Source organism: Marinobacter sp. B-12 (genome assembly GCF_056857915.1).
Window position 1 is genome coordinate 1 of the sequence record NZ_JBSXOB010000041.1, and the last position, 57671, is coordinate 57671.

The following is a 57671-nucleotide window of genomic DNA, read 5'->3' on the forward strand; positions in this document are numbered from 1 at the left end:
GTCATCGTGACGGAAAGGTCGTGAGAGCCTTCGGACAATGGTGCATCTGGAGTGATGGACCAAGTTCCATTGGCAGCTACCGTTCCTATTCCCAGAATAGTGGTTCCATCGGTACCGTATAGCGTGGCCGTCTCGCCCGGATTTCCGCCCGACCCTGTGATAGCTGGCTGAGTATCGTTAGTAATGTTGTCGCCTTGCACACCAGAGTCGGAGGCTGAATCCAGTACAGGCGCATTGCCTGGGGCATCCGGTGCGGTTGTGTCAATCACTACCGTCAAAGGCGCTGAAGCTACCCCTTCAATACCAGCCTCGTCAGTCATGCTCACCGACAGATCGTGAGCTCCCTCGGATAAGGGAGCATCGGGTGTAACTGACCAGGTACCATCAACCGCTATGGTTGCAGTTCCCAGCACGGTCATCCCATCCGTGTCATAAAGTGTGACCGTCTCGCCGGCGGTTGCTCCGGAGCCGCTTAGCACAGGCTGGGTCTCACTGGTCACGTTGTCACCTTTGACACCTGTATCCGAGTCGGCTTCCAGTACCGGTGTTGAGGTGCCCGGTGCATTGGTATCAATCACCAGCCTTAGAGCCGGCGATGGCAGACCTTGGTTGCCAGCGCCGTCCGTCATCGTCACTGATAGATCATGCGAGCCTTCGCTCAATGGCGCATCCGGAGTGACCGACCAGGTGCCGTCGCCTGCTACCATGGCGGTACCAAGCACAGACGTGCCATCGGTATCGTACAACGTGACTGCGTCACCCGGTGTTGCGCCAGATCCAGTGATGGCCGGCCGGGTGTCGTTGGTGATGTTGTCGCCCTCAGTTCCAGAATCGGAGCTTGAGTCAAGAACAGGAGTTGATGGAGCATCCGGTGCCGTAGTGTCGATGACCAGCGACAAAGTAGCCGATGGATCACTTTCGTTGCCGGCCGCGTCCGTCATGGTGACGGATAGGCTGTGAGAACCTTCCGTCAAAGGCGCGTCCGGTGTTACCGACCATGTACCGTTCACAGCAACGATTGACGTACCTATACCGGTAGTGCCATCGGTGTCGTAAAGAGTAACAGTATCACCCGACGTTGCCCCTACCCCTCTTAGCGTAGGTTGTGAGTTGCTGGTCAGACCATCCCCCTCACTTCCTGTATCAGAGAAGCTGTCGAGAATCGGCGTGGCCGTCGTTGCAGGTCGGGAAGGCTGTTCAGGTTCAGGATTAGAGCGGGCGCGACTGCTCGGAGAACTATCACTATTAAAACTGGATGCAGCCAATCCAAGGCTAGCCAACCCGGCAACGCCTGCTAACGTTCCGAGCGCGACACTGCCAAATCCTGCAGCCCCAGTCGAACCGGCCACTAAAGCTCCGGCCGCGCCGTCACCGGTCACAGGGATGAAGTCCATTGGAACGAACCCTGAGCTCTCGGTTGGGTACACGGCGGTATCCCAGATCATTCCGAGATTGTCATCGCTCAGTTGAAGGATGTTGACTTCGGATAGATAAAAATCTTTCAGCACGATCTCGTGGCCATCCACGGAAAGAATTAAATCGGAACCTTCTCTTAAAGCGCTTTGAACATCACCGGGATTGGAATAGAGTTTGACTGTCCCGGGCTCAGACATGGAGATAGTATCGCCATTCGCAACGAGCGCCTTTTCGACAACTTCGGAATTCAAGTTTGTTCTAGTAAAAGAAAGCGCCATTCGCAGAGCCCTCATATTGGCACACACAATTGATTGCGAATTGCAAAAAGAGGGCCAAAATAGTTTTCAAAGGAAATACAAAGGCTTATGAAATTTCGGAGGGGTTTTGAGGCCGGATTGCATTTTGAATTGCATTTTGCAAATCAAAATGGTCGCTGTATTTCAAAATGCGAAACGATAGGTCTAATAAAACCGGGGTATTAGGGTTGAGGAAATTTCAGGAGAGAAAGGCGATAGCAGCTATTTGTTGATAAACCAAATACATTCAGCTTTTAGAATTCAATTCAGTGAACGCCAATACAGGAGGCTGTAAATAAATCTGTGTAACTGCCCACCCCATTACAGGTGGCCGTCCAGGCGGTCACCGAACTCGATAATAAAGCGATTCAGTGCAGGCTTCCAATCTCGGATCGGCATGGTCCATTTCTTTGATGCTTGCTGGATCGCCAGGAACGCCACCTTCAGTGCCGAATCATCACTGGGGAACAGCTTGCGGCGCTTGGTTGCCTTGCGGATAACGCTATTCAGTGACTCAATGGCATTGGTGGTGTAGATCACCTTCCGGATAGCCGGTGGGTAGTCGAACAGCGTTATCAGGTTGTCCCAATGGTTGTACCAGGACCTGGCGATTTGCGGGTACTGGCCGTCCCAGCACTCTGCAAAGTCGTCCAGCGCTGTTCGTGCCTCTTGTTCGGTGGCAGATTTATATATTCGCTTCAGGTCTGCCGTGACAGCCCTGTAGTCCTTCCAGGACACATACCGCAACGAGTTACGAACCATGTGCACGATGCAGAGCTGAACCTTGGTCTGGGGGTATTCCGCCGCAATGGCATCCGGGAATCCCTTGAGACCATCGACACAGGCGATCAGGATGTCCTCCAGACCACGATTCTTCAGCTCGGTGAGTACCGATAGCCAGAACTTCGCGCCTTCGGTCTCGGCAAGCCACAGGCCCAGCAGCTCCTTCTGGCCTTCCATGTTGATGCCCAAAGCCAGGTATAGGGACTTGTTGATCACCCGCTTGTCCTGACGAATTTTCAGAACGATGCAGTCCAGATAAACAATAGGGTAAATCGGATCAACAGGGCGGTTCTGCCACTCGTGAACCTGATCGATCACGCGCTCAGTCACCTTGGAAACGAGTGTTGCCGAGATGTCCGCGTCGTACATCTCTTTGAAGGCGTCCACGATGTCTCGTGTGCTCAATCCCTTGGCGTACAACGCCAGGATCTGATCATCCATTTGGGTCAGCCTGGACTGACCCTTACGGACGAACTGAGGCTCGAAAGAGCCGTCCCGGTCACGGGGTGATTCGATCGGCACTTCACCATGTTGGCCTTTGAGGCGCTTGGCAGAATAGCCATTACGACTGTTGCCGGTACCCCGACCTGCCCGGGCATGCTTCTCATAGCCAAGGTGCTCATCCAGTTCGGCATTCAGTGCGGTTTCAACGGTGAGTTTTACGAGTTGCTGAGTGAGGGCTCCGAGGTCTTTCTCGGACTTGATGTCTTTGGCCAGCTCTGCGGCCATGGCTTTGAGTTTTTCTTGATCCACTTGTGTACCCACGATGGTATCCTTTTGAAAAGATTACTCAGTCGTGGGCAGTTACACAATTTGGTTTACAGGCTCCTCGATCCCGCTAGAAAGTCCCAGAAGAACACACCATCGCGGTGCAGTCCTGTTTAGATCGCCCAGCCCTGGTGCAATATTCGGCTCCAGCGTCTGCTGTGGATTTCGCAACTTGATGATTTAAATTACTAAAAAAGTTCTGGAATGCATTTTGCCTTTAGTAAGGCTCCCGATTCAGGCTCCAACAGGTAACGGCAACGACGCCGCTAGAAGGAAGTGAAGGCGTGGTCCATTCCTGTTTTTCTTCAAAAAGCTCACGCACATTCGCGTCCCTTCAATAGAACCTTCCACAAGAACCTGTTGGCAAACTTTGCATTCTCACAGGCCAGCGTATGCGTGATACTTCTTTCCGATTCTTTTCTTTCGTGGGAAGAATCAAGATACTCCATCTCAGTTGGGTGGCGTTTTTTATTAGCTTTCTGGTGTGGTTTAACCACGCCCCGCTGATGTCATCGATCCGTGAACAGTTCGGGCTTACAGCGTCAGAGGTGAATACGCTGCTGCTGCTCAATGTCGCTTTAACGATCCCCGCGCGAATCCTTATCGGCATGTTAGTGGATGCACTTGGCCACCGCCGTGTGTATAGCCTGGTCCTTGTTGTGTCAGGGCTTCTCTGCATCGCATTCTCACTCTCGACAACCTTTGAACAGCTCGCAGTGACCCGATTCTTGTTGGGCTTTGTTGGTGCGGGATTTGTTGTGGGTATCCGCCTGATAAGTGAATGGTTCCCGGCGAAGGAGCTGGGACTGGCTGAGGGTATCTATGGTGGTTGGGGTAACTTTGGAGCTGCGTTTGCCGGGCTTTCATTGCCGGCACTCGCGCTGTGGTTCGGTGGCGATAACGGATGGCGCTGGGCGGTAGGCACGACCGGCGTTATCGCGATTATCTATGCGGCGGTTTTCTACATCCTGGTTCGCGATACTCCAAAAGGTTCGACCTACTTCAAGCCAAAGCGGGGCGGTGCGATGGAAGTAACCAGCAAGGGAGATTTTGTGCTTTATGTGGTAATGAACCTGCCGCTTTTCTTTGCTTTGGCGTTGATCGTTTGGCAGCTGGGACCCTATAAGCTCGGTATGCTGGGGGCTCCGACAACCTATCTCCTTTATGGCGCGATAGGGGCGATGGCGGCGGTCCAGTTCTTGCGGATTTGGCAAATAAACGGTCACGTCTTTCAAAGGCCTGTGCCGGCGTTTGATCGTTACCCATTCAAACAGGTAGCGCTTCTAAATCTCGTATATATGGCGAGCTTCGGATCGGAACTGGCGGTGGTCTCCATGTTGCCGCTGTATTTCCTGGATACGTTTGATATTTCTCCCATGTTGGCAGGGATGCTCGGCGGGAGTTTTGCTCTGATGAACCTATTTGGTCGCCCTGGCGGTGGCTATCTTGCGGACCGCTATGGTCGGAAACTGATTACGATACTGATGCTGGCCGGTATCGCAGTTGGATACTTCTTCATGGCAAGAATTGATAGCAGTTGGCCTTTGCCATTGGCGGTCGCTCTGGTTGTGCTCTGCTCGATTTTTGTGCAAGGCGGATGTGGCGCAGTGTATGCGTCGGTGCCGTTGGTGAAGCGTCGTCTTACCGGCCAGGTTGCGGGGATGGCAGGTGCCTACGGCAACGTAGGGGGTGTTGTCTTCCTGGTTGTATTGGCTCTGGTGCCCTCAGAGCAGTTCTTCCTGGTGTTGGGGGCAATTGCTCTGGCAATCATGACCCTGGTGATGGTCTTCATGGATGAACCTGATCCGCAAACAAGTGAGGTAATGCCGGATGGTTCAGTCAGGATGATTGACGTAACGTGAGTGGTCGCCTCCAGTTACAGGCTGGCCAATACAGCATCGCCGGCCGTAAAGCCGAGAATCAGGACAGTCTGGGTATTCGGTATCCAGAAGGCGAAGCCCTTGTTCTCAAGGGTGTTGCTGCTGTTATTGCCGATGGGGTGAGTGGTTCCGCCGCGGGCCGTGAGGCGGCGGAGGCCTGCGTAAAAGGATTCCTGCACGACTACTACAGTACGCCGGACTCCTGGGCCGTTGAAACTGCGGCCGGTCGTGTCCTTGGGGCATTGAATCGATGGTTGCACGGTCGTGGTCACGCCGGCCATGCCGATGCCCATGCGATGGTGTGTACTTTTAGCGGTGTCGTCATCAAGAATAATCGAGCCTATATATTTCATGTGGGGGATAGTCGGGTTTGTCTTGTTCGCAACGGTGAACTGGAATGCCTGACCAGGGACCATCATGCCCTGGTAGGCACCGGTAAAGGCGCGCTGACAAAGGCCATGGGCGCTGAGCTGAATGTTGAGATTGATGTATTCCGGACGAGCCTCCAGCCCGGTGATCGTTTGTTACTTACCACTGACGGTGTGCACGGGTATCTCGACTCAGTCGTTATGGCCGGACTTGCAGTGGAGGGTGACGCGGATGAGGTCGCCGGGGCGCTGGTGGACGCAGCCTATTCCGCTGGAAGTCCAGACAACCTGAGTGCTCAGGTACTTAATATTGAGCACCTGCCAGCGGAAGATGTTGAGGCTCATTATGAGCGGCTGACGTCACTGGCATTTCCGCCGGCTTTGGAACCCGGGCAAAGGCTTGACGGTTATCGGATTGTCCGGGAAATCCATGCCAGCCGTCGCACCCAGATTTACCTTGCCAGCCCCGATGTCGGCGGTGAGCCGGTGATTATCAAAACGCCGTCGCCGAATTTTGTGGATGATCCGGCCTATATTGACCGTTTTCTCAACGAGTGCTGGGTGGGACGCCGTGTCAACAGTCCCCATATTGTACGGTTTATTGAACCGCCCCAGAACCGCCGCTGCCTCTACTGTGTCACCGAATATGTTCAGGGGCCGACGCTACGTGAGTGGATGAACGATAATCCGCTGCCAACGCCTGCTGAGGTGCGGAATCTCATTCAGCAGATTGCAGTTGGTTTGCGGGCTTTACACCGTCTTGAAATGGTTCACCAGGATCTCAAGCCAGAAAACGTACTGATTGCCAGGGACGGAACCGTTAAAATCATTGATTTGGGAGCGGTGCGAATTCGTGGGATTGAGGAGATTGATGTGCCGTGGGGACATGATAGCTGTCTGGGAACCGAGAGCTACGCGGCACCGGAGTGTCTTGAGGGTGATCGGGCAACACCCGCCTCTGACCGCTATTCCCTGGCGGTGATTGCCTATGAGCTGTTAACCGGTCATCTTCCCTATGCGAAACCTCCCAGACCCTCCGTCCGTCGCCGTTTGCGCTATCGCAGTATACGCGAATTCAACCCGGACCTACCGGCATGGCTGGATGCCTGCCTGCAACGCTCGGTTTCCTTAAGGCCGGAGTCTCGATACCCTTCGTTGTCGGAGTTTTTGCGGGATCTTGGGCATCCTAACCCGGCGTTGACACCCACCGCATGGCGCCCGCTCGTGGATCGGGTGCCACCGGAAAACTGGCGTTTCATCGCGGTTGTCTCTCTGGTGCTCAACGGTTTACTACTCTGGCTGATCTGGATGAACAGCGTCGCCTAAACGCTATGCCCGCCCCGTCCGCACCGCGATAGATGATATACTCCCCGGGAAACTGGTCTTCAGTTGCCCTGATGGAGAGCGCCATGCCTGCGAACGATCACCTGATTATTTTTGACACAACATTGCGTGACGGTGAGCAAAGCCCCGGCGCAACGATGACAAAAGCGGAGAAACTGCGCATTGCCCGGATTCTTGAGAAGCTGAGGGTTGATGTCATAGAGGCGGGTTTTGCGATCGCCAGCCAAGGTGACTTCGAGGCGGTAAAGTCGATTGCAGAGTCTATCAGGGAATCTACCGTTTGCAGCCTTGCCAGGGCGCTGGACAAGGACATTGACCGTGCCGCGGAGGCCATAAGGGCGGCCGAGCGCGGACGTATCCATACTTTTATTGCGACGTCCCCGATTCACATGCAGTACAAGCTGCAGATGCAGCCTGACGACGTGGTTGAGCAGGCCGTCAGATCCGTTAAGCGTGCCCGCAGTCATGTTGACGACGTTGAATTTTCCTGCGAAGACGCCGGTCGGTCAGAGCTGGATTTCCTGTGCCGTATCATCGAAGCGGCAATCAAGGCCGGAGCAACAACCATCAACATTCCGGATACAGTGGGCTATGCCATTCCGGAACAGTTTGGGGAGACTATCCGTCAGTTGCTGAACCGTGTTCCGAATGCCGACAAAGCCGTTTTCTCTGTTCACTGTCACAACGACCTTGGGCTTGCGGTTGCAAACTCCCTTGCTGCCGTTAGCAGTGGTGCCCGCCAAGTGGAATGCACCATCAACGGGCTCGGTGAGCGCGCCGGGAACGCTTCTCTTGAAGAGCTTGTGATGGCGGTTCGTACCCGTCAGGATCTTTACACCATCGACACCCGGGTAGATGCTCAGCACATTGTGCCTGCCTCTCGACTGGTATCGACCATCACCGGCTTTCCGGTACAGCCTAACAAGGCGATCGTTGGCGCAAACGCCTTTGCCCACGAATCGGGTATCCATCAGGATGGCGTCCTGAAGCATCGGGAAACCTACGAAATCATGCGGGCTCAGGATGTGGGCTGGCACACCAACAGCCTGGTGTTGGGTAAACATTCTGGTCGCAATGCTTTTCGTTCCCGGCTGTTGGAACTCGGCATCCAGTTTGAAACCGAAACTGAGCTTAATGAGGCCTTTACCCGGTTCAAGGCGCTGGCTGATCTCAAGCATGAGATTTTTGATGAAGACCTGCAGGCCATCGCCAGTGATACCCGGCAGAAGGAAGAAGACGGCCGCTATGGGCTTGTTACCATGCAGGTGTGCTCTGAGACCGGTGTCGTCCCCCGTGCTCGCCTTACCCTTTTGGTGGATGGCAGGGAGCACAAGGTAGAGGCAGAAGGCAGCGGGCCCGTTGACGCCACCTTCAAGGCCATTGAGTCCCTGGTAGACTCGGGCTGTAACCTGCAGCTCTATTCCGTGAACAACATTACCAGCGGTACAGATGCCCAGGGAGAAGTAACTGTTCGCCTGGAGCGCGGTGGTCGAATTGTGAACGGTATCGGCGCCGATACCGATATCATTATTGCCTCAGCAAAGGCCTACATTGAGGCCCTGAACCTGATCAGCCGAGGCGGTGTTCGACAGCACCCACAGGGCGCAGATGTCTGAACTGGGTAGGCGAAGGGGGCGAGCACAATGATGATGCCGGAGGCAGAGCGTCAATTTTATCTGGGAAAGGCGGGAATCCATCTCTGGTACGCAAGAAAGGCGTTACCCGGTGCTGCTCCGAGCCCTGAGTTCGCCTTTCCCGAGCACGATGAGTCGGAACTGGAAGCTGCTGCGATTGCACCGCCTCCGGTTCCGACGCGGCCATCTGTTCCTGAGCGTAAGGTTGATGGTGTCGGCAAGGACCGAATCGCCGGCATCCAGGCGTTGATGGCCAATAGCACGCCGGAACCAACTGACGTACCGGTGCCCGAAACAGCTCTGGAAGCGCCGGTTGTCGCTGAGCCGGAGGCACCGGCCGAAGTGTCGTCCGACAAAACGCTGAACGTTGTTGGGGACTTGCCCCGTCAGATTCACGCCCACCTTGGGTTCTGGTTCTCAGAGCGGCTTGTGCTGATCAGTGGTGTATCCGACCAGGCCAGCACGCGGCTTCAAGACACACTGGCCAAAAACATCCTGGCGGCGGTCGGTGAAGCCCGGATTGAGAAAGGGCGCGAGCTTCGCTGGCCGGTGTTTGGAAATCTGCGGGTTCCTGGAAACAGTGCAGACAATTTCCGCGATACTCTTCGTTCCCTGGCCAATGATTTTGGCGCCCGCAAGGTGGTCTTGCTCGGAGTTTTGGCCAACGATTTTCCGTCAGAAAGAGCAGTATTGCTTGACGATGCGCTGGGTGACGCTGCCGTCGATTTCTCCCATACTCTTGCCGAATTGGCTGCGGTGCCTGCTTATAAACGTGAGCTCTGGCAACAGCTGAAATCCACTGTCGGGGGCTGACTTGTGGGGCAGGATCTATACCGCAAGATAGAAAGTGCTGACCTCACGATCCGGGCGTTGCACCAGGAGGATCTGCCTGAAGTCCTCAATATCGAAGCCCAGGGCTACTCCTTCCCCTGGAGCGAGTCCATTTTTTTAGGATGCTTTCGGCCTGATTATCGGCTCTGGGCGCTCGAGTGGCGACAGCGACTCAGTGGATACGCCGTCGTGGCTTATATGGTTGGTGAAGCCCATTTGCTGAATCTGTGCGTGGCACCGGCTAAACAAGGCAATGGCGGAGGACGCCGTTTGCTTCGGCACCTTGTGCTAGAGGCGGCGCGGGATGGCATGAGCCAGGTTTTGCTGGAGGTGCGCGCCAGCAACCGCACAGCAATTGATTTGTACGCGGCAGCAGGGTTTGACGTGATTGGTCGCAGGAAAGGCTACTATCCTGCAGGCCGCGAGCGGGAAGACGCACTGGTCATGGCCTTACCCTTGGGCGGATAGTCCCTCGAAATTCCGCGGTTAGATCGGGCACGCTCTCAACGGATGCGGGTTCGCGTCAGTGCCTTAATATCCCTATAATGACGTCCGTTTTTTCAGTCTCTCCGAACCAGGTTGTTACCAATTATGACCAGCCTTGCCAGCGAAGTATCCCAGCGCCGCACGTTTGCTATTATCTCGCACCCGGATGCGGGTAAAACCACCATTACAGAGAAGGTTCTGCTGTTTGGGCAGGCCATCCAGAAAGCCGGCACGGTCAAGGGAAAGAAGTCTGGGCAGCACGCAAAATCCGACTGGATGGAGATGGAGAAAGAGCGTGGTATTTCCGTCACTACCTCGGTAATGCAGTTCCCGTATGGCGGGCGTCTGGTCAACCTTCTGGATACGCCTGGCCACGAAGATTTCTCGGAAGATACCTACCGCACGTTAACGGCGGTGGATTCGTGTCTGATGGTGATCGACAGCGCCAAGGGTGTTGAGGAACGCACGATCAAGCTGATGGAAGTAACCCGCCTGCGGGACACGCCAATACTGACCTTCATGAATAAGCTGGACCGTGATACGCGTGATCCTGTGGAGTTGATGGATGAGGTTGAGGATGTCCTCAAAATCGCCTGCGCACCGATTACCTGGCCCATCGGTATGGGGAAGAATTTTAAAGGTGTCTATCACCTGACCCGGGACGAAGTGATCCTGTACAAATCCGGTCAGGGTCATGCCATCCAGGAAAAACGAGTGATCCAGGGGCTGGAGAATCCTGAGCTGGACGAGGTCCTGGGAGGCTATGCTGGCGATCTCCGAGACGAGATTGAGCTGGTGAAAGGAGCGTCCCATGAGTTCGACCTGGACGCCTTTCTCGCCGGTGAGCTCACGCCGGTGTTTTTCGGTACGGCGCTGGGCAATTTCGGTGTGGATCACATGCTTGATGGGTTGGTGGAATGGGCTCCAACGCCGCAGCCGCGTCAAACCGATCAGCGATTGGTGGAACCGGAAGAGGATGTTTTTTCGGGGTTCGTGTTCAAGATTCAAGCGAATATGGACCCCCAGCACCGGGACCGTGTGGCTTTTCTGAGGATCGTGTCAGGGCGCTATAATCAGGGCATGAAAGCGCGTCACGTGAGGATCGGCAAGGAGGTTCGTTTTTCCGATGCGCTGACCTTCATGGCAGGCGACCGGGAGCATGCGGGGGAGGCGTTCGCAGGCGATATTATCGGCCTTCACAACCACGGCACCATCCAGCTGGGGGATACCTTCACGGCCGGTGAGGATATGAAATTTACCGGCATCCCCAATTTCGCACCGGAATTGTTCCGTCGTATTCGCCTGAAGGACCCGCTCAAGTCCAAGCAGCTGCAAAAGGGTTTGATCCAGCTTGCGGAAGAAGGCGCGGTACAGGTTTTTCGCCCACTTCGAAACAACGACCTGATCGTGGGAGCGGTGGGTGTCCTGCAGTTTGATGTGGTGGTCAGTCGGCTCAAGAGTGAATATAAGGTAGAGGCTGTGTATGAGCCGATAAATGTCGCAACGGCACGCTGGGTAACGGCCTCTGATGAGCGTAAACTGGATGAGTTCGAGCGCAAGGCTAACGATTTCCTGGCTCTGGACGGCAGCGACCGACTGGCCTACATCGCGCCGACGATGGTCAACCTGCAATTGGCCCAGGAACGCTATCCCGAGGTCAGCTTCCATAAAACACGGGAGCACTAGGAACACTAAATAGTGCTGGAGTGAGTGAATGCGACTCATTGATGCTCATTGCCATTTTGACTTCCCTGAGTTTGATGGGCGTCGCAAGGCAGTGCTTGAGGACGCTCGCAGCGTTGGTCTGTCGCATCTCGTTATTCCCGGCGTTCGGCGGCCCGACTGGAGCAGGGTGAGTCGCATTACGTCGGAATACGACGGGCTCTACTACTGTCTCGGAATCCATCCCTGGTATGTGGCTGAGCATACCGCCGACGACCTATACGCACTGCAAGGTTTGCTCGAGGACCGCCCAGGCCATTGTGTGGCCTTGGGGGAGTGTGGCCTGGATCGGCTCCACGGTGACATGAAAGAACAGTACGCCTGGTTTGAAGGGCAGGTTGATATTGCTGCGCTATTGCATTTGCCGCTGGTTATTCACTCCGTCAAGACCCACGACGAGGTTTATGAGGTGCTGCGGCGCAAGCGCTTTTCAGGGCGGGTATTGGTGCACGGGTTTTCGGGCAGCTATGAGCAGGCGACCAAGCTGATTGATCTTGGCTGCTTCATCGGTGTTGGTGGTGTCATTACCCATCAGCGAGCCCGAAAGACCCGGGATACCATCGCCCGATTGCCCGTTGATGCGCTGATCCTCGAGACGGACGCCCCTGATATGGCGCCAAGGGGTGTCGAAGCTGGGCATAATTCGCCTGTGTTCCTGCCGTCGATACTTGCCGCCCTGGCACGTTTGCGGAATTCGGGGCTCGAAGATCTGGCCCAGTCGTTGCTCTGCAACGTGCAGCGGCTTTACGGTTGGAGCGAAATCGGCGCTTCCGAGCGTTAGCACCCTATAAATGATGGCCACAGGACGACCACGGGTGTTCCGGTGCCTCTCGATTGATGGCTCCACTCTGCGATGTCTATGAGGATACGTGAATAACGAAACATTCCGTTTCAGGGTTGGCTTTCTTTTTGGGTTCGGATATACTTCGCGCCCTGGCTTTTCAAGGCGATGCCATCATCTCAGCCCCGAATGATGTCACTGCCGCATAACATACAGGTAAAGAACCTCCTCCGGATGCCGAGCATTTACCGGTGGTGGTTTTTAACGTTTCTTATATAGCGTTCAAGGCGGAATCAATGAAGACTCTGAGTGCGAAACCAGAAACAGTAACACGTGACTGGTACGTTGTAGACGCAGCCGGCAAGACGCTGGGTCGTCTGTCAACTGAAATCGCCCGTCGTCTGCGGGGCAAGCATAAGCCTGAGTACACCCCTCACGTCGACACTGGTGATTACATTGTGGTTATCAATGCCAGTCAGGTACGGGTTACCGGCAAAAAAGCATTTGACAAGATGTACTACAGTCACACCGGCTTTCCGGGTGGAATCAAGTCCATCAACTTCGAGAAGCTGGTCGACAAGGCTCCTGAGCAAATCATCCAGAAGTCTGTTAAAGGCATGCTTCCGAATGGCCCGCTTGGCCGTGCCATGTTCAAGAAGCTGAAAATTTATGCCGGCGCTGAGCATCCTCATGCAGCCCAGCAGCCCAAAGAACTCGACATTTAACGGAAGGCGGATATGTCTGTAGCACAAAATTACGGTACTGGTCGCCGCAAGACATCCACGGCTCGGGTTTTCATCAAGCCGGGAAGCGGTAACATCTCTATCAACGGTCGATCCATTGAGCAGTTTTTCGGTCGCGAAACTCTGCGGATGATTGTTCGTCAGCCCCTGGTGGTTGCCGAATCCACGGATCGTTTCGATATCAACATCACTGTTAAGGGTGGTGGTATCAGTGGTCAGGCGGGCGCTATTCGTCACGGACTGACTCGTGCCCTGATGGATTACGATGAAACGCTGCGCCCTGCACTGCGCAAAGCGGGTTATGTTACCCGTGACGCTCGTGAAGTGGAGCGTAAGAAAGTTGGTCTGCGGAAGGCGCGTAAGCGTCCTCAGTTCTCCAAGCGTTAAAAGTCGCTGGAGCAGATCCGAAAAAAACCCGGTCCATTGGCCGGGTTTTTTGTTGTCTGTGATAGCAGTTTCGAGCAGACCTGAGACAGGTAATGGCCCGGCTCAAAGCCTTTCCGACTTGTAAGGGCAGGGTAATTTCATTACCATTTGAGCGCTTATAATTTTAGGTTGAGAGAAGTCCTTTTCGATGTGCAGTTTCCCTGTGAGCAGGGCTGTATGTCGCCTGATGGGAGATAACCATAATGAGTAATGGCGACGTGAGCCAAGGCAGGCGCCGGTTTTTGATCGGTGCCACGTCTGTGGTGGGTGGTGTCGGCGTCGTCGGTGCGGCCGTGCCTTTCGTAGCATCCTGGAACCCCAGTGCCAAAGCGGAAGCAGCCGGTGCACCGGTAACCGTCAATGTCAGTAAACTGGAGCCAGGTCAGCAAATGACCGTCAAATGGCGCGGTAAGCCGGTGTGGGTTATTCGCCGCACCGAAGAGATGAACGAAAACATACTCGAGCTGAATGACAAGGTGAAGGATCCCCTTTCCAAGGAAGCGGACCAACCTGCCTACATCGAAGGTGAGCTCCGGGCAATCAAGGACGAGTACGCTGTTCTCGTTGGTATCTGTACCCATCTGGGCTGCTCTCCCCAATTCAGGCCAGAAGTCGCTCCAGCCGATCTAGGGGAAGACTGGCTTGGAGGCTTCTATTGTGCGTGTCACGGCTCCCGTTACGACCTCGCCGGGCGTGTCTATCCGAATATGCCGGCACCCTCGAATCTTCAGGTGCCTCCCTATCGCTATGACGACGAGAACACTCTGACCGTCGGTCTGGATCCTGAGGGGGCCGCATAATGAACAAGTTAGTGAACTGGGTAGACGAACGTCTTCCAATTGTCGATGCGTGGAACAAGCACGTTGGCAAGTATTACGCGCCGAAGAACTTCAACATGTGGTACTTCTTCGGTTCGCTGGCGATGCTGGTGCTGGTGAATCAGCTCGTGACCGGTATATGGCTGACCATGAGCTATAACCCCACAGCGGAAGGTGCGTTCGCGTCAGTTGAATACATCATGCGCGATGTTGAGTGGGGTTGGTTGCTTCGATACCTGCATTCCACTGGCGCTTCTGCATTCTTCGTGGTGGTTTATCTCCACATGTTCCGTGGCTTGATGTACGGATCCTATCAAAAGCCGCGCGAGCTGATCTGGATCTTCGGTATGCTGATTTACCTGGTGCTGATGGCCGAAGCATTTATGGGCTATCTGTTGCCCTGGGGCCAGATGTCCTATTGGGGTGCACAGGTTATCGTAAACCTGTTTGGTGCTATTCCGCTAATTGGTGATGATCTGTCCCTGTGGATCCGCGGTGACTATCTGATTTCCGGTATTACCCTGAACCGTTTCTTTGCATTGCATGTCGTCGCATTGCCAATTGTTCTGCTTGGTTTGGTGGTGCTGCACATTCTTGCTCTGCACGAAGTTGGCTCCAACAACCCTGACGGTATTGATATCAAGAAGAACAAGGACGAAAACGGCATTCCCAAAGATGGTATACCGTTCCATCCCTATTACACGGTGCATGACTTGTTGGGCGTGGGTGTTTTCTTCTTCATCTTCTTTATCGTGGTCTTCTTCTTCCCCGAGATGGGCGGGTTGTTCATTGAAAAGCCGAATTTCGAGCCTGCCAATGCCCTCAAGACGCCCGACCACATAGCGCCGGTATGGTACTTCACACCGTTCTACGCGATGTTACGGGCGGTGACTATCGACCTCTTCGGCCTGGACGCGAAGTTCTGGGGTGTTGTCGTGATGGGCGCTGCTATCGCCATCCTGTTTGTTTTGCCCTGGCTTGACAGAAGTCCGGTGCGCTCGATGCGCTACAAAGGCTGGTTGAGCAAGATCGCTCTGACGATCTTCGCCATCAGTTTCATCATCCTGGGGTATCTCGGCATTGTTCCGGCCACTGAGGGTCGCACAATGGTTGCCCAGATCCTGACAACGCTTTACTTCCTCTATTTTATTCTCATGCCGTTCTACACGCGTATGGAGAAAACAAAGCCAGTTCCAGAGAGGGTGACAGGATGATGAGAAAGCTGATAGTTGGTCTTTTCATAGCGATCCTGCCGGCCCTCGGGCTGGCAGCGGGGGCGTCCGTGCCGCTTGATACCATGGAGCCGGACCATACCAACAAAGCGTCGCTCCAGCGCGGTGCGGCCCTTTTTACCAACTACTGCATGGGGTGTCACTCCATGGAGTATGCGCGGTATAAGCGTGTATCGGATGATCTGGGGATTCCCGCCGAGCTTTACGAGGAAAACCTGATTTTCACCGGTGCAAAAATCGGCGAACTCATGAAAAATTCCATGAGCAAGGAGATGGCTGCGAGCTGGTTCGGTGCTCCGCCACCGGATCTTACGCTGGAGTCGCGTCTTCGTGGTGAAGACTGGATCTATTCTTATCTTCGTGGCTTTTACAAGGATGAAAGTCGTCCGCTGGGTGTGAACAATGTGGTCTTCGAAAACGTTGGTATGCCCCACGTGTTGACTGGCTTGCAGGGCCTGTGTGCGGTTGAGCCGAGAATTGGTGAGGGTGCGAGTGTTGATCCTCTCAGCGGCGATGTTCGCAACGCGGATATTTGCCCGGAATGGGAAACGGAAGGTTCCATGGAGCCGGAGGAATTCAACCGGGCTATGTATGACCTGACCAACTTCATGTCTTACATGGGCGACCCGGTAAAGGTTGAGCGTGAAAGGCTGGGTATGTTCGTACTGATCTTCGTGGCGATTTTCTTTATCTTTGCCTACCTGCTTAATCGCGAGTACTGGAAGGACGTACACTGAGATTTCAGGTATAATTCCTGTCCCTGAGTTCCAGCGGGCAATAGCCGGCCCGCTGGATTTTTGCGTTTTTCAGGATCAATTCGGTTAGTCAAATCGTGAGGTAGTTCTATGGGCGTTGTGACCAAGCGGTCATCAATGACGTTTTTCTCGGACCCGGCCAGTCACTACAGCCACAGAGTCCGCATTGTGCTGGCAGAGAAGGGGGTAACGGTTGACGTTGTGAACGTTGATCCGGATAACCCACCTGGAGAGTTGGCTGACCTGAATCCGTACAATGCCCTGCCGACTCTGGTGGATCGTGATCTTGTGCTCTACGAGCCAAATATCATGATGGAGTATCTGGACGAGCGCTTTCCGCATCCGCCATTGCTGCCGGTTTATCCTGTTGCGCGGGCGAACAGTCGCCTGATGATTCACCGCATCCAGAAAGACTGGTGTGGGTTGGTGGATCAGATTCTGGCTCAACCCAACGCGAAGGCATCGGATGCGGCTCGCAAAGAGCTTCGCGAAAGCTTACTGGCTACGGCGCCGCTATTCGGCGAAATGCCATTTTTCCTGTCGGAAGAGTTCACGATTGTGGACTGCTGCATTGCTCCGATTCTGTGGCGCTTGCCGTCACTGGGCATTGAGCTGAATGAGAAGCAGGCGAAGCCGCTTCAAAAGTACATGGATAGCATATTCAGTCGTGAAGGTTTTAAGGCGAGCCTGTCGGACCTGGAAGAAGATATTCGTAACTGATATGCAGCGCCTGAAACCGGTTCAGGAGAAAGGCAGTGCCTGATAGTAAGATAACGATGACATCAAGCCGTCCCTACCTCGTTCGGGCATTCAACGAGTGGATCCTCGATAACGACTGTACGCCCTATATCGTTGTGGATGCGGGGGTGCAGGGCGTTCAGGTTCCGACTGAGCACGTTGCCAATGGGCAGATTGTGCTCAATATCAGCCCCGGAGCCGTGCGTGGTCTGGTGATTGGTAATGGTGCCCTGGAATTCAGTGCACGTTTTGGCGGTGTGCCGATGCAGGTCTTTATCCCGCTGCAGGCTGTCATGGCGGTATACGCAAAGGAGAACGGTGAGGGTATGGTCTTCGGTAGCGAGCCGGGCTCTCCTGATCCGGAAGGGCCTGGCGGCAAGGATTCCGAAAGTGGCAGTAGCGATAGCGGTCAAGGTGGAGATCGGCCCAGCGGTCGGCCAACGCTCAAGGTCGTGAAATAGCACTGTCTTGAAAGGAAAGCCTCAGGGTGTCTAAAAAGCCAGCTGTTTTTAACAGCTGGCTTTTTTGTTTATCCGCCGAACAGTTTTTCGTCGATCAGTCCGCACAAGGCGTTGATAATCACTAGCAGGATAGGTGTTGCAGCCGTCGGAGAAAGGTTATCCAGGGCTATTTCGTGATCCTCCGGGTGAAGCAGCGAGGTGATGTCGGTTTTTTCCTTGGCGCTCAGTACAACCACATTCATTTCCCTGTCGTGCGCGGCCTGTATTGCCTGGATCAGGTTGGCCTTGTGGCCATCGTCCACAATAACCAGGAGCAGATCGTTGGCTTTGCCAATAGCGCGAACCTGTCTTGAGAAAGTGTCATTGAAGCGGTTGTCGCGACAGATTGCAGAGTAAGTAGTCGCATCAGCTCCCAGATTGATGGCGGGCAGTGCCGGTCGGTCATGCTCAAAACGGTTGAGCAGCGCCGTGCAAAAGTATTGCGTAAGCACGTTGGCGTTGCCGTTGGCGCAGGTAATGATTTTGCCATCAGTCAGTAGCGTGTTGACCAGTGCGTCCGAAGCCCTCTCGATAGCCGGCGCTGTTAGGCTGGCGGCGTGGGCCGTGTGTTCCATATGGTTGGCAAACCACTGGTTTATCTGTTGTTCGGTATCCGTCATAGTCAGACCTGAATGGCGTTTTTTATCCATTGTATCCGGTATTTTTTGCGTTCGCCCGGTGCGATTGCGATTACGTCAATTCTTGCGTTCGCATTCCACAGCCCATGCCTGTGGAGGTAAAACGAAGCGGCGCGGATGATGCGCCTTTGCTTTATGGGGGTGATGGATTCGGCGGCACCGGTCAGGCTGCCGTTTCCGCGGTATCGCACCTCGAAGAAAACCAGCACATCACTGTCCCTGCCGATGAGGTCAATTTCGCCTCCGCGACTGAATACGTTGCGTGCCAGAATAGTGACGCCTCTGGTTTTAAGATAGCGCGCGGCAACACCTTCGGCACGATCCCCGGTGGCTTTTCGTGTTCCTCGGCTGCCATCCATGGCAAAAAGTGTCCTTTCTGTTAATTAGGATTGGAGGGGCTTTCTGTGTCTGTCGTGCCCAACTCTCTCTCTTCAGGTTCCAGCGGTGGCAGTTGTTCTGGCGTTCCTTCACTGAATCGGGCCCAGAGTTGTTCCCGATGAATACTGCCTTTGGGGGTCATGGTCAGCACGCCGGTTTGGCCGTCTATCGTCGCTCCCTCGACCTGTCTCAGCAGTGGCAGTCGTTTGCTCAGATTCCAGGCATCGGCGCCCATGGCGAACAGACGGCCAAGCTGGCCCCGGACATCGGGCATGGCTTCCTTGACGATGTCGCGAAAACGGTTTGTCTTTTCAAGAACCCAGGGCGTGTCGGTAAAGGTGACGCCGTTCAGATCCCGGTCCCGTGACGGGTCCGGATTGCCCTCGTAGACCATGGAGGGTGAGTAAACGGGCAGATCGCCGCCAAAATAGAAGGCGAATAATGGTTTGAACTGCCGTGCGATGGTTGGCTCCGCGACCATAACGATGCCGTCAGCATCCTGGCGCCGCCGTGGCTCGAACTCAACGTCAATGCCGGCAGTGCGTTCAACGTCTATGGCCCGATCGCGGGATACTGTGATGCCAAGAAGGTCGGCGATGACAGCGCGGAGATTGTCCTCGCGGAAGTAGCGCTCAATATCCAGTGCGATGCCTCCGTTTTGCGACAGTTGGTCAAGCAGGGCGTTTTCCAGTCGGTCTCCCCACTCGCCCGTGGGGATCAGTACAAGGATCTGGTCGATGCCCTCTGCGTCAAGGCGATTGGCAATTTGTCTGGCTTCGTCTTCTGCCGACAGCCCGAACTGGTAGAGTCCGTCGGGAGCTGTGGCCTCCTGTGGAAGATAGTTCAGGCCCAGAACCGGCACAGGTAGAGTCGACATGCCGGCGAGTGCTGCCAGGGACTCTTTTTCCAGAGGGCCGACGATCAGATCCTGTTCCTCTTTGGTCAGCTCGTCATAAAGCGAGCGAAAGTCTCGATCCGAGGTATCGATGACTCGAATGCTGATTTCTCCACGCTCCGCCGACTTGTCTCCGTAGTAAGCGGCGAAAAAACCATCGCGGATGGCAGCGCCAGCACTCGATAATGGTCCGCTGAGTGGCAATGCCAGGGTGATTCTTTCGGGCTGGCTCTCTGCGAGGTTTGCAATCAATTGCAGTTCAGCCGGTAAAACTCCGGCGGCGGGGTGGTCAGGCCAGTTGTTCTGCCAACTGCGGATCATTCTTCCCTGTTCGTCCAGATTGATGCCCGGCTGCCGGAGAATGCCAGCCAGTTCAAGCCAGCCCTGGGCTTCATAGCCAACGGCGCGGCTTTGCCTGTCGGCGAGCTGGGTGTCGGAGGTCTGTTTCAGGTTCTTCCAGATGTCGTCATGGACCGATTGTGTATTGGCGTCTGTGTCTGCTCCGGCCAGCAGGATAAGGGTAACCGCCGCCGCGAGGTTGTCCCCTGAAAGCCGATAGTTTTGCTCCTGCAATCTTGCGGCGCGGTTGATCATGTTTCTTTCATAATTAAGGAAATGATCTGGCTCGATGCCGGATACAATGTCCTGAGCCCAATCGCCATCCTCGAGCGCAGTGGCGCTGGCCATGGCCAGCAGAAGCCGTTGGTTTTCCGTGGCCTCCGTGGCAGGGGAGAATTGCTGGCTCTGGAGTACCTTTCTGGCAGCCCGGTGTTCGTTTTGGCCCTGGAATCTGTCCGCCGCTCTCAACAGGTAGGTCTGTGCATTCTGCCGGTTGGTTTCGTTGGCAGCGACTTCAAGGGCTTCTCCGGCGGTTTTGGCAATGTACGATTCAAGGTTCACGCTTGCGCAACCTGCAAACAGCACCGTCGTGGCCAGGAGAATGGTGATGGTTTTCAGGTTCTGGCGGTATTTGGTCATGGCTGGCTCACAATACTCCGGGTTATTACGCTTGTGGCGCCGGGTAATCGGCGGCATCATGCCGGGAGCCCTGGTGCCCGCCGGGCTTCCCATTAATGGTTTGATTTATCAGGCCGCAAGTTTAACAGCTCCCGCGTGAATTCACATGACGTTGGTGTCATGCGCAGGGAGCAAAGAGAGGGATGTGTGAACTCAGAAAGCGAGCCGCCGGAACAGGCAGGCACCCTGTATATCGTTGCTACACCGATTGGCAACCTGGACGATATGTCTCCCAGGGCCGCGGCTGTTTTGTCGCGGGTTGCAGTGATTGCCGCCGAGGATACCCGGCACAGTGGCCGTCTATTGCAGCATTTGGGCATCAGCAAGCCAATGATGGCCTTGCACGAACACAATGAGCGGGACAGGGCTGGCCAGGTACTGGGCAAGCTTGCGGCCTGCCAGGACGTGGCTCTGATTTCCGATGCGGGGACGCCGCTGATCTCTGATCCAGGCTTTGTGTTGGTAAGGGAGGCTCGGGCTCGGGGTTATCGGGTTACTCCGGTGCCTGGTGCCTGTGCGCTGATTTCGGCGCTGAGCGCGGCAGGGTTGCCGACGGATCGGTTTCTGTTCGAGGGTTTTCTGCCCTCCAAGTCCGGAGCGCGCAGGGCTGCCCTGGATCGCCTGGGGAGGGAATCCGCCACTTTGGTGTTCTACGAGTCGCCCCATCGTATTGTCGACACGGTGGGGGATATCGCGGAGGTGATGGGGGCAGAGCGAGAGCTCGTGCTGGCCCGGGAGTTGACCAAAACGTTCGAGACTTTCTATGCGGGGGCGGCGGCCCATGTCAGGCAAAGTCTGGAGGCGGATCCCCATGGCAGTCGTGGCGAATTCGTGGTGATGGTGCGTGGTGCTAGCGCAGAGGAGTTGTCGGTAGGGGCGGCAGAGGCGGATCGGGTGTTGGCGTTGCTGCTGACAGAGTTGCCGGTGAAAAAGGCGGCGAAACTGGCCTCGGAGTTAACCGGATTCTCCAAGAATGAACTGTATCAGCGAGCGTTGTCTCTGAAGACCTGATCTCAGGCAGTCGCTGGTTCGCGGTTTTTCTTGCCTGTCGCTGCAGGCTGGAGTATGGTCTCGCCCGAGCTCGCCAGACAGTCGCCGCCGGTTTTACCGGGGGAGGAAAGTCCGGGCTCCACAGGGCAAGGTGCCAGGTAACGCCTGGGCGGCGCGAGCCGACGGAAAGTGCAACAGAAAGTATACCGCCTAAGTGGCCGTGGCATGTTCGCGGGCACCGGTAAGGGTGAAACGGTGCGGTAAGAGCGCACCGCGTGACTGGCAACAGCTCACGGCGATGGTAAACCCCACCTGGAGCAAGACCAAATAGGAATCCTATGGCGCGGCCCGCGCTGGATTCGGGTAGGTCGCTTGAGGCCTGCGGTGACGCAGGCCCTAGATGAATGACTGTCCCAGACAGAACCCGGCTTACCGGCGAGCTCATTTTTATTTCTCCGCTTGATGTGACATTTGTCATTCTCACCAGCAAACTTTTATAGCCAAAAAATCTTAGAGTTCACTTGCCATCTTTAGAACTGACTGCAGGTGATTGATTTTTAGGTTTTTCTTTTCCGTAATCTCCAGCTTTTGACCAATCTTGTTCTGTAACCTCTTGTCGTAAAAGGAACTTTTCCGGGTGTGGCGCTGTTCGCGGCGCTTGCATTGTGTTTTGCGTGTTTCTATAGTGTGCACAAGTGGGAAAAAGTGGTTTCTAGTGGTTATTTGTGGTTTCTGAACCCCGGAATTGGTGCTAATGAGCAATTTTCTTGGCAGTCATGCCATCAATATGGATGCGAAGGGTCGCTTGGCGATCCCCGCCAGGGTGCGCGAAGAGCTCGCGCATGCCTGCAGTGGTCGCATTGTATTGACGGCCAATGCCGATGAAGAGCGCTGTTTGCTGATGTATCCGGAACCGCAGTGGGAGGCATTAAGGCCACAAATTGAAGCGCTTCCCAATATGAATAAGGCTGCCCGCAGGTTGCAGCGACTGCTGCTGGGCCATGCCACGCCTTTGGAGCTGGACTCGGCGGGGCGCATCCTTGTGCCACCCACGTTGCGCAGTTATGCGCGCCTGGAGAAGAAATTGATGCTGATTGGTCAGGGCAAGAAGTTGGAGTTGTGGAGCGAAGAGCGCTGGTTTGCTTGGCTTGACGAGTCATCGGATGAAGACGAAATGCCGCCGGAGATGGAGGCGTTGTCGCTATGACAACCGGCCGCGGGCATGAGCCTGCCGGTCAGTACCGGCATCGTTCCGTGCTCCTGGACTCGGCGGTGGACTTGTTGGTCAACGATCCAGATGGCGTTTATGTCGATGGCACCTTTGGGCGCGGAGGTCACAGCCGGCTGATTCTGGGGCGGCTCGGGCAGGGCGGAAAGGTTCTGGGCATCGACAAGGATCCGGACGCAATTCAGGTGGCCCGTGACCTGTCGGCGAGCGATGCTCGGTTTCAGCCATTTCACGGCTCGTTTGCGGAACTGGGCGCTGCCGCTGAAGCCCAGGGGTGGATGAAGGTTAATGGTGTTTTGCTGGATCTTGGTGTTTCATCCCCGCAGCTGGACGATGCCGCCAGGGGGTTCAGCTTTATGCGCGATGGGCCGCTGGATATGAGAATGGACCCCGGGCAGGCGCCAAGTGCGGCGCAATGGTTGGCCGAGGCGGACGAAAAAGACATCGCGAACGTGATCTGGCGATACGGCGAGGAGAAGTTCTCCCGCCGTATCGCTCGTCTTGTTGTGGAGCGACGCAAGGAGGCGCCTCTGGAAACCACACGCCAACTGGCGTCGTTGGTCAGTGAGGCGGTGCCGAAAAAAGAAAAGCACAAACATCCGGCCACCCGGACGTTCCAGGCCATACGGATTTTTATCAATCGGGAGCTGGAAGATCTGGAGCTTGGGCTCAATGCCGCTGTTGAAAAGCTGATGCCCGGGGGAAGGCTGGTGGTTATCAGCTTCCATTCGTTGGAGGACCGGCTGGTCAAACGCTTCATGCGGGACTTGGCGCGCGGTCCGAGATTGCCAAAAGGCGTGCCGGTAACGGCGGAGCAGGAAGCATCTGCGTTTCGGTTGATCGGCAAGGCGAACAAGGCGGATACAGAAGAAGTGAGCGACAACGTGCGGGCGAGGAGCGCGGTTATGCGTGTACTTGAACGGATACCGGAACAACACAAGTCAGGGAGCGCGTAATCATGGGCGCGGTAGCGATTGAAAAGCCAACAAAAACAGCGCGACTGAACAGCAAGCGTGTCAGGGACGGTGTCGCCACTGCGGTCAGGTTGTCGCACCAGGTCTTTGCCGCACTTCAGCAGAAGCGCGTGTTGATTACTGTGGGCTTGGTGATGTTGTTGATTGTGTCCTCGTTGGGCGTTGTTGTCAGTGCCCATGAGAACCGTGAATTGTTCAACTCCTTGTCTCAGCTGCAGGAGCAGCGTGACAACTACCAGCGTGAATGGAGTCAGTTGTTGCTGGAGCAGAGTGCTTTGAGTGCCCACGGACGGGTAGAGCAACTGGCCTCCGAGCGTTTCGGAATGGTCGTGCCGGGCAAGCAGGACATCGTTCTGGTGCCGTTGATGGCGCCGCTCGTCGGGTCGCGTTAAGCGAACACAACAAACCGTAAGGTGAAGACAGTGTCGGACCAGGGAAAAACAGCAACATGGGGCCAGCGACTGGCTGCCGGGCTTGGGGCCTGGCGGTACGGCACCGTGTTGGGCGTTTTTCTGTTGGTTGTCGGTGCCCTTGCCTGGCGGTTGGTGGATCTGCATGTGGTGGACAACGAGTTCCTGCGTAAGCAGGGCGACGTGCGGACCATTCGGGTGGAGACCATCGATGCTCATCGTGGTGTGGTGACGGACCGGCACGGCGAATCACTGGCGGTGAGCACACCGGTCCAGACCATCTGGGCGAATCCGTCCGAAATCGACGCCGATGAACCGCGACTGACGAATGTCGCACGCCTGTTGGGCCTCCAGGAGGCCAGGCTGCGGGAGCGGCTGCGTAAGTATTCAGGCCGCGAGTTTATCTACCTGCGCCGTAAGCTTCAGCCAGAAATTGCTCGGCAGGTGCTGGCAATGGGTATTCCGGGCGTGTACAGCCGCCAGGAATACCGTCGTTACTATCCCGCTGGAGAGGTGACGGCTCATGTGGTCGGGTTTACGAACATCGATGAAAGCGGTCAGGAAGGTATTGAGTTGGCCTACAACCAGTGGCTGAGTGGTGAAAGCGGTCGCAAGCGGGTGCTCAAGGACAACCGTGGCCGTGTGATCAAGGATCTGACGTTGATCCGCGACGCGAAGCCTGGTCGCAACCTGGAACTCAGCATTGATTTGCGGCTCCAGTATCTGGCTTATCGGGAGCTGAAAGCCGTTGTCGGCGCCCACGAGGCCAGGGGTGGCACTCTGGTGATGCTGGACGTGGACACCGGCGAGGTGTTGGCCATGGTGAATCAGGGCTCCTACAACCCCAACGACCGCAGTCAGCTGAGCCCTGACCGTCTACGGAACAAGGCCATTACCGATCTGTTTGAACCGGGGTCCACAATGAAGCCTGTTTCCATGGCAGCAGCGCTCGAATCGGGAAAATTCAAGGCATCCAGCACCATTGACACAGCGCCGGGGTACCGGCGCTTCGGCCGTTTCACGATCCGTGATCATCGGAATTATGGGGTGATCAGCCTGACTGACGTGATTGCGAAATCGAGTAACGTTGGCATCAGCAAGATTGCCACTGAATTGGGGGGCGACACTATCCGGGATCTGTATGCCCGTCTGGGGCTGGGTCAGCCAACCGGTATCGGGTTCCCTGGTGAAGCCGTTGGCGTGCTGCCTGCACCTCCAAAGTGGCGCCCTGTCGAAGAGGCAACCCTGTCCTATGGCTATGGCATGAGCGTCAACGCGCTTCAACTGGCGCAGGCATATATGGTCCTGGCCAATGGCGGCATCCGCTACCCGCTGAGTCTGTTGAAAGCTGATGAAAAACCCGTTGGGGAACGAGTTCTTTCCGAAGAAGTCTCATTCCAGATCAGGGGTATGTTGCGAGAAGTGGTCGAGAACGGTACCGGAAAGCGGGCTCAGCCGGGGTTCTATTCCGCCGGTGGTAAAACCGGCACGGTACACCTGGTTGGTAAGAATGGATATGAGGACAGCCAGTACAAGGCGATATTTGCCGGTATGGCTCCTATCGACAATCCGAGGATAGTCACAGTCGTGGCTGTCGATGCCCCCCAGTCCGGCGAATACTACGGTGGCGAAGTGGCTGCGCCCGTATTCGCCCGGGTGATGGGTGATGCATTGCGGCTGCTGAACGTAAAGCCGGAACTGGAGCTGGGCGACGCAAAAGCGCCGCGTCGGGCATCCGGGGAGCGGGGTTAGGGTTATGTGTATTACATCACTCAGCACATTGTTGCAGGGAATCGCACCGGTACCGTCGGTGTTTGATGTCACAATCCACGGCCTGAAGACCGACAGCCGTGACGTCAGGGCGGGCGATGCGTTCGTTGCCCTGGCCGGTGCCCGAACGCCCGCCGACCACTACATCGAACAGGCGATCGGTGCGGGTGCCACCGTCATCCTGTTGGAGTCAGCGCAGCCGGATGAATGTTACGAGCATGAAGGTGTTCTTATCGTTCCAGTGACGGCGTTGCGCGCTCATCTCGGGAAGATTGCGGATCGATTTTTCGAGCATCCCTCTCAGCGATTGCGCCTGATTGGCGTGACTGGAACAAACGGCAAAACCTCGGTAAGCCACTACATCGCGACATTGCTGCAGGAGACCGGCACCCCTTGCGGCGTTGTCGGCACCCTCGGTTATGGGATGCCCGGTGCGCTGCAGGAAGGTGCGCACACCACGCCAGATGTGGTGCAGATAAATCGCGTGCTGTCGAACATCATCGCGCAAGGTGGACGCGCGGCGGCGATGGAAGTCTCATCACATGCGCTGGAGCAGGGGCGGGTCGATAACCTGACCATGGCCGGTGCGGTGTTTACCAACCTTACCCGGGATCACCTGGACTACCACGGTTCCATGGACGCATACGGGGCGGCGAAGGCCCGTCTTTTTCATCGTGAGGAGCTGCATTTCGCAGTTATTAATTTCGATGATCCGTTTGGAAGGCAGCTCTATGAGACGCTTGATGGCAAATGCGACCGTGTCCGTTACAGCTTGCATGAGGCCCAGACCGAGCTCTGGCTGACGGAATTCGCACCGTCCATTGATGGCTTCAGCGCCAGTGTGGACGGGCTTTGGGGCAGGTTTAACGTGTCCGCCCGGGTTTTGGGTAGCTTTAACGTCAGCAATATTCTGGCAGCCATGGCAGCCGTGCTCAGCCTGGGTGTGCCGGTAGAGAGGGTTCAGCAGGCGGTTGAGCGGTTGTCGCCCCCGCCGGGACGGCTGGAGCCCTTCGCCGGCAGTAACGATGTGCGCGTTGTTGTGGATTACGCCCATACCCCGGACGCCCTGAACAGCGCGCTTGCCGCCTTGCGTCCCCATGTTGGCGGGCGGCTTTTCTGTGTATTCGGCTGTGGCGGCGACCGCGACACTGGTAAGCGGCCAGAGATGGCCCGGGAAGCGGAAAGAGGGGCTGATGTCGTGATTGTGACGGACGACAATCCGCGCAGTGAAGACCCGGATGCCATTACCTCCGACATCGTCGCCGGGTTTGAACGTCCGGAACAGGTTGCGGTTATCCATGATCGTGCTGAGGCGATTCGCCAGGCCATTCACTCCGCCATGGCGGGGGACATTGTGCTGATTGCCGGAAAAGGCCACGAGGCATGGCAGGAAGTGGCAGGCCAGAGGTTTCCTTTCAGCGACGCTGAACAGGTTCGGCATGCGCTGTCGCTGAATGGGGGTGTCGCATGATGCGGCCATTCGCGCTGGCCGATGCCGTCAACTGGCTTGGTGGCACTGTGGCTGTGGGTGATCTGAACGGCCTGATGGTTCGGGGTGTCTCGACCGACACGCGCCAAATCGCCAGTGGAGACGTGTTCGTGGCGCTTCGGGGCGAGAACTTCGACGGGCATGATTATCTGGCTGTGGCCGAGCAGGCTGGAGCCGTGGCTGCTGTTGTAGACAAGGCAGACCCGAGCCTGGGGCTTCCGCAGATTCGGGTTTCGGACACGATAGACGCTTTGGCTCAACTGGCACTGGCCAACCGCAATGCCAGCACCGCGCGTTTTGTGGCGATCACGGGTAGCAGTGGCAAGACCACAGTGCGCGAAATGGTGGCCGCCATTCTCTCCCAGGTGGGCAATACCCTTGCCACCGAGGGCAACCTCAATAACCACATTGGTGTTCCCCTGACGCTGTTCAGGCTGTCACCGGAACACCAACTGGGTGCGATAGAGCTCGGCGCCAGTGGCCTGGGGGAAATAGCCCACACCGTCAACATTGTTCGGCCGGAAGTGGTCATCCTCACCAACGCCGGGCAGGCGCACCTGGAAGGGTTTGGTGGTTATGACAATGTGGTGCGTGCAAAGGGTGAAATCATTGATGGCGCGCCGGAAACCGGTCTTGTGGTCCTGAACAGCGATGACCCGGCCTTTGATCTATGGCGGCAGAGGGCTGGCCAGCGTCGGGTCGCAGGTATCAGTGGCCGGGCAAGTGAAGGGGCCGATTACGTCCCCAACGATATCCGCAGCGATGGTGATGTCCGGATGTTTCGCGCACAGGGGCCGGACGGCTGGTCCTGTGACGTCAGGCTTTCCCTGCAGGGCGAGCACAATATCACCAATGCATTGCTGGCGATCGCCGCTGCTCGCGAGCTGGGTGCAGATAATGAGGCGATAAAGGCGGGGCTGGCGGCTCTGAAACCGGTAAAGGGGCGCCTGCAAATGATGGCGCTGACACCAAAACTGACCGTCATCGACGATAGCTATAACGCCAACCCAGCCTCCATGAAAGCTGCTTTGGATGTGCTGGCTGCGCGACCAGCCAGTCGTGTGGCTGTGTTGGGGGCGATGGCTGAGTTAGGGCAGGACAGCCTTGCGCTGCACCGGGAGATTGGTGAATTCGCCAGGGCGAGGGGCATCGAGAGACTGATTGCCGTGGGTGCTGGCTGTGAAGGATATGTTGAGGGTTTCGGAGACGCCGCTGAGGTGTGTGCGAGCCATGACGACGCAGTGCGTCGTCTGTTCGAGGGGCCTGCCGATTCGCAGACGGTACTGGTCAAGGGTTCTCGCAGTTCCGCCATGGATCGTGTGGTGGAGGGAATACAAGAAAAGGTGGGTAACGCATGCTGCTCTGGCTGACAGAGGCTCTTTCACAGTACTTTTCCGCGCTGACGGTTTTCCAGTACCTGACCGTCAGGGGGATCTTCGGGGTGTTGACGGCCCTGTTGATTTCCCTGCTGATCGGCCCGGTGATGATTCGCAAACTCAGCCAGTACCAGATCGGGCAGGCGGTTCGTGATGACGGCCCACAAACGCATCTGAGCAAAGCCGGCACGCCGACCATGGGTGGCGCGCTGATTCTGGTGGCTGTCGGGATCAGCTCATTGCTGTGGGCGGATCTGAGCAATCGGTATGTCTGGGTGGCGATTCTGGTCACCCTTTTGTTCGGTGCGATTGGCTGGGTGGACGACTATCGCAAAGTGGTGGAGCGCAATCCCAGGGGGCTGCCTGCTCGCTGGAAATATTTCTGGCAGTCAGTGATCGGTGCGACGGCGGCGATAGCGCTGTTCATGAGTTCCGCGTTGCCTCAGGAAACGTCGCTCTACGTACCATTTTTCAAGAACGTATCGCTGACCCTGGGGCCGGTGCTGTTCATCCTGTTGAGCTACTTCGTGATTGTGGGTAGCAGCAACGCGGTGAACCTGACCGATGGCCTCGACGGGCTCGCCATTATGCCGACGGTGATGGTGGCAGCGGCCCTGGGCATCTTTGCTTACGTATCTGGTCACGCTCAGTTCGCCGATTACCTGCTGATTCCTCATTTGCCGGGCACCGGGGAGTTGATTGTGTTCTGTGGTGCGCTGGTGGGTGCCGGGCTGGGATTTCTGTGGTTCAACACCTATCCCGCCCAGGTGTTCATGGGCGACGTGGGCGCTCTGGCGCTTGGCGCCGCGCTGGGTGTCGTTGCGGTGATCGTACGGCAGGAAATCGTATTGTTCATCATGGGCGGCGTGTTCGTCATGGAAACCGTCTCCGTGATTCTTCAGGTGGCGTCCTTCCGGCTTACCGGCCGGCGGATATTCCGCATGGCGCCGCTGCATCATCATTTTGAACTGAAAGGCTGGCCGGAGCCGCGCGTTATCGTGCGCTTCTGGGTTGTCACTGTCGTGTTAGTACTGGTTGGCCTGGCCAGCCTGAAACTGAGATAGGGAAGCAAAGCACCATGAGTGTCATCGTTTCAGATCGTCGAACGCTGGTTGTGGGGCTCGGTAAAACCGGGCTCTCCTGCGTGCGCTATCTGTGCGAAAACGGCCGGGATGTTGCCGTGGCTGATAGCCGCCTGTCGCCGCCAGGCCTGGATGAACTCAGGTCCGAATGGCCGGACCTGCCCGTGTACCTGGGTGAGTTCGATGCCGACCTGTTTGCAGGCTTTAACGAACTGGTGGTCAGCCCCGGGATCAGTGTTGCCGAACCGGCTATTCGGGGGGCGGCCGATAAAGGGGCTGTCATTCGCGGTGACATTGACCTGTTTTCCGAAGTAGCGGACGCGCCGATCATCGCCATCACCGGTTCCAATGGCAAAACCACGGTGACCACGCTGGTCGGAGAGATGGCCAGGGCTGCTGGCCGCCGCGTGGAAGTCGGCGGCAATATCGGCACTCCGGCGCTGGAGCTGCTTGGTCGGGGTGCGGACCTTTATGTTCTGGAATTATCGAGCTTTCAGCTCGAAACCACCCGGGAACTGAATGCCCTGGCGGCCACGGTGCTGAACGTCAGCGACGATCACATGGATCGCTATCCGGACAAGATGGCCTATTTCCAGGCCAAACAACGAATTTTCAACGGCTGCCAGAACGCCGTGGTCAACTTGGACGATGCCCTGAGCACGCCCATGGCGAGGGATAGCCTCCGGTTCCTGTGTTTCGGTTTTCACCGTGTCAACCCGGATACGTTCAGTACCCGCGACGACGATGAAGGCACCTGGATTACCTTCGGCTTTGATAATCTGCTGTTGGCCGAGGAATTGGGCCTGATGGGCCAGCACAATATCAGCAATGTGATGGCAGCACTGGCGCTCGGACACGCTGCCGGGTTACCGATGGACCTGATGCTGGAAACTGCCAGGCGTTTCAAGGGGCTGCCGCATCGGTGTGAATTCATTCGACGCGTGAGTGATGTCGATTACATCAATGACTCCAAGGGCACCAATGTGGGAGCGACGGCCGCCGCCATTGAAAGCCTGGTGCCAGCGAATGGGAAGATCGTGCTGATTGCCGGTGGTGAAGGCAAGGGCGCCGATTTTTCCTTGCTCGCTGAACCCGTGTCAACTCATTGTCGGGCGGTTGTTCTGATCGGCGCTGATGCCGGAATCATCGCCACCGCCTTGGGTCATCGGGTTGAGACGGTCAACGCCGCTGACATCGCGGACGCTGTCCATACGGCAAAAAAACTGGCCCAACCGGGTGATCGGGTACTGTTATCACCTGCCTGCGCCAGTTTCGACATGTTCCGTGACTACGGGGATCGTGGCGATCGTTTCCGTCAACAGGTGGAGGGGCTGTGATGCACGCTGACCTGTCCCTCACCAGCCATCACGGCCTGTTCCGTGACCTGCGCCCGCTGCCACTACTGATCATCAGTTCCGCTGCGTTGCTGGTCATGGGCGTTGTGATGATTTCTTCCGCCTCCATGGACATGGCGGCGGAAACCATGGGCAACAGTTACCACTATGTGATCCGTCAGCTTATTTTTGCCGGCATCGGCTGCGTGCTTGCGCTGATTGCCGTCAACGTACCGATCTCGTGGTGGGAGCGCAGCGGGTGGCTGTTGCTCGGGGTCGGTTTGTTGTCCCTGCTGCTGGTACTGACGCCGCTCGGGCGTACGGTGAATGGCTCCACCCGCTGGATATCTTTTGGTTTGTTCAATGTCCAGGTGTCGGAAATTGCCAAGCTTTGCCTGATTGCCTACCTGGCCGGCTACGTCGTGCGTCGTCGGGATGAGTTGCTGAACACCTGGCCTGGATTCCTCAAGCCATTGGGCGTGCTTGGTATTGCCTCGGTGCTACTGGTTATCGAGCCGGATTTTGGCGCCACGGTGGTCCTGGTTGCTGCATCAGCTGGCATGATTTTCCTGAGTGGCGTACGGCTTAGCCGGTTTATGCCGCTGATTGGCGTGTTGGTGGTGATGGGCTCCGTGCTGGTATTCACTCAGCCATACCGATTGAAGCGGGTTGTGAGTTACCTCGACCCCTGGAAAGACCAGTTTGATACCGGCTACCAGCTAACCCAGTCGCTGATTGCGTTCGGTCGTGGTGACTGGGCGGGTACCGGGTTGGGGAATTCGGTACAGAAACTCTTCTATCTGCCGGAGGCCCACACCGACTTTATCTTCGCGATTATTGCTGAAGAATTCGGGTTGTTGGGGTCGCTGATGGTTCTGGGCCTGTTCACCGTGTTGGTGGTGACCGGATTTGTGATTGCGAGAAGGGCCGAGAAAGCGGGCATGCCATTCGCTGCGTGTTTCTCCTATGGCATTACTTTGTTGATTGGCTTGCAGGCCGGTATCAACATGGCGGTCAGTACGGGCCTTCTGCCGACCAAGGGGCTGACCTTGCCGCTTGTGAGCTATGGCGGTTCCAGCCTGATGATTACCGCTGTCTGTATTGGCGTGCTGGCCCGGGTGGAGATGGAACGGCTGGACCGCGAGAAGCGGGCCAGCGAGAAGACCCGTAAACCAGCGGCCAGGGGAGGTGCGATTTATGACTGATAAACGGCGCTTTCTGATCATGGCTGGTGGCACCGGTGGCCATGTTTTCCCTGCCCTGGCAACGGCGAGACAGCTGCAGGACAAAGGTCATGAGGTTTTCTGGCTGGGTTCTCGTGGTGGCATGGAGCAGCGACTGATCGGCGAAACCGACATACCGCTGTCGCTGATCCAGGTCTCCGGGCTGAGGGGCAAGGGTCGCCTGGCTTTACTGATGGCGCCGTTCCGGCTGATGCGCGCTCTTGGCCAGGCCTTTACCATCGTTCGCACCATCCGCCCACATTGCGTCATCGGAATGGGCGGCTTTGTGGCTGGTCCCGGCGGCCTGTCCGCCTGGCTGAACCGGGTGCCGCTGGTGATCCACGAACAGAACGCGATTGCCGGAATGACCAATCGCATTCTGGTGCGCTTCGCCCATACCGTGTTGGAGGCTTTCCCCGGGAGCTTCGGCACGGCTGTAGTAACCCGCTGTACCGGCAACCCGGTCAGGCAGGACCTGGCCGAACTTGCCGAGCCCGATCAGCGGATGTCCGGCCGGGCGGGTGCGCTGCGGTTACTGGTGGTGGGTGGCAGCCTTGGTGCCCAGGTGTTCAATCGCACGCTGCCGGCGGCACTGGCTCAGATGCCGGAAGCCGAGCGGCCGACGGTGCGCCACCAGTGTGGCGAGAAGAATATCGAGGAAGCCGGTGATGCCTACCGTGACCACGGCGTGGAAGCATCGGTTGAGCCGTTTATCAAAGACATGGCAGAGGCCTACGGCTGGGCCGACATTGTGCTCTGCAGGTCTGGTGCGCTCACCGTTTCGGAGTTGTGTGTTGCTGGCGTAGGCGCCGTGCTGGTGCCGTTCCCCCATGCCGTGGACGACCACCAGACCCGGAACGCACAGCAAATGGTTAACGCGAAAGGCGCCATCCTGATCCCACAGCCAAAGCTGTCGGCCGATCTGCTGGCGGAAACCCTGACCGATCTCGGCAAGGATCGCCGCCGGATTTTGGACATGGCGAAGGCCGCGAAGACGCTGGCTCGCCCCGATGCAACGGAGAGAGTCGTGAATTACTGTTTGGAGGCCGCAAATGGCTGAATCCACAAACCCCCCGCTGGTCTATCAGGTGCCCGAGATGCGCCGCATCCGCAATATTCATTTTGTGGGGATTGGCGGTGCCGGCATGAGCGGTATTGCCGAGGTGCTTAAGAACCAGGGCTACGATGTGTCCGGCTCTGACATTCGTGAGAGCGCTGTTACCGACCGGCTTACCAGCATGGGTGTTGAGGTGTTCATCGGGCATCGTGAGGAGAACAGTGCCAGTGCTGACGTGGTTGTCGTGTCGTCTGCGGTAACGGGTGATAACCCAGAGGTATCGGCGGCTCGTAGTCGACGGGTGCCGATCGTGCCTCGTGCAGAAATGCTGGCGGAAATCATGCGCTATCGCCATGGCATTGCCGTGGCTGGCACTCACGGCAAAACAACCACCACCAGTCTGCTTGCATCGGTTTTGGGAGAGGCTGGCCTGGATCCCACGTTTGTGATTGGTGGCAAACTCAATAGTGCCGGAACCAATGCGCAGCTTGGTGGTTCCCGCTATCTGGTAGCCGAAGCCGATGAGAGCGATGCCTCCTTCCTGCACCTGACGCCGGTGATCTCAGTCGTGACCAACATTGAAGCCGACCATATGGACACCTATGGCGGCGATGTTGAGCGCCTGAAACAGACATTTGTGGACTTCCTCCACAACCTGCCATTTTACGGCGTTGCGGTGATGTGTGTGGATGACGGCTTCGTGCAGGAAATCATCCCAAGGATCTCCCGCGCCATTATCACCTATGGCATCGATAATCCGGACGCCGACTACCGGGCCGAGAACATTGAATCCGACGGCCTGCGGACACGGTTTGTGGTTCGTCGCCCGGGTGGCCGCAGTGACCTGGACGTTGAACTGAAAATGCCGGGCCGCCACAACGTACTCAATGCCCTGGCGGCCATTGCCGTGGCCACCGACGAGGGCGTGGACGATGTCGCCATCTGTCGGGGGCTTGCAGGCTTTGCCGGAGTGGGTCGTCGGTTCCAGGTCTACGGCGATTACGCCACCCGCAAGGGCACTGTCACCCTGATCGATGACTATGGTCACCACCCCACGGAAGTGGAGGCCGTTATCCGAGCCGCCCGTGATGCCTGGCCCGATCGCCGGTTGGTCATGCTTTATCAGCCTCACCGCTACACCCGTACCCGGGATCTCTATGAGGATTTCGTCAGGGTACTTTCGGACGTGGACGGGCTGTTGCTGATGGACGTGTATTCAGCGGGTGAGCCAGCGATACCGGGTGCGGATGGCCGTGCGTTGTGTCGCAGCCTGCGGCAGCGAGGCAGTGTGGAGCCGCTGTTTGTGGAAGAAAACGGAGAGATCGAAGCCCTGCTTGCCAACACGTTACAAGACGGTGATCTGCTGATTACACAGGGCGCGGGTGATATAGGCGGAGTGGCTGCGCGACTGGCAGCCGCGGGAGTGATTGCGGATGAGTGAGATGGCCAGGACTGTCGATTCACAAGGTTATCAGGCCGATCCGGAGACGCTGAAAGCACTGGGGCGGGTGGCTGTCTTCATGGGCGGTGATTCCGCCGAGCGTGAAGTATCACTGAAAAGTGGACAGGCCGTATTGTCGGCACTGGTCTCCGCCGGAGTCGATGCCTATGCCTTGGATGTGCGCGGTTGTTTGCTGAAAACCGTGGAAGAGCCTGAGTTTGACCGGGTTTTTATTGCCCTTCACGGGCGCGGAGGGGAAGACGGCACGATTCAGGCCATCCTGTCCCAGGCGGGCATTCCCTTCACGGGCAGTGACGTGCTGGCCTCTGCTCTGGCTATGGACAAGTTGCGTAGCAAATACGTGTTTGAAGGCTGCGGTCTTCCAACCCCGAAATTCCGTGCCATGGGTTCCGTGGAGGAAGCTGGCAGTTTATTGCAGTCGCTGTCGTTGCCGTTGAGCGTAAAGCCCTCGCGGGAAGGCTCCAGCATTGGCATTCGTAAGGTGAATAATGAGCAGGAGCTGGTTGAGGCTTATACGCAGGCGGCCGTACTGGATCCTCTGGTTCTCGTTGAGGAGTGGGTTGAAGGCCCGGAATTTACCGTCAGTCTCTTGCAGGATCAGGCACTGCCGGCCATTGGTTTGAGCACGGATCACGTTTTCTACGATTACGACGCCAAGTATCTGGCCGATGACACCCGATACCAGATCCCGTGCGGATTGGACCCGGACAGCGAACTGAAGCTCCAGCATCTGGCGCTGGATGCGTTCCGGGTGCTGGGCTGCCGCACCTGGGGCCGGGTAGACATCATGCAGGACAGCCAGGGTGAATTCTGGCTTCTGGAAGTGAACACGGTCCCCGGAATGACCGACCACAGTCTGGTGCCCATGTCGGCCCAGGCGGCGGGTATCAGTTTCGAGGAACTGGTAGTGAGGATCCTCATGGACACCTTGGAGGCCAGCGATGCTTGACAGCCTGCTGATCCGGAGCCGGGCGGTACCGTCCGACCCACCGAAGCGCAGGGGAGCGACCTCTCTTGGGCCAGAGCGGGACCGGTTTGGTTTGCTGAGAGCAGTGTTGTCTGCCGTGCCTTGGGGGCAGGCGCTCATGGGCGCAGGTATTGTCCTGCTGGCGGCATTGGTGCCCTGGGGAGCCAGCGAAGTGTTGAGCGCCATGGATCGCCAGGTCATGGCCATCGACGTCAAGGGCGAGCTGGTGGGTGAAAACCGCACGGCGCTGGAGCGCAGTGCGGGCAAGTGGATAGGTCGGAGTTTCTTCGCCACGGATCTTTCAGACATTAAAGAAAGCCTGGAGCAGCGCCCATGGGTGGAGTCTGCAGCGGTCAAGCGGGTATGGCCAGACCGACTTCAGATCGACATCCGTGAGAAAAAGCCATTGGCGTATTGGAACAGCCATCGGCTGGTGAGCCGCAACGGAGAATTGTTTGCGCCGGCTAACCCGGAAGTAGCCGGGCGACTGCCTCGACTGGCCGGCCCGGATGAGCGTGTGAAGGAAGTGATCACTATGGCACGGTCCATGTCGGATACGCTCACCGGCCATAATCTCGGGTTTGCCGGGCTGAGCCTGGAACAGCGCGGTGCCTGGACGCTGACGCTTGCCAACGGCATCGAAGTGGTTCTGGGCAGGGATCAGGTTGAGGCGCGTTTTGAACGCTTTGTCACGGTTTATCAGGAACGGCTGGCGTCGCGCTCAGACGAAGTCAGACGGGTGGATGCCCGCTACAGCAATGGGGTGGCGGTTCAGTGGAAGCCGTCAGAAACGGCCTCGCGGACGAAATCATAGCAACGCTTAATTCAGACCTACGGTTTGGTGGAATACATGTCATCGGTTGAAACGGAAAACATGATTGTCGGCCTCGATATCGGAACCTCGAAAGTGGTTGCGATCGTCGGCAAGCGCAAAATGGACGGGACCATCGAGGTGGTGGGTATCGGTTCCCACCCCTCCCGCGGGCTCAAGCGTGGCGTGGTGGTCAATATCGAAACGACGGTCCAGGCGATACAGCGTGCGGTGGAAGAAGCCGAGCTGATGGCGGGCTGCAGGATCCACTCGGTTTACGCGGGTATTGCCGGCAGCCATATCAAGAGCCTCAACTCCCACGGCATTGTAGCGATCCGTGACCGGGAGGTGACCCAGGCCGACATTGACCGGGTGATCGACGCCGCCCAGGCCGTGGCGATTCCGGCGGACCAGAAGATCCTTCACATACTGCCGCAGGAATTTGTCATCGACAGCCAGGAGGGTATCAAGGAGCCCATGGGGATGTCCGGCGTTCGCCTGGAGGCCAAGGTTCACCTCGTCACCTGTGCGGTAAACGCCGCCCAGAACATCGAGAAGTGCGTAAAGCGCTGCGGTCTGGAAGTGGATGACATCATCCTGGAGCAGTTGGCATCCAGTCACGCCATCCTCACTGAGGATGAAAAGGAACTGGGTGTCTGCGTGGTGGATATTGGTGGTGGCACTACCGATATCGCAGTGTTCACCGGTGGCGCCATTCGGCACACGGCGGTCATTCCTATCGCTGGCGATCAGGTCACCAACGATATTGCCATGGCCCTGCGGACACCCACGCAGAATGCCGAGGAGATCAAGATCAAATACGCCTGCGCCCTGACTCAGCTGGCTGGCGCGGATGAAACTATCAAGGTGCCCAGTGTGGGCGACAGGGCGCCACGGGATCTGTCCCGTCAGGCGCTCGCCGAGGTGGTGGAGCCGCGTTACGAAGAGCTGTTCACCCTGGTGCAGTCTGAACTTCGTCGTTCGGGATTCGAAGATCTGATCCCGGCCGGCATCGTGATTACCGGCGGTTCCTCCACCATGGAAGGCGTGGTGGAACTGGCCGAGGAAATCTTCCACATGCCGGTAAGGCTGGCCTGTCCGCAGGCGGTCTCCGGTATGACGGAGGTTGTCAACAACCCCATCTACGCCACGGGCGTTGGGTTGTTGATCCATGGCTTCCGCCAGATGGATCTGGGGCGGGCGCCGGCGCTTAAGGGTGAAGATGCACCCACGCTGTTTGAGCGCATGAAAGCCTGGTTTACCGGTCATTTCTGACGGCGAGCCGGGGGAAGACATACACGAAGGTATCTCGAAAATCATAATCTCGAAAAATCAGCCTGGAAAAGGCTGATAAACAGCACGAAGGAGTAGGGGAAATGTTTGAACTCGTCGATAATGTCCAGCAAAACGCTGTCATTAAAGTAGTAGGTGTTGGCGGTGGTGGCGGCAATGCCGTTCGCCACATGCTCAACAGTGATATCGAAGGCGTGGAGTTTATTTGCGCCAACACTGACGCCCAGGCCCTGACGGACCTGGATGCACGTCAGATCATTCAGCTTGGTGGCAACATCACCAAAGGGCTGGGTGCCGGTGCCAACCCGGAAGTAGGGCGTCAATCCGCTCTGGAAGACCGTGATCGCATCGCCGAGTCGCTGAAAGGCGCCGACATGGTGTTCATTACTGCCGGCATGGGCGGCGGAACCGGAACCGGTGCCGCGCCGGTTGTGGCTGAAGTGGCCCGGGAAATGGGTATCCTGACCGTTGCTGTTGTCACCAAGCCATTCATGTTTGAAGGCGGCAAGCGCATGAGTGTGGCGGAAGCCGGCCTCAAGGAACTGGAGGAAACCGTTGACTCGCTGATCACCATCCCCAACGAAAAGCTGTTGGCGGTGATGGGTAAGAAGACCAGCCTGCTGGACGCATTTGGCTCGGCGAACGATGTTCTGCTGGGGGCGGTTCAGGGTATTGCTGACCTGATTACCCGCAACGGTATGATCAACGTGGATTTCGCCGACGTAAAAACGGTTATGTCCGAGATGGGCAATGCCATGATGGGTACCGCGCGTGCCACTGGCGAGAATCGTGCCCGCGAAGCTGCGGAAGCCGCTGTACGAAGCCCGCTTCTGGAAGACATCAACCTGCAGGGCGCCAAGGGTATCCTGGTCAACATCACTGCAGGTATGGACCTCAATCTGGGAGAATTCTCCGAGGTTGGTGACATTGTTCGTGAATTTGCCTCGGATTCCGCGACGGTGGTCGTGGGTACCGTGATTGATCCGGAAATGACCGACGAACTCAAGGTGACGGTCGTTGCGACCGGCCTGGGCGGTGACCGTGAGAAGCCGACCAAGGTGGTGGACAACACCCGCAGCCTGGATGGCACAACGGATTATAACCAGCTTGACCGTCCGGCCGTTCTGCGTCGTCGTGCCGTGGCTCACGGTAATGTGGCGATTGATCAGAGCAAGGACAGCGAGGAGCAGGGAGTCGACTATCTCGATATTCCCGCATTCCTTCGCCGTCAGGCTGACTGATAATCTGTTGCAAATGTGTTCGGTAATGGAACCTTTGTGACCGAATAACGTGTGCTGTCTATCAGTCCGGGCTTGTGCCGGGAGGCCAATCAAAGGTTAACGATTGGTTAAATGGTATTCAGTGTTACTTTCTGGTATTCTCCGGGCAGAATTTTGCCCAGACTATATCGCACTTATGTGACGGAAATATGTACCGATGATCAGACAACGGACACTCAAGAACACCATCCGCGCCACCGGCGTTGGCTTGCACTCGGGGGAGAAAGTGTATCTGACCCTGAAGCCCGCTCCGGTGGACTCGGGGATCGTTTTTCGCCGTACCGATCTTGACCCTGTGGTTGAAATCCGTGCTTGTGCGGAAAACGTTGGTGAGACCATGCTTTCCACGACACTGCTGAAAGACGGTGTCCGGGTTGCAACAGTGGAGCATTTGTTGTCAGCCATGGCTGGTCTCGGGATTGATAACTGTTTCGTCGAGCTCAGTGCCGCGGAAGTGCCTATTATGGACGGCTCTGCCGGTCCGTTTGTGTTTCTTCTGCAGTCCGCCGGTATTGCCGAGCAGGACGCTGCCAAGCGTTTCATTCGCATCAAGCGCGAAGTGACGGTTGAAGAAGGTGACAAGAAGGCGACTCTGCTGCCTTTCGAAGGCTTCAAGGTCAGCTTCGGTATCGACTTTGACCACCCTGTCTTCAAGGGGCGCGCCCAGACAGCAACTGTTGACTTTTCCAGCACGTCGTTCGTGAAGGAAGTCAGCCGCGCACGAACATTTGGTTTCATGCGTGATATTGAAAAGTTGCGTGCGATGAACCTGGCGTTGGGCGGAAGCGTTGATAACGCCATCGTCGTTGACGATTACAAAATCCTCAACGAAGACGGTCTGCGTTACGATGACGAATTCGTCAAGCACAAATTGCTGGATGCCATCGGTGACCTCTACCAGTTGGGTAACAGCCTGATTGGCGAGTTCCGTGGTATTAAATCCGGCCACGACCTGAACAACAAGCTGCTGCGCAAGCTCAGGGCGGAAGAGGATGCGTGGGAAGTGGTGACCTTTGACGACGAGGCCGCTGCCCCGATTTCCTACATGAAACCTGTGCTGGCGGCGGGCTGAGGCAGGACGCCTTAATCCCGGACGTGGCTTGCGAGTTTTTCGAGAACCTCGCGTAATTGTTTGTCCTTCGTGTGCCCGGCTTCCTCTTTGAGGAGCCGGGCATTTTCGTTACTAAGGGGTGTCATTTTTGCTTTCGGACGCTCGCTGAACCGTGGCGGAGCAACCTTGACCTTCAGTTTCCAGACGAAGCGGAACAGCTCCTGCTTGCGAAGCTCTTCCATGATTTCATGCTGGCGGAAACGGATCTGGCTGGCAGTGGTGGCCGCTGTAGCCGACAGAATCAGCTCCCCGTCACGACAACTGACAAACCGTGTGCCTTTGGCCAGGCTTTCTGGAAGCGCAGCGATAACGAGCTGCTCTGCCTGAGTGTGATGCTGGGCTTTTGCCATCAGTTCACGCAGGGTAGAAGCTCTGGAGAAGCTGTCCGGAGTCAATTCGAGGTCGGTTTTCTTTTTCATGGCAATCAGTAATTCTCGACGACAACGGTAACGATTGGTTACACTTCGGCACGGTTAATAGGCAGAGCCTGTATTACACTCGTTTTACATTGTCTGGTGTGTGTATGTCCACGGGCGGCTGCTATTTTATTAAACGTAGTCGTTGCAATGGATAGCACGCGCGTTTTCAGACGCGATTTATGCTGCCCAAGATTGAGTAGTCGGATAGGAAATCCGCAATCTGGCAAAGGATGCCCAGGCAGGCCCTGTCAGAAAACTCTGGATGCAACACTACAGGATCAGGTTGCGTCCCCATGAAACCAGAAGACGATATGAACATTATCCTCGTTGGCAAGCGCCATGGGAAATCCCGCACGGTTTCGATAAACGCCCCTGTTCTGGCAGGAGTGGTTTTCATCGTGACCGCACTACTGATACTGGCGGGTTGGTCTGGTTACCAGGTGGCGGTGAGCCAGATTGAGCCGGCCGAGCCCGCGGAATCGGAATTATTGGCTCAGTGGCAGTCCCGGCTGAGCGAGCAAAAGACGGAGCTGTCCCGAATCGAGCGGAACGTCCAGCAGCAGGTTGATGCGTTAACGCTGCGGTTGGGTGATATGCAGGGGCGCCTTCTCAGGCTTGATGCCCTCGGGCAGCGCTTTTTGGAGTCGGGCCTGGTGGCCAGCGACGAGTTCGATTTTGATCAGCCAGCTGCTGTTGGTGGCCCTGAAGAAAGTCTTGATGGCGACTCTTTCACTGCGCCAGAACTGACCAGCATGATTGATCAGCTTGCACGCCGCATTGAAGATCGGGAGCAGCAATTACGCATGCTGGACATGGTCACTTCCCGCCAGAAGCTTGAGAAAGAGCTTTTTGTGGAGGGGCGCCCTATTACCTGGGGCTGGCTGTCCTCGAAATATGGCTATCGTTCCGACCCTTTCACTGGCAAGCGTACCTGGCATGCTGGTGTGGACCTGGCTGGCAAGGACGGAAGTGATATCATTTCCGTGGCGGGTGGCGTGGTCACCTACGCCGACGAGCGCTACGGCTATGGCAACCTCGTTGAGGTGGACCACGGTGATGGCCTGGTAACCCGTTACGCCCATGCCAAGACCATCAAGGTCAAGGTGGGCGATGTTGTCCAGAAGGGCCAGGTGCTGGCGCTGATGGGCAGCACAGGCCGTTCTACCGGGCCCCATGTGCATTTTGAAGTTATCCGCAACGGCAAGTCCGAGAATCCGGAAACCTACATCAAGCGGGCTAGCCGCTAGCCGCTTGTAGAGGTGCCTGTAAGGGCGCCTGATTTCTTCCCGTTGTCCCCTCCGGCACCTTTTTTCAATCTTTTCAGCGTTGTGACAGGCTTCTGTGAGGCCTGACTTTTGTACTGCTGCGAAATAAGGTTAGAATGCCGGCTTCCTCCGTTTAATCAAAGAAGCAGTGGTCTATGTTCACAAAGCTTGCAACCAAGATGTTCGGCAGTAAGAACGCCAGAGAAATCAAGCGAATGCGAAAAACCGTATCGCGTATTAATGAGCTTGAAGAGCAGTATGGCAATTTGTCCGACACCGAGTTGCAAGGTAAGACCGCGGAATTTCGCCGCCGCTATGACGAAGGCGAAAGCCTCGACGCATTGCTTCCGGAAGCGTTTGCCACCACTCGTGAGGCGAGTCGTCGGGTCATGGGGATGCGCCACTACGACGTGCAGATGATTGGCGGTATCACGCTTCACGAAGGCCGTATTTCCGAGATGAAAACCGGCGAAGGTAAAACGCTGGTAGCGACGCTGGCCGTGTATCTGAATGCTCTGACTGGCAAGGGCGTGCATCTGGTCACCGTGAACGACTACCTGGCCCGCCGTGATGCCGACTGGATGGGGAAGCTGTATCGCTTCCTGGGTTTGCAGGTAGGGGTCGTGGTAGCGGGCCAGCCCCCTGAAGAGAAACGGGCGGCGTATCAGGCGGACATTACTTACGGTACGAACAACGAGTTTGGTTTCGACTATCTTCGCGACAACATGGCCTTCAGCACTGAAGACAAGGTGCAGCGAGGCCTCCACTTTGCCATCGTGGACGAAGTGGACTCCATCCTGATTGACGAAGCCCGCACCCCGCTGATTATCTCCGGTGCGGCCGAAGACAGTTCAAAACTCTATCTGGCGATCAACGAACTTGTGCCAAGCCTCGAGTTGGGCGAAGTCAGTGAAGAAGGCGAGCCCAGTGGCGATTTCACCATTGATGAGAAATCCCGTCAGGTGGAGTTGACCGAAACTGGTCATGAGAAAGTGGAAGAGTTGTTGTTGGAAAGGGGCTTGTTGAAGGAAGGTGAAAGCCTGTATTCGGCCGCCAACCTTAGCCTGTTGCATCACGTCCACTCGGCCCTCAGAGCTCATCATCTGTTCCAGAAGGACGTGGATTACATCGTTCAGGGCGATCAGGTAGTGATTGTTGACGAGCATACTGGTCGTACCATGCCAGGCCGTCGCTGGAGCGAAGGCCTGCACCAATCGATTGAGGCCAAGGAAGGAGTTCGTATTCAGGCAGAGAGCCAGACCCTGGCTTCTACCACCTTCCAGAATTACTTCCGTCTATATGACAAGCTTGCCGGTATGACCGGTACGGCTGACACCGAGGCATTTGAATTTCGCCAGATTTACGGTCTGGACGTTGTTGTTATTCCTCCCAACAAACCTATCCAGCGAATCGATTACAACGATCTTATCTACCTGACTCAGGAAGAGAAATTTCACGCCATTATTGATGAGATCAAGGATGTGACGGCTGAAGGCCGACCAATCCTGGTGGGCACTGCCTCAATTGAGGCCTCAGAGCTTCTATCCATGCTGCTCAAGAAGGCGCGAATTGATCACAAGATCCTGAACGCGAAACAGCACGAGAGTGAGGCACAGATCATCGCCCAGGCCGGTCGCCCGGGGGCGGTCACCATTGCCACCAATATGGCCGGCCGCGGTACGGACATCGTGTTGGGTGGTAACTGGGAATTTGAAGTGGCGGGAATGGAAAACCCCACCGAAGAGGAAGTGGCTCGCATCAAGGCCGAGTGGACCGAGCGTCACAATCAGGTACTTGAGGCTGGCGGGCTGCACATCATCGGTACCGAGCGTCACGAATCCCGCCGCATTGACAATCAGCTTCGAGGCCGTGCCGGTCGTCAGGGTGACCCTGGTTCATCACGGTTCTTCCTGTCACTGGAAGATAACCTGATGCGGATATTCGCGCCGGATCGCGTGAAGAGCCTGATGCAGGCCATGGGTATGAAAAAAGGCGAGGCCATCGAGCATCGAATGGTCACCAACGCCATTGAAAAATCCCAGCGCAAGGTGGAAGGCCGCAATTTCGATATGCGGAAAACCCTGCTGGAGTACGATGACGTTGCCAATGATCAGCGTACGGTGATCTATGATCAGCGTAACGAGGTCATGTCGTCGGAAGACGTTTCCGAGATGATTAAAACCATTCGCGAGGATGTGGTGGACTCTCTGGTCAGTGAGTTCATCCCGCCGCAGAGTATGCCGGAACAATGGGATGTTGCGGGCCTGGAGAGCCAACTGCAATCGGAAATGGCGATCAACCTGCCTATTCAGCAATGGCTGGACGACGACAGCAAACTCTACGAAGAGAATTTGCGTCAGCGTATTCTGGAAGAGATTGTTGCGGCATACGAAGCTAAAGAGGAACTGGCGGGTTCCGAGTCGATGCGCAAGTTCGAGAAGCAGGTGTTCCTGCAAGTGCTCGACACGCTCTGGAAAGAGCATCTTTCAAACATGGATCACCTGCGCCGTGGTATCCACCTGCGTGGTTATGCCCAGAAGAACCCCAAGCAGGAGTACAAGCGCGAGGCCTTTAACCTGTTTGAAAGCATGCTGGAAACCATGAAGCGTGATGTGGTCCGGGTGTTGTCCCATGTCCGTGTTCAGAGCCGCGAAGAAATGGAAGAGGTCGAGCGCCGCCGCAAGGAGGAGCTGGAGCGGGAGCTTGCCCAGGCGCGACTGCGCCACGATGAAACCAGCGCCACCGCACAGCACCGTCAGGATGACAGCGCAGATGGGTCTGATACCCAGCAGCCTCAGGGCACGCCGGAGACCTTTGTGCGACAGGACCGGAAAGTAGGGCGAAACGAGCCTTGTCCATGCGGGTCCGGCAAGAAGTACAAGCAGTGTTGTGGAAAGGTCAACTGATTTCCGCCGCTGAATGAGCGAACTAAGGCCCGCACCCTGATCGACAGGTTGCGGGTTTTTCGTTTGGTAACTGGTGTTCCGGCCGGGTCGCCGGGTAGAAGTCGATCATGACGAAAGGAGATTGAAGATGGCAGTTGGTCCAGGAACCTTGCCGACGTTTTTCCCGGTGGCCGGTGTCAGGCTGGGTATCGGCAGTGCCGGTATCAAGAAACCTGGCAAGAAGGATCTGGTGGTTATTGAGCTGGCGCCGGGTAGCCGAGTGGCCGGTATTTTTACCCGTAATCAGTTTTGCGCGGCCCCCGTTCACGTTACGCGAAGCCATCTGGCAAGCGATGCACCGCGCTACCTGCTGATCAACACCGGCAATGCCAATGCCGGTACCGGCGAACAAGGTATGAAGGATGCCCAGGCCTGCTGTCAGGCGCTGGCGGATCACGCCGGTGTCTCCGCCGGTAGCATATTGCCTTTTTCAACCGGCGTTATCGGTGAACCGCTGCCGGTGGGTAAAATCGTCAGCGCGTTGCCGCAGGCGCTGGCGGATGTCTCCGAATCGCACTGGGCAGAAGCGGCCTCGGGTATTATGACCACGGACACTCGCCCCAAGGGTGCCTCGCGCCAGATTGATCTGGATGGCCAAACGGTATCCATATCCGGTATCAGTAAGGGGGCGGGCATGATCCGCCCCAACATGGCTACCATGCTGGGCTTCATTGCCACCGATGCGAATATCGCGCCGGACGTGTTGTCGAGCCTTGCGTCGGAATTGGGTGAGGCGTCCTTCAACCGGATTACCATTGATGGCGACACGTCCACCAACGATGCCTGCATGCTGATTGCCAGCGGTCAGGCTGGTGGCCCTGAAATCACGGCGGATAGCCCGTCCCTGCCAAGGCTCAGGGAAACGCTGCGCGAGGTGTTCCTTGAGCTGGCGCACGCGATTGTCCGCGATGGTGAGGGAGCCACCAAGTTTGTCACCCTTGAAGTCAGCCGTGCGACATCGGTCCAGGAGGCGCTTGACGTTGCCTACACTGTTGCTCACTCACCACTGGTTAAAACCGCACTGTTTGCGTCCGATCCCAACTGGGGGAGGATACTGGCTGCCGTGGGGCGTGCTGGTGTCGATGGGCTGGACCTGAACGCCCTCGAGATCTGGCTGGGAGATGTGTGCCTGGTTCGCAATGGCGGTCGTGCGGCGGATTACAGCGAGTCGCGCGGGCAGGCAGTGATGGACGGTGAGGAAATTACCATCCACATTGATCTCGGGCGGGGGAATGTCAGTGAACGGGTGTGGACCTGCGACTTTTCCCATGACTACGTCACCATCAATGCTGAGTATCGCACCTGATTATGACGCCAGTTCAGGAAATACACGTTGCGGTGGGTGTTGTCTTTCGTGATGGGAAAGTGTTGATCGCCCGTCGGCCGGACCATGTTCATCAGGGCGGTTTACTTGAGTTTCCGGGTGGCAAGGTTGAGGACGGTGAAACGGTCCAACAGGCCCTGGTCAGGGAAGTTCACGAAGAGACCGGGTTGCGGATAGATCCGGACCTGCTTGAGCCGGTGATTGAAATTCGCCATGATTATGGGGACAAGCGGGTGTTTCTTGATGTCTGGGAAGCCTCATCAGCTGAAGGCGACCCCGAGGGCCGTGAAGGACAGGCGATACAATGGCTCGATGTCCAGGATCTGGCGGATGTTGATTTTCCCGCCGCAAACCGTCCGATTATCCGCGCACTGAAGCTGCCTCGTCGCTATGCCATTACCGGTTCTGCCGGTAATTCCTCGGCATTCCCTGAACAACTTCGCCAGCGCTTGCTCGAAACGCGCCCGCAGTTGTGCCTGTTCAGGGCGCCGGGATTAAGTGATGAGCTATACCAGCGGTTGGCGGGCTGGTCACTGGAGGCGTGTCGCGCAAGCGATTCCCTGTTGATGCTTCACGGTGCCCCGTCGCTGCTTGAGCGCCTGCCCGAGGCCGCCGGTTTGCACCTGCCGTGGCGGGAGGCCCGGCAGTATTCCGCCCGGCCGATACCCGAGGGATACCTGCTGGCAATCTCCTGTCACGATGAAGAGGAAATTGCCCATGCAGAACAGCTCCAGGCAGACTTTATTACCCTGGGCCCGGTAAAGCCTACCTCTTCCCATCCTGGTGCAACGGGAATTGGATGGGAGCGTTTCCAGGCGCTGGCCGCAGGCGCAGGGATTCCTGTCTATGCCCTTGGCGGGCTTGTCCCTGATGATGTCCACGCAGCACGACAGGTTGGCGCTCAGGGCATTGCGGGTATTGGTTTCTGGTGGTCAGGGAACGGATACTGATCCCGCCGCCAGTTCTGTACGCTCTGGTATGATAGATCCGTGAAGGCCGCTTTTATCAACGATTTTGGGAGACACCGTGAGCAAACTGACGCATCTTGACGATACTGGCGCCGCGCGCATGGTAGACGTTACGTCCAAGGCTGTTACCGAGCGTGAGGCCAGGGCCGAGGCGCTGATTCGGATGGCGCCGGACACCCTGGCAATGATTGTGGAAGGGCAGCATCCCAAGGGGGATGTACTGGCGGTGGCGCGGGTCGCCGGTATCATGGCGGCCAAGAAAACCCACGAACTGATTCCGCTTTGCCATGCGCTGAACCTGACGTCCGTCAAAGTGGAGCTGACACCGGGCGAGGACGGTGCTTCGGTCCGTATCGCCACCCTCTGTAAGCTATCCGGCCAGACGGGCGTCGAAATGGAGGCGCTCACGGCTGCCAGCGTGGCGGCACTGACGCTCTACGATATGTGCAAGGCCGTTGATCGCGGTATGGTCGTGGACAATGTCCGCCTGTTGGAGAAGAAGGGTGGTCGTAGTGGCCACTGGTCTGCTTCTGACTCCGGTTCGTAGGATCAACCATACAGAGACTACGCCAGGGCGCTGGCCTCGTGATAGAATGCGCCGCTCGATTGACTGAACCACGAGGAAACACTGTGGCTGTTCGTTACATCCAGACTTGCCGGCTGCCAACCCCTTTCGGCGTTTTCGACATGCACGGCTTTGAAGAGCCGGACACCGGAAAGGAGCACGTGGCGCTTACGCTGGGTGACCTCAACAGTCCGGAGCCGATGCTGGCGCGGACCCATTCCGAGTGCCTGACCGGCGACGCCCTGTACAGCATGCGCTGTGACTGTGGTTATCAGTTGGAGGAAGCCTTGCGCAGTATTGCCCGCGAAGGTCGGGGCATTCTTATGTACCTGCGCCAGGAAGGCCGGGGTATTGGGCTGCTGAACAAGATTCGTGCCTACAACCTGCAGGATCAGGGTGCGGATACCGTGGAAGCCAACGAACAACTCGGCTTTGCGGCTGACTTGCGGGACTACAGCATGTGCCGGGATATGTTGGCGCACCTGGGCATTCGTAGCCTGAGGCTGATGACCAATAACCCCCGCAAGGTAGATGCGTTGACCGATCTGGGCATAGAAATAGCGGAGCGCGTCCCTCTGCATGTGGGGCGCAACCCCCACAATGAGCATTACCTCAATACCAAGCAGAGCAAGCTCGGACACTGGTTCGAGACCCACCAGGACGACGATCCCGCCGTCTGATGTGATCTCTTCGCGCGCTTATTGAACCGCTTTTAGCGACTGGTTGTACTTCATTCGCTCCAGGCGGGTTTCAATAGTGTGCTTGATGCCTTCGGCATCCAGTCCGCAGGAAGACAGCAACTCGCCGTGCTTACCGTGATCTATGAAGGTGTCTGGCAGGCCGATCTGAAGCACGGGCTGGCTGACATCCCGGCTGTTCAGGAATTCCGTCACCGCGCTGCCCGCTCCGCCGGCAATGGCGTTCTCTTCAATCGTGACCAGAAGGCCATGCTTTTCCGCCAATGCCAGAATGAGCTCTTCATCCAACGGTTTTACAAAGCGCATGTCGGCGACAGTGGCGCCCAGAGACTTGGCAGCCTCCAGTGCAGGCGTGAGCAGGGTGCCGAAGTTAAGGATGGCAACACCCGATCCTTCTTTCACAAGCCGACCCTTGCCGATCGGTAGCGGAGCCAGTTCGCGGACCATCTCTGCGCCCGGGCCAGTACCCCGCGGGTAGCGTACTGCCGCCGGCCCCTCAAACAGCATGCCTGTGTGCAGCAGTTGACGGGTTTCGTTCTCGTCAGAGGGTGTCATCACGATCATGTTCGGGACACAGCGCAAGTAGCTGATGTCAAACGCGCCAGCGTGGGTGGGGCCGTCTTCGCCCACCAGCCCGGCCCGGTCGATAGCGAACAGGACGTCCAGATTCTGTATGGCCACGTCATGGATCAGCTGATCGTAGGCACGTTGAAGAAACGTCGAATAGATCGCCACCACCGGTTTGGCACCGTCACAGGCAAGGCCTGCAGCCAGAGTGACGGAGTGCTGTTCGGCAATGGCAACGTCGAAATACCGGTCCGGGAAGCGTTGGGAGAACGCCAGTAGGTCGGAGCCCTCACACATGGCGGGGGTGATACCCACGATGCGGTCGTCGGCTTCGGCGGCGTCACAGAGCCATTGGCCAAATACATTGGCGTACTTCAGTTTCGATGGCTTCGGGGCAACCGGTTCTGGCTTGCTGGGTGGTACCGGCTCGATTTTATTGATGGCATGGTAGCCGATCGGATCAGCCTCGGCCGGGGCGAAGCCCTTGCCTTTGGTGGTGACCACATGGAGAAATTGCGGGCCGTCCAGTTCGCGGATGTTCTCCAGGGTCTCCAGTAGCAGGGGCAGGTCGTGACCGTCGATGGGGCCAATGTAGTTGAACCCCAGCTCCTCAAACAGCGTGCCCGGGGAAATCATGCCCTTGAAGTGCTCTTCGGTCTTGCGGGCCAGTGCCATCAACTGTGGCGTGCCCTGGAGCACCCGTTTTCCGCTGTCGCGGACCTGGTTGTAGGTCCGGCTCGCCAACAGCTTGGCAAAATAGTTCGACAAGCCACCCACATTGCGGGAAATAGACATGTCATTGTCGTTGAGGATCACCAGCATGTTGGCGTCCAGGTGCCCGGCGTGGTTCAGAGCCTCGAACGCCATGCCGGCTGTCATGGCACCGTCACCGATGACGGCAATGCTCTTGCGACCAGTGCCCTGCATGCGGGAGGCGATGGCCATACCCAGGGCAGCGCTGATGGAGGTGCTGGAATGACCAACGCCGAAGGTATCGTATTCGCTCTCCGCACGTTTCGGAAAGCCGGCCAGGCCGTCTTTTCGGCGGATACTGTTCATGCGTTCCCGGCGCCCGGTCAGGATTTTATGGGGGTAGGCCTGGTGGCCCACGTCCCAGACCAGGCGGTCTTCCGGGGTATTGAAGACGTAATGCAGGGCAACGGTCAGTTCCAGGACACCCAGGCCGGCGCCGAAGTGGCCGCCTGTTTGACCCACCGACCATAGCAGGAAGGCACGTAGCTCCCTGGCGAGCTGGGTCAGTTGTTCTGCTGCCAGTTCGCGCAGTTGCCCGGGAGTGTCAATCCTGTCCAGCAGCGGCGTGTTGGGCCGTTGGGACGGGATCTCCTTAAAAGTATATGTATCCTGCATCTGCTCGGGTCTTTTCCGGGTGGTTCAAAATGTGGGTACTATTATAGGGGATGAAGGCACCCGGTTTCATACTGATTGGGCCAGTTGGTCCCCTCCAGTCCGTCATAAGTCAGTGTGCATCTCAGAGCCGTTGATGATCAATGGGTGCGTGCCACCACGTAGCCGGCCATGTCCCGGAGCAGGTCGCCTTCCTCGCCAAACATTTCGATGCTGGCCAGTGCGGACTCAAGCAGCTGCGACAGGTAGTTCCGGGCGCCGTCAGCGCCCAGCAGCGAGGGATAGGTTGGCTTGGAGCGGGCCAGATCCGAGCCCTGGGGTTTGCCGATCACCGTGGTGTCGCCCTCAATATCCAGCAGGTCATCCTGTACCTGGAAGGCGAGGCCGAGGGTTTGTGAATAAACCGTGAGGGCCGCCAACTGGTCCTCGCCCACATCGGTTGCGGTGAGAGCGCCCATCCGGACGCTGGCCGCAATGAGTGCGCCGGTTTTGTGGCGGTGCATTTTCTCCAACTGCTCAACGGTCAGTTGCTTGCCGACGGACTCGAGGTCTATCGCCTGTCCACCCGCCATCCCCTGGTGGCCACTGGCGGTCGCCAATTCCCGTATCATTGCAAGGCGCACCTGATCATCCAGTCCCGGTGCTTCGGCCAGCCAGCCGAACGCAAGGGTCTGCAGCGCATCGCCTGCCAATATGGCGGTGGCTTCGTCAAAGGCGATGTGCGTAGTGGCGCGGCCACGGCGCAAATCGTCATTGTCCATGGCCGGAAGGTCATCGTGAATCAACGAGTAGGCATGAATCAGTTCCAGCGAGCAGGCGGGAACGATCGCACTCTCCCGGGGCTGGCCCAGCGCCGTGGCTGCCGCCAGGCAAAGCGCCGGCCGGATGCGCTTGCCTCCGCCCAGCACACTGTATCGCATGGCCTGTTGCAGGCGTTCAGAACCTTGGCCGGATGCACAAAGCTGGCGCTCAAGTTCGGCGTCAATCTGATTGCGGCATTGTTCCAGGAACGTCGCCAGGCGGGTGTTCGGAGTTGACATCAGGCGGGTTCGTCCGGAGTGAAAGGGCGTGTTTCCAGTGTGCCATCACTGTTTTCGACCAGCTGTTCTACCCGCTGTTCCGCCGTCTTGAGCGCTTGCTGGCACTCTCGTGTCAGCTTTACGCCGCGTTCAAATGCTGTGAGAGACTGCTCCAGGGAGAGTTCGCCCTGCTCCAGGTCATGAACCAGTTTTTCCAGCTCATCCAGGGATTTTTCGAAGTCGGCGATGGACGCCGAGCTTTTCTCACCGGCCATAAAGGGCCTCCGGTTGCTTCGCGGAATTTGGCGGATTATACCAAAGCTTCAGGCCGACCGCTGCCAGCAGAAATGTCTTGCGCCTTCCTTTTTCCCCTCCGGTCCCCAACACTGCTCTGTCACCCGGATTTCACCAATGGCACTGACTGTGACCACCGTCGTGGCGCGGGTGCCGTAGTCGCCGCCGATAATGAAAGGGGAAGACAGAAAGCGTTCGGTATCCTTGCCAACGCCGGTATCCGGCAGTTCATGGTCGGGCGCCGGCGTAGTGTCCTGCAGGCGTTCGACAAGATTATGATGGAGATCATCGGTGCGGTCCGCCGACGCCCCTTCCAGCAAATCGGTCACCGAGTTTCTCAACCTCAGCAGTTTTGGCCAGGGGGTCTGCAGGAGGTGGTTGCTCAAGCCGTAGGTGCCGCGATGAACATGGCGCCCGGGGTGAGCGTCACGGTTGCTGTAGTACCATCCTGCGTGCTCATCCAGCCTGACCAGATTAAATCCCGAGTAATCGTTTTTTCGCGTTTGCAGTCGGGCTGCGAGCGCATCTCGGTTTTCTGCCAGCGCCATTAGTGGCAGTTCACCACGGGAGTGGGCGCCGGGTACCTGCGAGCCTTCCCGCACATTGGTTACGGCAGCAACACCTCCATCTTCATCGACTGCGAGCCAAGTGCCGCCTGACAGCAAATCACGTCCCGCCAGGATATTGCGCCCGGCGGTTTCGCTGTGCCACCAGTCCATGGCCGCAGTGGGCCGGCGAAAAAACTCATCACGATTTGCTGCCACGACCAGTGGAAAGGCAGGATGCTGTTGTACGCTAAAAACAATCAGGCACATGGTGGCGGGCTCATCAGTCGCGAGTGAACAAAAGGGATTCGGTGTGTATCATACCAGCCTGATTCGCTGTCTGCGTGTGGCTGAGTATGACCCTTTTTGCTGTTGTTGGCCTTTACCTTGTGCTGGGTGCCTTGGCGGGCACCATGGCTGGCCTGTTTGGCATTGGTGGCGGGCTGGTTATTGTTCCGGTGCTTATTTTCAGTTTTGACCTGCAGGGTGTGAGTAGCGACGTCGCTGCTCATCTGGCCGTGGGTACATCTCTGGCCACTATCGTGTTCACCTCCATCAGCTCAATCAGGTCCCATCATCTCCACGGAGCGGTCCGCTGGGAAATATTCCGCCCCATGACGGCGGGTATTGTACTCGGTGCGGTGCTGGGTGCCTGGACCGCATCCATGCTCAGTGGTGAGGCCCTGGAGTTGGTCATAGGTGTGTTTGTCATTCTGGTGGCTTTGAACATGCTTTTCGGTGCCAACCCCAAACCCGGCCGCGACGTGCCGGGATCCGTCGGGCTGGGGAGCGCCGGCGCCAGTATTGGCTGGGCATCCGCTATTTTTGGCATTGGCGGTGGCACGCTGACCGTTCCGTTCCTGAGCTGGTGTAACGTGCGGATGCAGCAAGCGGTAGGCACCTCCGCCGCCTGTGGATTGCCCATCGCTGTAGCCGGTGCGCTGGCAAACATCGCCACCGGCTGGCAGAACCCGGAGCTGCCCGAGCTCAGCATCGGGTTTATTTATTTGCCTGCGTTTGTGGGTATCGTTCTGGCCAGTGTATTGTTCGCCCGGGTTGGAGCTAATCTGGCTCATCGCCTGGACGCGGCCCTGTTGAAAAAAATCTTCGCCATCTTCCTGATTGTCGTAGGTATCCGTTTTCTGTTGTGACCTGAGGGGTTCTTGATGCTCCAGCATCCGCAAATCGATCCGGTGGCCATTGCCATCGGCCCTATGAAAATACACTGGTATGGCTTGACCTACCTGGTCGGATTTCTTGTGGGCTGGTGGCTGGGCCGCCTCCGCGCCCGCAAGCCCTGGTCGCCCATTACCGAAGTGCAGATGGGGGACATGCTGTTCTACATTGCCCTTGGTGTGATACTGGGCGGCCGTTTTGGCTATGTGATCTTCTACAATTTCAGCGCCTTCGCGGCCGATCCGCTGATGTTGCTGCGTGTGTGGGAAGGAGGTATGTCTTTCCACGGTGGCCTGCTTGGTGTGATCTTCGCCATGTGGTGGTTCGGTCGCAAGGTGGACCGCACCTTCTGGCAGATTGCGGATTTCGTCGCACCGCTGGTGCCGGTAGGGCTCGGCGCTGGCCGTATAGGCAACTTTATCAATGGCGAGCTGTGGGGTAAGCCCACCGACGTTGCCTGGGGCATGGTCTTCCGCACAGCACCGGACAGCCTGGCCCGGCACCCGTCCCAGCTTTACCAGTTTGCCCTGGAAGGCGTCCTGCTATTTATCGTCCTGTGGTGGTTTTCGTCCAAGCCGCGGCCCCGTATGGCGGTTTCTGGCTTGTTCCTGGCGTGTTATGGCGTGTTCCGCTTCCTGGTGGAGTTTGTTCGCCAGCCCGACCCACAACTGGGCTACCTGGCCTTTGACTGGCTTACCATGGGGCAGGTGTTGTCGTTCCCCATGATCCTCGCCGGTGTTGCTCTGATTGTTCTTGCTTACCGGAGAAACGCTGAATGAAAGCCTATCTCGACCTTATGAAAGACGTGGTGGACAACGGCATGGACCGCGGTGACCGAACCGGCGTAGGCACCCGCTCGGTCTTCGGCCGCCAGATTCGCTTTGACCTGCAGGACGGCTTCCCGCTGGTGACCACCAAGAAAGTCCACCTGCGCAGTATTATCCAGGAGCTGCTGTGGTTCCTGCAGGGTTCCACCGACAATAACTGGCTGAAAGAACGCAACGTTTCTATCTGGAATGAATGGGCCCTGGAGAACGGCGACCTCGGTCCTATCTACGGTAAACAGTGGCGAAGCTGGCACTGCCCGGACGGCAGCACTGTTGACCAGATCAGCGAGGTGATTGAGCAGATTCGCAACAAGCCCAATTCCCGCCGGCTGATTGTCTCGGCGTGGAACCCGGCTGAGCTTCCGGATGAATCCATTGGCCCCCAGGACAACGTCCGCCAGGGGCGCATGGCGTTGGCGCCTTGCCACTGCCTGTTCCAGTTCTACGTTGCCGACGGCAAACTCTCCTGTCAGCTCTACCAGCGCAGCGCGGATTTATTCCTGGGCGTGCCATTCAATATCGCGTCCTACGCGCTGCTGACTCACATGATCGCCCAGCAGTGCGATCTGGGGGTGGGGGAGTTCGTCCATACCTTCGGCGATTGTCACCTTTACCAGAACCACCTGACCGACGACATCGTATTCGAGCAGCTGAAAAGGGAGCCGCGGGCGTTGCCTCAGCTGGTGATCAAGCGGAAGCCTTCGTCAATCTTCGAGTACGAATTGGAGGATTTCGAGTTTGACGGGTATGAGCCATGTCCTGGGATTAAGGCGCCTATTGCTATTTGATCTCTAGCTGAGCCTGGCCCTTCTGTTTTGGCGTCTGCAGGTCAGCGGGTAGGAACTTCCGAAAAACGCCTCTAGACGTCCCTGTGCGGCTTGGGCTCCGCCATCCATGGCTCCGCACATTTTCGGAAGTTCCTACCCGCTGACCTGCGATCGAGTACCGGCGTTCGATTATCCGGAAGATTAGGTCAGATTTTGATGTCTATTCCGCCTTATGCTCAATCAAGTGCGCTATCGCGCAATGATTATGGATAAACTGACTGAATTGTCGGATCGCGAGAGGGCGGGAAGACGTGTCCAAAAATGTGCGGAGCCATGGATGGCGGAGCCCAAGCCGCGCATGGATGCCTTGAGGCGTTTTTTGGACACGTCTTCCCGCCCGCTTGCTGCCCCCAAATCTCGAGGGCTCCGGATTCGGAGCGCCCAAGCAGGAGGATAAACAAACAATGAGGAAGGCTCTCATAGTCGCCATGTCCCGCAACCGGGTCATCGGTCGAAACAATAAGCTACCGTGGTATTTGCCAGGCGACCTCAGGTACTTCAAACAGGCCACCATGGGAAAACCCATCATCATGGGCCGAAAAACCTGGGATTCCATTGGCAGACCCTTACCCGGACGGATGAACGTGGTGATTTCACGGAACCCGGAATGGGAAGCGCCCGCTGGAACGGTGGCGGCAGAATCGTTGGAAGACGCATTGGTCAAAGCCGAAGCTCAGGCCGAGATTGAAGGCGGGGACGAAGTGATGATCATCGGTGGTGGCCAGATCTACGCCGAAGTATTGCCGATGGTAGATCGGATTTATATCACCCAGGTACACGCCGAGGTCGACGGGGATGCCTTTTTTCCGGAAGTGAACTGGGAAGAGTGGGAAGAGCTCGGACGGGAGGATTTCTCCGCGTCCGATAACAACCCTTACGACTACAGCTTCGTCGTCTACCAGCGCCCAAGTCAGCCTTGAGCGCTTAGGTCAGCAGATCAGCCCTGGCGGGGTGGGCGCTTACCTGACGGCTTGCCACCCTTGCCGGGAGGCTTGCCCTTCGGGCCAGGGCCGCCGCGACCCTTGGGGCCCTTCTTGAAGCCGGGTTTGAATCCTGGCTTACCGCCCGGACGGCCACCTTTACGGTCACGACGTGGCGGTGCGGTGGCAGAAACCACCGGCAGTGCTTCCGGCTGTTCCAGGGGCAGCGAGCCCGGCTGGGATGCCTCCAGATAGCAAGCCAGCGCACCGGCAACCATCGCAATGTCCATGTCGTTGCGTTCGGCAATTTCATCGAGCAACGCCATCGCTTTGCCCAGCTTTCCATCTTCAGCAAAACCCAGAAGTTGTGACTCAAACTGCTCTTCCCGCATCTTCTTCAGAGCATTGGGCGAGGGCAGTTCATAGGATTCCATTGGCGAGTTGGTGGCGCGCTCAAGCGTGCGCAACCAGCTTCGCTCCCGAGGCGTGACCAGCAGAATCGCCTTGCCTTCACGACCGGCACGGCCGGTGCGGCCAACCCGGTGAATGTAGGCTTCGGTGTCGTAAGGCACGTCGTAGTTGATGACGTGAGTGATGCGGGGGACATCAAGGCCGCGGGCCGCAACATCCGTTGCCACGATGATGTCTTTCTTGCCGCGCTTGAGATCTTCCACTGTCTGCTCGCGTTGGCGCTGGTTCAGGTCGCCATTCAGTGGCGCTACCGCATGGCCACGTGCCGACAGTTTTTCCGCCAGTAGTGTGGTTTCCGCCTTGGTGCGAACGAAGATGATGGTTCCGTCTACCGGTTCCACTTCCAGGATGCGGGTCAGGGCATCCAGTTTGCGTTCGGCATAGACCGGCAGAACAAACTGGGAAATGCGCTCAACCGTGCGGGTCTCGCTCTCGATCTTCACTTCCGTGGCGTCGCGCAGATAGGTCTGGGCGACCTTCTTGATCTGCGGCGGCATAGTCGCGGAGAACAGCGCGCGTTGGCAGTTGTCCGGGGTCTTTGCCAGGATCGCTTCCACGTCGTCGATGAAACCCATGCGCAGCATTTCGTCGGCTTCGTCCAGTACCAGAGCTTTGAGGCTATCCAGTTTAAGCGTGCCCTTGCGGAGGTGGTCCAGCATTCGGCCAGGGGTGCCCACGATCACCTGGGCGCCGCGGCGCAGGCCCTTGATCTGAGGGAAAAAGTCCTGGCCGCCATAGATAGGCAGGACGTGAAAGTTGCGGAACTTGCTGGCATAGGTGGTGAACGCCTCGGCCACTTGGATGGCCAGTTCCCGCGTGGGTGCCAGAACGAGGATCTGCGGCGCCATCACAGACGCGTCTATCCGGCTCAGTAACGGCAGCGCAAAGGCGGCGGTTTTACCGGTACCTGTCTGGGCGACACCCAGTAAGTGCTTACCAGCCAACAGCGCAGGGATCGTCTGGGCCTGTATGGGAGAAGGCTTTTCATAGCCAACGGCGGCAACTGCTTCGAGGACAGCTGGATCCAGGCCGAGGTCGGCAAAAGACAATTCAGACATTAATTTACTCAGAATTCGGAGGGTAGGGCATTGCATTGCAATGCGTGTTATGGCGGGGATTATAACTGGTTTGTCGTGTCTTTAACACGGCTAATGCTGGTAGTGCAGTAGG

52 protein-coding genes and 1 other RNA gene are annotated in these 57671 nt (G+C 57.2%); 42 read left to right on the forward strand and 11 right to left on the reverse strand.

Translation table 11 applies throughout. The annotated features are described in order from the left end of the window. Positions 1 to 1667 (reverse strand): Ig-like domain-containing protein (locus AC13D2_RS05785; RefSeq protein WP_482938343.1); only part of this gene is annotated, 1667 nt, incomplete at its 3' end. A gap of 366 nt (positions 1668 to 2033) precedes the next feature. Beyond that, positions 2034 to 3248: an IS256 family transposase gene (locus AC13D2_RS05790; RefSeq protein WP_482938357.1), complete on the reverse strand. Its 1215-nt coding sequence runs from the start codon at positions 3246 to 3248 to the stop codon at positions 2034 to 2036. 407 nt (positions 3249 to 3655) lie between these two features. On the opposite strand from AC13D2_RS05790, the gene AC13D2_RS05795 reads away from it, so the two are divergent. From AC13D2_RS05795 to AC13D2_RS05860, 14 genes are all read left to right on the forward strand, one after another. Continuing rightward, a complete protein-coding gene (locus tag AC13D2_RS05795) occupies positions 3656 to 5125 on the forward strand; it encodes an MFS transporter (protein WP_482938344.1) in 1470 nt (489 codons plus the stop codon). Further along, complete coding sequence (locus AC13D2_RS05800) at positions 5122 to 6837, forward strand: bifunctional protein-serine/threonine kinase/phosphatase (RefSeq protein WP_300499836.1); 1716 nt, start codon at positions 5122 to 5124, stop codon at positions 6835 to 6837. Before AC13D2_RS05795 ends, AC13D2_RS05800 begins: the two co-directional genes overlap by 4 nt. 83 nt (positions 6838 to 6920) lie before the next feature. After that, positions 6921 to 8471: a 2-isopropylmalate synthase gene (locus tag AC13D2_RS05805; protein WP_300499833.1), complete on the forward strand. Its 1551-nt coding sequence runs from the start codon at positions 6921 to 6923 to the stop codon at positions 8469 to 8471. A 27-nt stretch (positions 8472 to 8498) separates the two neighbouring features. Beyond that, positions 8499 to 9302, forward strand: coding sequence for a 2-isopropylmalate synthase (locus tag AC13D2_RS05810; protein WP_420390597.1), 804 nt, complete (start codon positions 8499 to 8501; stop codon positions 9300 to 9302). 3 nt (positions 9303 to 9305) lie between these two features. Next, positions 9306 to 9788, forward strand: a complete 483-nt coding sequence (gene rimI / locus AC13D2_RS05815; RefSeq protein WP_420390598.1) for a ribosomal protein S18-alanine N-acetyltransferase — start codon at positions 9306 to 9308, stop codon at positions 9786 to 9788. A 123-nt stretch (positions 9789 to 9911) separates the two neighbouring features. Next, a complete protein-coding gene (prfC, locus tag AC13D2_RS05820; protein WP_420390599.1) occupies positions 9912 to 11492 on the forward strand; it encodes a peptide chain release factor 3 in 1581 nt (526 codons plus the stop codon). Between the two features lie 28 nt (positions 11493 to 11520). Continuing rightward, positions 11521 to 12309, forward strand: a complete 789-nt coding sequence (locus AC13D2_RS05825; protein ID WP_300499822.1) for a TatD family hydrolase — start codon at positions 11521 to 11523, stop codon at positions 12307 to 12309. A gap of 296 nt (positions 12310 to 12605) precedes the next feature. Further along, a complete protein-coding gene (gene rplM, locus AC13D2_RS05830) occupies positions 12606 to 13034 on the forward strand; it encodes a 50S ribosomal protein L13 (protein ID WP_007154598.1) in 429 nt (142 codons plus the stop codon). Between the two features lie 12 nt (positions 13035 to 13046). Continuing rightward, complete coding sequence (rpsI, locus tag AC13D2_RS05835) at positions 13047 to 13439, forward strand: 30S ribosomal protein S9 (RefSeq protein WP_007154597.1); 393 nt, start codon at positions 13047 to 13049, stop codon at positions 13437 to 13439. A gap of 242 nt (positions 13440 to 13681) precedes the next feature. Next, positions 13682 to 14278, forward strand: coding sequence for a ubiquinol-cytochrome c reductase iron-sulfur subunit (gene petA, locus AC13D2_RS05840; RefSeq protein ID WP_292049639.1), 597 nt, complete (start codon positions 13682 to 13684; stop codon positions 14276 to 14278). After that, the gene (locus AC13D2_RS05845; protein WP_292049640.1) at positions 14278 to 15510 is read left to right on the forward strand and encodes a cytochrome b; all 1233 of its coding nucleotides are present in this window, start codon (positions 14278 to 14280) and stop codon (positions 15508 to 15510) included. Before petA ends, AC13D2_RS05845 begins: the two co-directional genes overlap by 1 nt. Continuing rightward, positions 15510 to 16265 carry a cytochrome c1 gene (locus tag AC13D2_RS05850; protein ID WP_040474649.1) on the forward strand — a complete coding sequence of 252 codons (756 nt, stop codon included), beginning with the start codon at positions 15510 to 15512 and terminating at the stop codon, positions 16263 to 16265. The genes AC13D2_RS05845 and AC13D2_RS05850 overlap by 1 nt, the downstream gene beginning before the upstream one ends. Positions 16266 to 16373: 108 nt before the next feature. After that, the gene (locus tag AC13D2_RS05855) at positions 16374 to 17003 is read left to right on the forward strand and encodes a glutathione S-transferase N-terminal domain-containing protein (protein ID WP_036203714.1); all 630 of its coding nucleotides are present in this window, start codon (positions 16374 to 16376) and stop codon (positions 17001 to 17003) included. Positions 17004 to 17059: 56 nt separating this feature from the next. Then, positions 17060 to 17482: a ClpXP protease specificity-enhancing factor gene (locus AC13D2_RS05860; protein WP_292049727.1), complete on the forward strand. Its 423-nt coding sequence runs from the start codon at positions 17060 to 17062 to the stop codon at positions 17480 to 17482. A 68-nt stretch (positions 17483 to 17550) separates the two neighbouring features. Here the strand turns inward: AC13D2_RS05860 and AC13D2_RS05865 are convergent, their stop codons facing one another. The 3 genes from AC13D2_RS05865 to AC13D2_RS05875 are packed head-to-tail and all read right to left on the reverse strand — an operon-like array spanning position 17551 to position 20470. Next, positions 17551 to 18141 (reverse strand): SIS domain-containing protein, encoded by a 591-nt coding sequence (locus AC13D2_RS05865; protein WP_292049641.1) that lies wholly within the window; start codon positions 18139 to 18141, stop codon positions 17551 to 17553. A gap of 2 nt (positions 18142 to 18143) precedes the next feature. Next, entirely contained in the window at positions 18144 to 18518 is a 375-nt protein-coding gene (locus AC13D2_RS05870) for a YraN family protein (protein WP_292049642.1), read from the reverse strand. A gap of 20 nt (positions 18519 to 18538) precedes the next feature. Continuing rightward, complete coding sequence (locus tag AC13D2_RS05875; RefSeq protein WP_292049643.1) at positions 18539 to 20470, reverse strand: penicillin-binding protein activator; 1932 nt, start codon at positions 20468 to 20470, stop codon at positions 18539 to 18541. Positions 20471 to 20569: 99 nt separating this feature from the next. On the opposite strand from AC13D2_RS05875, the gene rsmI reads away from it, so the two are divergent. From rsmI to lpxC, 18 genes are all read left to right on the forward strand, one after another. After that, a complete protein-coding gene (gene rsmI, locus AC13D2_RS05880) occupies positions 20570 to 21460 on the forward strand; it encodes a 16S rRNA (cytidine(1402)-2'-O)-methyltransferase (RefSeq protein ID WP_482938358.1) in 891 nt (296 codons plus the stop codon). 65 nt (positions 21461 to 21525) lie between these two features. Further along, positions 21526 to 21887, forward strand: an RNA gene (rnpB, locus tag AC13D2_RS05885) — RNase P RNA component class A. 306 nt (positions 21888 to 22193) lie between these two features. Further along, positions 22194 to 22646, forward strand: coding sequence for a division/cell wall cluster transcriptional repressor MraZ (gene mraZ, locus AC13D2_RS05890; protein WP_007154587.1), 453 nt, complete (start codon positions 22194 to 22196; stop codon positions 22644 to 22646). Further along, positions 22643 to 23623, forward strand: a complete 981-nt coding sequence (gene rsmH, locus AC13D2_RS05895; protein WP_300497111.1) for a 16S rRNA (cytosine(1402)-N(4))-methyltransferase RsmH — start codon at positions 22643 to 22645, stop codon at positions 23621 to 23623. The genes mraZ and rsmH overlap by 4 nt, the downstream gene beginning before the upstream one ends. A gap of 2 nt (positions 23624 to 23625) precedes the next feature. Next, the gene (gene ftsL, locus AC13D2_RS05900) at positions 23626 to 24033 is read left to right on the forward strand and encodes a cell division protein FtsL (RefSeq protein ID WP_300497108.1); all 408 of its coding nucleotides are present in this window, start codon (positions 23626 to 23628) and stop codon (positions 24031 to 24033) included. Between the two features lie 30 nt (positions 24034 to 24063). Beyond that, on the forward strand, positions 24064 to 25803 hold the full coding sequence (locus tag AC13D2_RS05905) for a peptidoglycan D,D-transpeptidase FtsI family protein (RefSeq protein ID WP_300497105.1): 1740 nt from the start codon (positions 24064 to 24066) through the stop codon (positions 25801 to 25803). Positions 25804 to 25807: 4 nt separating this feature from the next. Next, positions 25808 to 27292 (forward strand): UDP-N-acetylmuramoyl-L-alanyl-D-glutamate--2,6-diaminopimelate ligase, encoded by a 1485-nt coding sequence (locus tag AC13D2_RS05910; protein ID WP_300497103.1) that lies wholly within the window; start codon positions 25808 to 25810, stop codon positions 27290 to 27292. After that, a complete protein-coding gene (locus tag AC13D2_RS05915; protein ID WP_300497101.1) occupies positions 27289 to 28680 on the forward strand; it encodes a UDP-N-acetylmuramoyl-tripeptide--D-alanyl-D-alanine ligase in 1392 nt (463 codons plus the stop codon). Before AC13D2_RS05910 ends, AC13D2_RS05915 begins: the two co-directional genes overlap by 4 nt. Further along, positions 28665 to 29750 (forward strand): phospho-N-acetylmuramoyl-pentapeptide-transferase, encoded by a 1086-nt coding sequence (mraY, locus tag AC13D2_RS05920; protein WP_300497099.1) that lies wholly within the window; start codon positions 28665 to 28667, stop codon positions 29748 to 29750. The genes AC13D2_RS05915 and mraY overlap by 16 nt, the downstream gene beginning before the upstream one ends. A 14-nt stretch (positions 29751 to 29764) precedes the next feature. Continuing rightward, complete coding sequence (murD, locus tag AC13D2_RS05925; RefSeq protein ID WP_300497096.1) at positions 29765 to 31105, forward strand: UDP-N-acetylmuramoyl-L-alanine--D-glutamate ligase; 1341 nt, start codon at positions 29765 to 29767, stop codon at positions 31103 to 31105. Continuing rightward, entirely contained in the window at positions 31105 to 32307 is a 1203-nt protein-coding gene (gene ftsW / locus AC13D2_RS05930; RefSeq protein ID WP_300497093.1) for a putative lipid II flippase FtsW, read from the forward strand. The genes murD and ftsW overlap by 1 nt, the downstream gene beginning before the upstream one ends. After that, on the forward strand, positions 32300 to 33385 hold the full coding sequence (gene murG, locus AC13D2_RS05935) for an undecaprenyldiphospho-muramoylpentapeptide beta-N-acetylglucosaminyltransferase (RefSeq protein ID WP_300497091.1): 1086 nt from the start codon (positions 32300 to 32302) through the stop codon (positions 33383 to 33385). The genes ftsW and murG overlap by 8 nt, the downstream gene beginning before the upstream one ends. Continuing rightward, the gene (gene murC, locus AC13D2_RS05940) at positions 33378 to 34823 is read left to right on the forward strand and encodes a UDP-N-acetylmuramate--L-alanine ligase (RefSeq protein WP_300497088.1); all 1446 of its coding nucleotides are present in this window, start codon (positions 33378 to 33380) and stop codon (positions 34821 to 34823) included. The genes murG and murC overlap by 8 nt, the downstream gene beginning before the upstream one ends. Next, complete coding sequence (locus tag AC13D2_RS05945) at positions 34816 to 35793, forward strand: D-alanine--D-alanine ligase (protein ID WP_292049655.1); 978 nt, start codon at positions 34816 to 34818, stop codon at positions 35791 to 35793. The genes murC and AC13D2_RS05945 overlap by 8 nt, the downstream gene beginning before the upstream one ends. After that, positions 35786 to 36625: a cell division protein FtsQ/DivIB gene (locus tag AC13D2_RS05950; RefSeq protein ID WP_292049656.1), complete on the forward strand. Its 840-nt coding sequence runs from the start codon at positions 35786 to 35788 to the stop codon at positions 36623 to 36625. Before AC13D2_RS05945 ends, AC13D2_RS05950 begins: the two co-directional genes overlap by 8 nt. Before the next feature lie 36 nt (positions 36626 to 36661). Beyond that, the gene (gene ftsA, locus AC13D2_RS05955) at positions 36662 to 37897 is read left to right on the forward strand and encodes a cell division protein FtsA (RefSeq protein WP_007154574.1); all 1236 of its coding nucleotides are present in this window, start codon (positions 36662 to 36664) and stop codon (positions 37895 to 37897) included. Positions 37898 to 37998: 101 nt separating this feature from the next. Continuing rightward, the gene (gene ftsZ / locus AC13D2_RS05960; protein ID WP_007154572.1) at positions 37999 to 39156 is read left to right on the forward strand and encodes a cell division protein FtsZ; all 1158 of its coding nucleotides are present in this window, start codon (positions 37999 to 38001) and stop codon (positions 39154 to 39156) included. Positions 39157 to 39352: 196 nt separating this feature from the next. Continuing rightward, a complete protein-coding gene (gene lpxC / locus AC13D2_RS05965; RefSeq protein ID WP_007154571.1) occupies positions 39353 to 40267 on the forward strand; it encodes a UDP-3-O-acyl-N-acetylglucosamine deacetylase in 915 nt (304 codons plus the stop codon). Between the two features lie 11 nt (positions 40268 to 40278). Here lpxC and AC13D2_RS05970 read toward each other — a convergent pair whose 3' ends face one another. Further along, the gene (locus tag AC13D2_RS05970; protein ID WP_286748534.1) at positions 40279 to 40725 is read right to left on the reverse strand and encodes a DciA family protein; all 447 of its coding nucleotides are present in this window, start codon (positions 40723 to 40725) and stop codon (positions 40279 to 40281) included. A 293-nt stretch (positions 40726 to 41018) separates the two neighbouring features. Between AC13D2_RS05970 and AC13D2_RS05975 the strand changes: the two genes are divergently transcribed. The 6 genes from AC13D2_RS05975 to ribA all read left to right on the forward strand — a co-directional run bounded on the left by AC13D2_RS05975 (position 41019) and on the right by ribA (position 48472). Then, on the forward strand, positions 41019 to 41972 hold the full coding sequence (locus tag AC13D2_RS05975) for a M23 family metallopeptidase (protein ID WP_300497079.1): 954 nt from the start codon (positions 41019 to 41021) through the stop codon (positions 41970 to 41972). Positions 41973 to 42145: 173 nt separating this feature from the next. Further along, positions 42146 to 44896 (forward strand): preprotein translocase subunit SecA, encoded by a 2751-nt coding sequence (gene secA, locus AC13D2_RS05980; protein WP_300497076.1) that lies wholly within the window; start codon positions 42146 to 42148, stop codon positions 44894 to 44896. Positions 44897 to 45023: 127 nt separating this feature from the next. Continuing rightward, complete coding sequence (argJ, locus tag AC13D2_RS05985; RefSeq protein ID WP_420390612.1) at positions 45024 to 46241, forward strand: bifunctional glutamate N-acetyltransferase/amino-acid acetyltransferase ArgJ; 1218 nt, start codon at positions 45024 to 45026, stop codon at positions 46239 to 46241. A 2-nt stretch (positions 46242 to 46243) separates the two neighbouring features. Further along, positions 46244 to 47209 carry a Nudix family hydrolase gene (locus AC13D2_RS05990; RefSeq protein WP_292049662.1) on the forward strand — a complete coding sequence of 322 codons (966 nt, stop codon included), beginning with the start codon at positions 46244 to 46246 and terminating at the stop codon, positions 47207 to 47209. A gap of 76 nt (positions 47210 to 47285) precedes the next feature. Continuing rightward, positions 47286 to 47774, forward strand: a complete 489-nt coding sequence (gene moaC, locus AC13D2_RS05995) for a cyclic pyranopterin monophosphate synthase MoaC (protein WP_292049663.1) — start codon at positions 47286 to 47288, stop codon at positions 47772 to 47774. 83 nt (positions 47775 to 47857) lie between these two features. After that, the gene (ribA, locus tag AC13D2_RS06000) at positions 47858 to 48472 is read left to right on the forward strand and encodes a GTP cyclohydrolase II (RefSeq protein WP_007154564.1); all 615 of its coding nucleotides are present in this window, start codon (positions 47858 to 47860) and stop codon (positions 48470 to 48472) included. 18 nt (positions 48473 to 48490) lie between these two features. On the opposite strand, the gene dxs is transcribed toward ribA, so the two are convergent. From dxs to AC13D2_RS06020, 4 genes are all read right to left on the reverse strand, one after another. Beyond that, positions 48491 to 50425, reverse strand: coding sequence for a 1-deoxy-D-xylulose-5-phosphate synthase (gene dxs / locus AC13D2_RS06005; RefSeq protein WP_300497068.1), 1935 nt, complete (start codon positions 50423 to 50425; stop codon positions 48491 to 48493). A 137-nt stretch (positions 50426 to 50562) separates the two neighbouring features. Further along, positions 50563 to 51462, reverse strand: a complete 900-nt coding sequence (locus AC13D2_RS06010; RefSeq protein WP_292049666.1) for a polyprenyl synthetase family protein — start codon at positions 51460 to 51462, stop codon at positions 50563 to 50565. Continuing rightward, on the reverse strand, positions 51462 to 51716 hold the full coding sequence (locus tag AC13D2_RS06015) for an exodeoxyribonuclease VII small subunit (RefSeq protein WP_292049667.1): 255 nt from the start codon (positions 51714 to 51716) through the stop codon (positions 51462 to 51464). Before AC13D2_RS06015 ends, AC13D2_RS06010 begins: the two co-directional genes overlap by 1 nt. 48 nt (positions 51717 to 51764) lie before the next feature. Next, entirely contained in the window at positions 51765 to 52550 is a 786-nt protein-coding gene (locus tag AC13D2_RS06020; RefSeq protein WP_292049668.1) for an NRDE family protein, read from the reverse strand. Between the two features lie 86 nt (positions 52551 to 52636). On the opposite strand from AC13D2_RS06020, the gene AC13D2_RS06025 reads away from it, so the two are divergent. The 4 genes from AC13D2_RS06025 to AC13D2_RS06040 all read left to right on the forward strand — a co-directional run bounded on the left by AC13D2_RS06025 (position 52637) and on the right by AC13D2_RS06040 (position 56030). Then, on the forward strand, positions 52637 to 53431 hold the full coding sequence (locus AC13D2_RS06025; RefSeq protein ID WP_482938345.1) for a sulfite exporter TauE/SafE family protein: 795 nt from the start codon (positions 52637 to 52639) through the stop codon (positions 53429 to 53431). A gap of 15 nt (positions 53432 to 53446) precedes the next feature. Further along, the gene (gene lgt / locus AC13D2_RS06030) at positions 53447 to 54235 is read left to right on the forward strand and encodes a prolipoprotein diacylglyceryl transferase (RefSeq protein ID WP_482938346.1); all 789 of its coding nucleotides are present in this window, start codon (positions 53447 to 53449) and stop codon (positions 54233 to 54235) included. Next, positions 54232 to 55071, forward strand: a complete 840-nt coding sequence (locus tag AC13D2_RS06035) for a thymidylate synthase (protein ID WP_300497053.1) — start codon at positions 54232 to 54234, stop codon at positions 55069 to 55071. The genes lgt and AC13D2_RS06035 overlap by 4 nt, the downstream gene beginning before the upstream one ends. Before the next feature lie 443 nt (positions 55072 to 55514). Then, positions 55515 to 56030, forward strand: coding sequence for a dihydrofolate reductase (locus AC13D2_RS06040; protein WP_040474719.1), 516 nt, complete (start codon positions 55515 to 55517; stop codon positions 56028 to 56030). A 17-nt stretch (positions 56031 to 56047) separates the two neighbouring features. Here the strand turns inward: AC13D2_RS06040 and AC13D2_RS06045 are convergent, their stop codons facing one another. Then, a complete protein-coding gene (locus tag AC13D2_RS06045) occupies positions 56048 to 57559 on the reverse strand; it encodes a DEAD/DEAH box helicase (RefSeq protein ID WP_007155029.1) in 1512 nt (503 codons plus the stop codon). Positions 57560 to 57671: the final 112 nt, after the last annotated feature.

Bases quoted from the DNA above. Each gene is read 5' to 3' on its own strand.
- prfC (WP_420390599.1), top strand. From the start codon at position 9,912: ATGACCAGCCTTGCCAGCGAAGTATCCCAGCGCCGCACGTTTGCTATT.
- lpxC (WP_007154571.1), top strand. From the start codon at position 39,353: ATGATCAGACAACGGACACTCAAGAACACCATCCGCGCCACCGGCGTT.
- mraY (WP_300497099.1), top strand. From the start codon at position 28,665: ATGCTGCTCTGGCTGACAGAGGCTCTTTCACAGTACTTTTCCGCGCTG.
- AC13D2_RS05970 (WP_286748534.1), bottom strand. From the start codon at position 40,725: ATGAAAAAGAAAACCGACCTCGAATTGACTCCGGACAGCTTCTCCAGA.
- AC13D2_RS05855 (WP_036203714.1), top strand. From the start codon at position 16,374: ATGGGCGTTGTGACCAAGCGGTCATCAATGACGTTTTTCTCGGACCCG.
- AC13D2_RS05915 (WP_300497101.1), top strand. From the start codon at position 27,289: ATGATGCGGCCATTCGCGCTGGCCGATGCCGTCAACTGGCTTGGTGGC.
- AC13D2_RS05950 (WP_292049656.1), top strand. From the start codon at position 35,786: ATGCTTGACAGCCTGCTGATCCGGAGCCGGGCGGTACCGTCCGACCCA.
- AC13D2_RS06025 (WP_482938345.1), top strand. From the start codon at position 52,637: ATGACCCTTTTTGCTGTTGTTGGCCTTTACCTTGTGCTGGGTGCCTTG.
- AC13D2_RS06010 (WP_292049666.1), bottom strand. From the start codon at position 51,462: ATGTCAACTCCGAACACCCGCCTGGCGACGTTCCTGGAACAATGCCGC.
- rsmH (WP_300497111.1), top strand. From the start codon at position 22,643: ATGACAACCGGCCGCGGGCATGAGCCTGCCGGTCAGTACCGGCATCGT.
- secA (WP_300497076.1), top strand. From the start codon at position 42,146: ATGTTCACAAAGCTTGCAACCAAGATGTTCGGCAGTAAGAACGCCAGA.
- mraZ (WP_007154587.1), top strand. From the start codon at position 22,194: ATGAGCAATTTTCTTGGCAGTCATGCCATCAATATGGATGCGAAGGGT.
- AC13D2_RS06040 (WP_040474719.1), top strand. From the start codon at position 55,515: ATGAGGAAGGCTCTCATAGTCGCCATGTCCCGCAACCGGGTCATCGGT.
- AC13D2_RS06015 (WP_292049667.1), bottom strand. From the start codon at position 51,716: ATGGCCGGTGAGAAAAGCTCGGCGTCCATCGCCGACTTCGAAAAATCC.
- murD (WP_300497096.1), top strand. From the start codon at position 29,765: ATGAGTGTCATCGTTTCAGATCGTCGAACGCTGGTTGTGGGGCTCGGT.
- AC13D2_RS05990 (WP_292049662.1), top strand. From the start codon at position 46,244: ATGACGCCAGTTCAGGAAATACACGTTGCGGTGGGTGTTGTCTTTCGT.
- petA (WP_292049639.1), top strand. From the start codon at position 13,682: ATGAGTAATGGCGACGTGAGCCAAGGCAGGCGCCGGTTTTTGATCGGT.
- AC13D2_RS06045 (WP_007155029.1), bottom strand. From the start codon at position 57,559: ATGTCTGAATTGTCTTTTGCCGACCTCGGCCTGGATCCAGCTGTCCTC.
- AC13D2_RS06035 (WP_300497053.1), top strand. From the start codon at position 54,232: ATGAAAGCCTATCTCGACCTTATGAAAGACGTGGTGGACAACGGCATG.
- ftsZ (WP_007154572.1), top strand. From the start codon at position 37,999: ATGTTTGAACTCGTCGATAATGTCCAGCAAAACGCTGTCATTAAAGTA.
- AC13D2_RS05825 (WP_300499822.1), top strand. From the start codon at position 11,521: ATGCGACTCATTGATGCTCATTGCCATTTTGACTTCCCTGAGTTTGAT.
- AC13D2_RS05870 (WP_292049642.1), bottom strand. From the start codon at position 18,518: ATGGATGGCAGCCGAGGAACACGAAAAGCCACCGGGGATCGTGCCGAA.
- ftsL (WP_300497108.1), top strand. From the start codon at position 23,626: ATGGGCGCGGTAGCGATTGAAAAGCCAACAAAAACAGCGCGACTGAAC.
- ftsW (WP_300497093.1), top strand. From the start codon at position 31,105: ATGCACGCTGACCTGTCCCTCACCAGCCATCACGGCCTGTTCCGTGAC.
- lgt (WP_482938346.1), top strand. From the start codon at position 53,447: ATGCTCCAGCATCCGCAAATCGATCCGGTGGCCATTGCCATCGGCCCT.
- AC13D2_RS05875 (WP_292049643.1), bottom strand. From the start codon at position 20,470: ATGATGCCGCCGATTACCCGGCGCCACAAGCGTAATAACCCGGAGTAT.
- rplM (WP_007154598.1), top strand. From the start codon at position 12,606: ATGAAGACTCTGAGTGCGAAACCAGAAACAGTAACACGTGACTGGTAC.
- AC13D2_RS05795 (WP_482938344.1), top strand. From the start codon at position 3,656: ATGCGTGATACTTCTTTCCGATTCTTTTCTTTCGTGGGAAGAATCAAG.
- rsmI (WP_482938358.1), top strand. From the start codon at position 20,570: ATGCGCAGGGAGCAAAGAGAGGGATGTGTGAACTCAGAAAGCGAGCCG.
- AC13D2_RS05865 (WP_292049641.1), bottom strand. From the start codon at position 18,141: ATGACGGATACCGAACAACAGATAAACCAGTGGTTTGCCAACCATATG.
- AC13D2_RS06020 (WP_292049668.1), bottom strand. From the start codon at position 52,550: ATGTGCCTGATTGTTTTTAGCGTACAACAGCATCCTGCCTTTCCACTG.
- AC13D2_RS05850 (WP_040474649.1), top strand. From the start codon at position 15,510: ATGAGAAAGCTGATAGTTGGTCTTTTCATAGCGATCCTGCCGGCCCTC.
- murG (WP_300497091.1), top strand. From the start codon at position 32,300: ATGACTGATAAACGGCGCTTTCTGATCATGGCTGGTGGCACCGGTGGC.
- AC13D2_RS05945 (WP_292049655.1), top strand. From the start codon at position 34,816: ATGAGTGAGATGGCCAGGACTGTCGATTCACAAGGTTATCAGGCCGAT.
- AC13D2_RS05910 (WP_300497103.1), top strand. From the start codon at position 25,808: ATGTGTATTACATCACTCAGCACATTGTTGCAGGGAATCGCACCGGTA.
- dxs (WP_300497068.1), bottom strand. From the start codon at position 50,425: ATGCAGGATACATATACTTTTAAGGAGATCCCGTCCCAACGGCCCAAC.
- rpsI (WP_007154597.1), top strand. From the start codon at position 13,047: ATGTCTGTAGCACAAAATTACGGTACTGGTCGCCGCAAGACATCCACG.
- murC (WP_300497088.1), top strand. From the start codon at position 33,378: ATGGCTGAATCCACAAACCCCCCGCTGGTCTATCAGGTGCCCGAGATG.
- ftsA (WP_007154574.1), top strand. From the start codon at position 36,662: ATGTCATCGGTTGAAACGGAAAACATGATTGTCGGCCTCGATATCGGA.
- AC13D2_RS05845 (WP_292049640.1), top strand. From the start codon at position 14,278: ATGAACAAGTTAGTGAACTGGGTAGACGAACGTCTTCCAATTGTCGAT.
- AC13D2_RS05810 (WP_420390597.1), top strand. From the start codon at position 8,499: ATGATGATGCCGGAGGCAGAGCGTCAATTTTATCTGGGAAAGGCGGGA.
- argJ (WP_420390612.1), top strand. From the start codon at position 45,024: ATGGCAGTTGGTCCAGGAACCTTGCCGACGTTTTTCCCGGTGGCCGGT.
- AC13D2_RS05860 (WP_292049727.1), top strand. From the start codon at position 17,060: ATGACATCAAGCCGTCCCTACCTCGTTCGGGCATTCAACGAGTGGATC.
- AC13D2_RS05805 (WP_300499833.1), top strand. From the start codon at position 6,921: ATGCCTGCGAACGATCACCTGATTATTTTTGACACAACATTGCGTGAC.
- AC13D2_RS05975 (WP_300497079.1), top strand. From the start codon at position 41,019: ATGAAACCAGAAGACGATATGAACATTATCCTCGTTGGCAAGCGCCAT.